The organism is Methylobacterium sp. SyP6R, assembly GCF_019216885.1.
Lineage (GTDB): Bacteria > Pseudomonadota > Alphaproteobacteria > Rhizobiales > Beijerinckiaceae > Methylobacterium.
Genome location: NZ_JAAQRC020000001.1, coordinates 1,697,008 through 1,751,845 on the forward strand (window position 1 = coordinate 1,697,008; position 54,838 = coordinate 1,751,845).

The following is a 54,838-nucleotide window of genomic DNA, read 5'->3' on the forward strand; positions in this document are numbered from 1 at the left end:
CGCCCCGTTGCGCCGCAAGCTCGAGGCGGTGGAGGCGCGGATGGCCAAGCTCTCCGCCGCCATCGCCAAGATCGACGCGGCGCTCGCCGACGGCACCGCCTTCCGCACCGACGCCGCCAAGGCCGGCGAGCTCGCCCGCATGCGGGCCGAGGCCGCCGCGGCCTTGGGCAGCGCCGAGGAGGAGTGGCTGGAGGTGAGCGGCGAACTGGAGGCGGAGGCGTGACGGACGGCAGCGCTCCCCGGGGTACGGCCGGCTACGCCGCCGAGGCCGAGCGGCTGGTCTCGCAATACGAGAGCATCGCCTTTTCGGAGATCCACGCGGCGATCCTGCCGCTGCTCCCCGCGCCGCCGGCCCATATCCTCGACATCGGCGCCGGGACCGGGCGGGATGCCGCGGGCTTCGCCGCCCTCGGCTACCGGGTGACCGCCGTCGAACCGACGGCCGAGCTGCGCCGGCAGGCGGTGGCCCTGCACCCCTCCCCGTCGATCGACTGGCTGGATGACGGCCTGCCGGACCTCGCCGCCCTCTCCGGTCGTCGCGAGGCCTTCGACGTCGTGATGCTCACCGCCGTCTGGATGCATCTCGACGAGGCCGAGCGCCACCGCGCCATGCCGCGCCTCGCCGCCCTGGTGCGGGTGGGCGGCGTGATGGCGCTGTCGCTGCGCCACGGCCCGGTGCCGCCGGGGCGCCGGATGTTCGACGTGTCGGCCGCCGAGACGATCGACCTCGCTCGGGGATACGGCCTGCGCTGCCTCCTGTGCCGGACCGACGAGGATGCCCAGCTCGGGCGCCCCGGCGTGACCTGGGACCGGGTCGCCTTCGTCCGGGACGAGGCGTAAGGGGCTTCACGCGCCCGGGGCGATCGCCTAGGGCGTGGGCCGATTCTCGTTTCCGGCCCGGGTACCCATGACCACCCCCTCCTACGTCCTCTCCCTCTCCTGCACCAACGTCCCGGGGATCGTCGCCGGCGTCTCGGCCTACCTGTTCGAGGCCGGCTGCAACATCCTCGACGCGCAGCAATTCGACGACGTCGAGACCGGCCGCTTCTTCATGCGGATCGTGTTCAACCCGGTCGGGGCCGGGCCGGGGCGGGACGCGCTGGCCGCGGGCTTCGAGGCGGTGGCGGCGCGGTTCGGGATGGACTGGACCTTGCGCGACCGGGCCGAGCGGCGCCGCGTGATGCTGCTCGTCTCCCGCTTCGACCATTGCCTCAACGACCTCCTCTACCGCTGGCGCATCGGCGAGCTGCCGATGGAGGTCTGCGCGGTCGTCTCGAACTACCCGCGGGAGATCTACGGCGCCGCGGATCTCGCCGGAATCCCGTTCCACCACCTGCCGATCACGCCGGACACCAAGCCGCAGCAGGAGGCCGCCCTGTGGCGCCTCGTCGAGGAGACCGGCGCCGAGCTGGTGGTGCTCGCCCGCTACATGCAGATCCTGTCGGACGACCTCTCGCACAAGCTCTCGGGCCGCTGCATCAACATCCACCACTCGTTCCTGCCCGGCTTCAAGGGCGCCAAGCCCTACCACCAGGCCCACGAGCGCGGCGTGAAGCTGATCGGCGCCACCTCGCACCTCGTCACCGGCGACCTCGACGAGGGGCCGATCATCGAGCAGGACGTCGAACGCATCTCGCACCGCGACACCCCCGAGGATCTCGTGCGCAAGGGCCGCGACATCGAGCGCCGGGTGCTCGCCCGCGCCGTGCGCTACGTGCTGGAGGACCGGGTGATCGCCAACGGCCGCAAGACGGTGGTGTTCACCGATTGAGGGCATCGGGCGAGGTCGCCGCGCTTGGCGCCGCCCGCGCCGGCGGGTAAGCCCGGGTCACGACCCGAGCGGGGAGCCGCTCGTGCCCTGATCCGGAGTTCCGCGACCATGTCCGACCTCACCCTCGACGCCGCCTCGACCATCGTGACCGCCGCCCTCAAGGCCGGCCGCGAGCTCGGGCTCAAGCCCCTGGCGGTGGTGGTGCTGGATACCCGCGGCGCCCTCAAGGCGGCTTGCGTGGAGGACGGGACCAGCCTCAAGCGCGCCGAGATCGCCACCGGCAAGGCCAACGGGGCGCTGGCGCTCGGCATCGGCTCGCGGGCCATCGCGAAGCGCGCAGAGGAGCAGGCCTATTTCGTTGCCGCAGTGACCCATGTGGCGGGGCCGGCCGGCCTGATCCCGGTCCCGGGCGGCGTGCTGATCAAGCGCGACGGCCAACTCGTCGGCGCCGTCGGCATCTCGGGCGACACCTCCGACAACGACGAGAAGGCCGCGCTCGCCGGCATCGCCGCCGCCGGGCTCCAGGCCGAGACCGGCGCCTGAGCCTTCGCCATGCGGCGCCGGGACTTTCTTGCAGGCTTGAGCGCCGCATCCCTGGGACCGGCGGCCCCCGCCCGGGCCGCCGGCCCTTCCGCCTACCGGCGCGGCAACGGCGCCGATCCCGAGACCCTCGACCCGCACAAGACCTCGACGGTCGCCGAGGCGACGATCCTCCTCGACCTCTACGAGGGCCTGAGCGCCTACGGCCCCGACGGCAGCCTGGTGCCCGGGGCGGCATCCGGCTGGACCACCTCCGCCGACGGCCTGACCTGGGCCTTCTCGTTACGCCCCGACGGGCGCTGGTCGAACGGCGATTCCGTCGTGGCCGACGACTTCGTGCACGGCTTCCGGCGCATGCTCGACCCAGGCACGGGGGCGAAATACGCCAGCGTGCTCGCGCCGATCCTCAATGCCGAAGCGGTCAATCGCGGGGCGATGCCGGTGGACGCCGTCGGGGTCGCCGCCCCGAATCCCGGCACGGTGGTGATCCGGCTCGCGCAGCCGACCCCCTACTTCGTCGAGCTGATGACCCACCAGGCGAGCCTGCCAGTCCACCGGCCCTCCCTCGCCCGGTACGGCGACGCCTTCACCCGGCCCGGCCGCCTGGTGTCGAACGGCGCCTACCTCCTCAAGGACTTTTCTCCGAACGACCGCATCACGGCGATCCGCAATCCGCATCACCGGAACGCCGCGACGATCGCGATCCCGGAAGTCGAGTACATCCCGACGCCGGATCTCGCCGCCGCGGTGCGCCGCTTCGCCGCCGGCGAGATCGATTCCCTCGACGACCTGCCCGCCGACCAGGTCCGGGCGCTGAAATCCCGCTTCGGCGACCAAGTGGTGCTCAACCCCGCCCTCGGCGTGCTCGCGCTGATGGTCAACGTGAGGAAGCGCCCCCTCGACGATGCACGGGTGCGCCGCGCCCTGTCGCTCGCCCTCGACCGCGAGTTCCTGGCCGAGGCGGTGTGGGGCGAGACGATGCTGCCGGCCTATTCCCTCACCCCGGCCGGGCTCGACAACGCGCTCCCGCCGCCCGAGATGCCGGGCCGGGACCTCTCGCCGCTCGAGCGCGAGGATGCGGCGGTCGCGCTCCTGCGCGAGGCGGGCTACGGCCCGGGGGGTAAGCCGCTCGCGGTCGAGCTTCGGTACAACATCACCGACAACAACCGGAACACCATGGTGGCGATCGCCGACCTGTGGCGGCCGCTCAACGTCGCGACCGCGTTTGCCGCCACCGACGCCAAGACCCATTTCGCCTACCTGCGCGACGGCGGCCCGTTCGACATCGCCCGGATGAGCTGGATCGCCGATTACGCCGATCCGCAGAACTTCCTGTTCCTGGTCGAGAGCGGCAACGACGGCTTCAATTCGGGCCGCTACGCCAACCCGGCCTATGACGCCCTGATGCGCGACGCCGCCCGCGAGACCGACCTCGAGGCCCGGGCCCGGATCCTCTACCGGGCGGAAGAGCTCTTCCTCGCCGACCTGCCCTGGATCCCGCTGCTGCATTACCGGCACAAGCACCTGATCGGCCCGCGCCTGCGCGGCTTTCTCCCCAACCTGCGCGGCGTCTCGCCGACGCGGTGGCTCTCGCTCGCATGATTCCCTACGTCCTGCGCCGCCTCGCCCAAGCCGTCCCGACGCTCTTCCTCGTCGTCACCCTGTCGTTCTTCCTGGTGCGGCTGGCGCCGGGCGGGCCGTTCGACCTGGAGCGGCCCCTGCCGGCCGCCGCGATGGAGAACCTGCGCCGGGTCTACGGCCTCGATCAGCCGCTCATGGTCCAGTACGGCCGCTACCTCGCGGCGCTGGCGCGGGGCGATCTCGGGCCCTCCTTCTCGGTGCGCGACCTCTCGGTGGCCGAATTGTTCGCCCGCGGCCTGCCGGTCTCGATGACGCTGGGAAGCCTCGCTCTGGCCGTCTCGCTCGTCCTCGGCACCGGGCTCGGCGGGCTCGCGGCCCTGCGGCGGGGCTCCGGTCTCGACCACGCGGTGACGGTTCTCGGCACCTTCGCGCTCACCGTGCCGGGCTTCGTGGTGGCGCCGCTCCTCCAGATCGCCTTCGGGCTGTCCCTGCGCTGGCTGCCCGTCGGCGGCTGGGACGACGGATCGCCGAAACACCTCGTCCTGCCGGTCGTCACCCTGGCGCTGCCGCAGGTGGCGATCGTGGCGCGCCTCGCCCGGGCCGGCCTCGTCGAGGTGTTCGACCGGCCGCATTGGCGCACCCTGCGGAGCCTAGGGCTTCCGCCCCGGATCCTGGCGCTCCACGGCTTGCGGGGCGCGGCGCTTCCGGTCGTATCCTATCTCGGGCCCGCGGCGGCGGGACTGCTGACCGGCTCGGTGGTGGTCGAGACGGTGTTCGGCCTGCCCGGCGTCGGGCGCTACTTCGTCGACGGGGCGATCAACCGCGACTACACGCTGGTGCTGGGCACGGTGGTGCTGATCGCGGTCTTCGTCCTCGTGCTCAACCTCGTCTCCGACCTCCTCTGCGCGCTCATCGATCCGCGCTTGAGGGATGTCGGGTGAGCCAGTCCGCGGCAAGCCACGCCCTCGCCTTCGCCGAGGCCTCGCTCCTCGCCCGGGCTCGGCGCCGCCTCCTCGGCGACCCTCTCGCGCGGGCGAGCGCAGGCCTGCTGCTCCTCGTGACGCTCGCCTGCCTCGTCGGTCCGTTCCTCACCGGGCACCCCTACGACCGGCTCTATTACGACTATCCCGGCACCCCGCCCTCGCTGGCGCTCACCCCGACGCCGCAGGCGGTGCGCCCGGCCCTCGACCGGCTCGCCTTCCGCATGCGGGTGCGGGCCGAGGACGTGGCCGTGACGGGGGACGCGGTCCGCCTGACGCTGGCCGCCGACAAGGCCGTCGACCCGCGGGTGCTGACCTTCTTCTCGCGTTCCGACATCTTCGGCGCGGCCCGCGAGGTGGCGCGCTCCGAGGACGGGCGGCGGCTCACCGTCGAGGCGCCGTTGCGCCGCTCGCGCTTCCTTGCCGGCACCGACGCGCTCGGGCGCGACCTTCTCACCCGCACGCTGGTGGCGGGGCGGCTGTCGCTGGCGCTCGGGCTGATGGCGACCGCGGTGGCACTCGGCATCGGGGTCGCCTACGGAGCGCTCGCCGGCACGCTCGGCGGCCGGATCGACGCGGCGATGATGCGCCTCGTCGACATCCTGTATTCCCTGCCCTTCGTGTTCTTCGTCATCATGCTGGTGGTGTTCTTCGGCCGCTCGGTGGCGCTGATCTTCGTCGCGGTCGGCGCCGTCGAATGGCTCGACATGGCCCGCATCGTCCGGGCCGAGGCGCTGGCGATCCGCCGGCGCGACTACGTCCGGGCGGCGGAGGCGCTCGGGCTCCCCACCGCGGCGATCCTGCGCCGCCACGTGGTGCCGAACCTCCTCGGGCCGGTCGTCGCCTTCGCGGCCCTGATGGTGCCCCGGGTGATCCTGCTCGAGAGTTTCCTGTCGTTCCTCGGGCTGGGCGTGCAGGAGCCGGCGACGAGCTGGGGCGTGCTGATCGCCGACGGCGCCCGTTCCCTCGAATCCACCCCCTGGATGCTCGTCGTGCCGGCCTCGTTCCTGGTCGCCACCCTGCTCGCCCTGACGCTGCTGGCCGAGCGCCTGCGCGACGCCCTCGACCCGCGGGAGGGCGCATGAATCCGCAGACCATGAAGCCGGACAGCACGAGCCTGCTCGCCCTGCGCGGCCTTAACGTGCGCTACCCGGATGCCGGCGTGACCGCGCTCGATCGCCTCGATCTCGACCTCGCGCGCGGAGAGACCCTGGCCCTCGTCGGCGAATCGGGCTCGGGCAAGAGCCAGGTGGCGCTCGCCGCGATGGGCCTGCTGCCGTCGCAGGCGCGGGTCTCGGGCAGCGTGCGCTTCGACGGCACCGAGCTGACCGGGCTGGCCCGCCCCGCCCTCGACCGCATCCGCGGCGCCCGCATCGGCCTGGTGTTCCAGGAGCCGATGACGGCTTTGGACCCGCTCTTCTCGATCGGCCACCAGATCGCCCTGCCGCTGCGCGCCCATCGCGGGATGAGCCGGCGCCAGGCGATGGCGCGGGCCCGCGATCTCCTGGGCCTCGTCGGGATCCGCGACGGTGCCGCCCGCCTCTCGGCCTTTTCCCACGAGTTCTCCGGCGGCGAGCGCCAGCGGGTGATGATCGCCATGGCGCTCGCCTGCGAGCCGGACCTGCTCATCGCCGACGAGCCGACCACGGCTTTGGACGTCACCGTGCAGGCGCAGATCCTGGCGCTGCTCGCCGACCTGAAACGGCGCCTCGGGCTCGCGCTCCTGTTCATCACCCACGACCTGCGGCTGGTCCGGCGCATCGCCGAGCGCACCGCGGTCCTGCGGGCGGGCCGCCTCGTCGAGATCGGCCCGACCGAGCGGCTGTTTCGCGCTCCCCAGGCGCCGGAGACCCGCGACCTCCTCTCCGCCGAGCCCGCCGGCCGAAAGCCCCCGGTCTCCGACACCGCGCCGGTGGTGCTGGAGGCCCGCGGCGTGTCGGTCGCCTATCCGGGCCGGCGGCTCTGGCTGCGGGCGGATCCGCCGCGCCTCGCCGTCGCGGGCATCGACCTCACCCTGCGGGCGGGCCAGACGATCGGGGTCGTCGGCGAATCGGGCTCGGGCAAGTCGAGCCTCGGCCGGGCCTTGCTGCGCCTCGAACCCGCCGCCCACGGCCTGGTGCGGTTCGAGGACCGCGACCTCACGCGCCTCGATCGCGCCGCCTTGCGGCCCCTGCGCCGGGGCTTCCAGCCGGTGTTCCAGGATCCGATGGGCTCGCTCTCGCCCCGCCTCACCGCCGGCGAGATCGTCTCCGAGGGTCTGCGGGTCCACGCTCCCCATCTCGGCGCCGCTTCCCGCGACGCCCGGGCGGCGGAGGCGTTTGCCGAGGTGCGCCTCGATCCCGCCTGGCGCCACCGCTTCCCGCACGCCTTCTCGGGCGGGCAGCGCCAGCGCATCGCCATCGCCCGGGCCATGATCCTGCGGCCCCGCCTCGTCGTCCTCGACGAGCCGACCTCCGCCCTCGACCGCACGGTGCAGCGCGACATCGTCGCCCTGCTGCGCGACCTGCAAGCCGCGCACGGCCTCGCCTACGTCTTCATCTCCCACGACCTCGCGGTGGTCCGCGCGCTCTGCGACACCGTGCTGGTCCTGCGCGAGGGCCGCGAGGTCGAAAGCGGCCCGACCGATGCGGTGCTGGCGCATCCGCGCGAGGCCTATACAAGGGCGCTCGTCGCCGCGGCCGATCTCGACGCCGGCCTCGCGCAGGCGTGAGCCCGACCCGACCGGCCGGCCCTTGATTGCCCGGGCCGCCGCGCCACTTCGCGCCTTCCGATAGGGCATATTTCCTGGAGATCGAGACCGATGCGCCCTGCGCTCGCCCTCACGCTGCTCGCGTTCACCGCCGCTCTCCCGGCCGCGGCGCAGCCGGCCCCGAAGGGTCCGAAGGCTCCGCCGCCGCCGCCGAAGGAGGCGCCGGCGCCCGACCCGACCGCCGCGATGCTCTTCCCCTGCCGCACGCCGGAGGAGACCTGCTACGTCGGCGTGGTCAAGGACGGCAAGGTCACGGTCCTGTTCACCAACGACCGCAAGGCCGACGAGATCGCCGGTAAGCCGATGGCCGTCGCCGGCGAGGGCCTGGATCTCGCCAAGACCGAGAACCGGACCGTGATGCTGGTCGGCAGCTACGACCCCAAGGACGGCCTGACCAAGGCCGAGGTGGTCGACGTGGCGAGCCCGCTCGTCGCCTTCGCCCTCAAGTCGACCATCGGCGGCGGCGAGCCCGACGAGGGCGGCGACGAGCCCCCGGCGCCCCCGCCGCCGCCGGCCCCGCGCAAGAAGTAACCAGCGCGCCGCTCATAACCCTCCCCCACCTCTGCGGGGGAGGGTGGTGAACGAAGTGAGAGAGGGGTGGCGCGACGCTCGTCCAGAGGGCGCCCGTCAGAACGGCACCGCCTCATCCTGAAACGTGGTTCCCCTCTCCCCCCGCAGGGGGGAGGGCCCGGACGGCGCACCCACCTGCGACATCTCGGTTGATGTACTAAAACATTAGTGCTTCAATGCGCGCGCCACAGGCTGCCCGACCGGCGGCCGCGGAGCGGCGAAGCCGCCCGGTGCGGCGGGGAGAGGATTCGGGGCGGGCGGCACGGCCCCTCGCCTCTCCCCCCTCGTCCGTGGCCTTCGCCCCCGACCGGAGAGCCCCGATGCCCCTGAGCCCCGAGACCCGCGCGACGCTGAAGACCGTCAGCATCGCGACCCTGGCCACCGCCCTGTTCAAGCGCGGCCTGCGCAATCAGGTCATCCAGGACGTGCGCCCCCTCAACCCGCAGGCCGGGACGATGGTCGGCGAGGCCTATACCCTGCGCTACATCCCGGCGCGCGAAGACCTGAACACGCTGGCGGCGTTCCGCGATCCGACCCACCCGCAGCGCGTCGCCGTCGACCAGTGCCCGGAGGGCGCGGTGCTGGTGATGGACAGCCGCAAGAACCCCCGCGCGGCCTCCGCCGGCGGGATCCTGGTGACGCGGCTGATGAAGCGGGGCGCGGCGGGCGTCGTCACCGATGGCGGCTTTCGCGATTCGCCCGAGATCGGCGCCCTGCCCTTCCCGGCCTACCACAACCGCCCGTCGGCCCCGACCAACCTGACCCTGCACCAGGCGCTGGACATCAACGTACCGATCGGCTGCGGCGACGTCGCGGTCTTTCCCGGCGACGTGGTGGTGGGCGATGCCGAGGGGGTGATCGTCATCCCGGCGGAGATCGCCGACGAGGTCGCCGCGGAGGCGGCCGAGATGACGGTGTTCGAGGATTTCGTGCTGGAGGAGGTCCAGACCGGCCGCGGCGTGATCGGCCTCTATCCGCTGATCGACGAGCAGGCCAAGGCCGACTTCGCCGCCTGGAGGCAGAAGACCGGACGCTGACGCGCCGTCCTCACACCAACATCCCGACGAGCAGCACCGCCACCACCGTGGCCGTCGCCCCCAGGGCCGCGGCCCACAGGCTGGCCTCGGCGACGCTGCCCGGACGGACGTTGTCGTTCGCCGCCGGCGGCAGCGTCCGCGGGTAGCGGCGCCACTTGCGCAGGTGCGACGGCGCCGTCGCGATCATGTGCGGCAGGGGAGCGACGGCGTTGTGGCGGCACGACATGGATTTGCGCTCCAAGGGGGAGGCTCGCGCTGTGGCTGTTTCCTCGACCCCGGGCCGCAACCTTTGCGGAAGGGGTCGATGAGAGAACGCCGCTCCCGGCCCGTCGATCCGTGCCCGGCGCAAATTCCCTCGCGTCTTCCTCGAGGGGAGGCTCAAGCCGGACGGGGGATGGCTCCCGCCCCGGGGCCTCGGCCGATCGGAGGGGGCATCGCCCGTCAGGTCCGGTCCTCCCGCTCCCGGTCGAGCAGCGCCCGCTTGCGCGCGACGCCCCAGCGATAGCCCGAGAGGCTCCCGTCCTGGCGCACCACCCGGTGGCACGGGATCGCCACCGCGAGCGCGTTGGCGCCGCAGGCCAGGGCCACCGCCCGGGCGGCTTTCGGCGCGCCGATCGCCTGGGCGATCTCCGCATAGGTCGCGGTCCGCCCCGGCGGGATCGCCCGCAGGGCTTGCCAGACCCGCTGCTGGAAGGCGGTGCCGCCGATGTCGAGGGGCAGGGCCGCTCCCCGCCCGGGGGCTTCGACGAGGCCGACGACCTGCGCCACCACCGCCTCGAAGTCGCGGTCGCCCCCGGTCAGCGCCGCCTTCGGGAAGCGGTCCTGGAGGTCGCGCACCAGGGCGTCGGGATCGTCGCCGAGCAGGATCGCGCAGACGCCGGTCCCCGTCGCCGCCACCAGGACATGGCCGAGCGAGCAGGCGCCGACCGCGAAGCGGATCGCCGCGCCCTCCCCGCCGCGCCTGTAGGCCGTCGGCGTCATGCCGAGGCGGGACGGCGCCGCGGCGTAGAACCGGCTCGCCGCGCCGTAGCCGGCCTCGTAGATCGCCTCCGTGACCGTGCCGGCCTGCCGCAACCCCTCGGCCGCCCGCGCCGCTCGGCGCGCCGCCGCATAGGCCCGCGGCGTCACCCCGGTGACCTGCTTGAACACCCGGTGGAAGTGGCAGGGGCTCAAATCCGCCGCCGCCGCGAGGTCGGCGAGCGCCGGCGCGGTTTCCGCCGCCTCGATCGACCGGCAGGCCCGGGCCACCGCCTCGGCGTGGCGCTCGGGCAGGCTCGCCTCGTTCGGCCGGCAGCGGAGACAGGCCCGGAAGCCCGCCGCTTCCGCGTCCGCGCAGGTCGGGTGGAAGCTGACATTCTCGGGCCGGGCCGGCCTGGCGGCGCAGCTCGGGCGGCAATACACCCCGGTCGTGCGTACCGCGTAGACGAAGCGGCCATCCGCCGCCCGGTCGCGGCGGGCGATGGCCGCGAAGCGCGCGGCGTCGTCGAGGAGTGGGATGCCGCCGACGACCGCGAGGTCGGGATCCGGGTCGCGCATGATCGTGTCTGCCTCCCTGTCGCGGCGATGGCGCCATCCTCGCCCCGTCCGCCGCCGCCTGCATCCCGGCGCTTGCGATCGAATTCCAAGGCTTGTCTTGCCGCAGGTTTATCCCCGGCGCGGTTATCGGTGCCGCCCCCGGAAACCGGCCCAGCGGCGGGATGTTGGGCTCTCGGTCGGACGGCCTCGGGACCGGTCCGGTGCGCCCCCCGGCCCATTCCTCCCCTGCCGGTACGGCGCTCGTCTCTCGGATCTCCTCGACTCCCCCGCCGCCGCGAGGCGGCGGGGCTTTTCGGCGTGGGCGTGACACGGTTCGTTTGCCGGATGCAAATACGGTGGAGCGTGGCGCCCCGGCCCTTGGCCCGGCCGCCGGGACGGGTTTAATCCGTCTCCAAGCAACGACACGGCGCCGCCGCCGATGGCCTCGAGGTGACACGCCCTTGACCGACGCGCTCGACGACATCGCCGCCATCCTGGAGCGCACCGGCGAGTACCGGGTGCTGCGCCGTCTCGGCCCCTTCGTGCCCCCGGCCGAGGAGCCCGCGGAGCCGACCTTCGTCGGGCTGATCCTCGACACCGAGACCACCGGGATCGACGTCACCGCCGACGAGGTGATCGAGCTCGGCATCATCAAGTTCGAGTACGGCGCCAGCGGCCGGATCTACCGGGTGCTCGAGCGGTTCAACCAGCTCCACCAGCCCTCCGGCCCGATCCCCGAGGCGGTGGTGCGGCTGACCGGCATCACCGACGCCGACGTGGCCGGCCAGCGCATCGACGACGCGGCCGTCGAGGCGCTCGCCGCGGAGGCCCGGGTGATCATCGCCCACAATGCCCGCTTCGACCGGCAGATGTGCGAGCGCCGCTGGCCGATCTTCGTCTCGCGCAACTGGGCCTGCTCGTGCCATCAGATCCCCTGGCGGGCCGAGGGGCACGAGGGGATGCGGCTCGGCCACCTGCTCGCCGATCACGGCCATTTCCACAACGGCCACCGGGCGATCGACGATTGCGAGGCGCTGCTCGCCATCCTCGCCCGCCGCTTGCGCGCCTCGGGGCGCCTGGCGCTGTCCGCCCTGCTGGAAGCGGCGCGGCGGCCGACCGTGCGGCTCTGGGCCTCCGACGCGCCGATCGCGTTGAAGGACCGGCTCAAGGACCGCAACTACCGCTGGTCGCCCCGGCGCCGCTGCTGGTACGTCGATCTCGACGAGGAGCAGATCGAGATCGAGCGCTCGTTCCTCTCCAAGGAAATCTACCGCGGCACCCTGCCCTCCGGCCTGCCGGCCGACCGCTTCACCGCCCGCGACCGCTTCTCAACCCGGGCCGATCCGGAGGCGTGAGGGGCTTCCTCGCGCGGGTCAGGGCTGTCCTGAGAAAGGAAATGGCACGGGTTTCCCCTCTCCCCGCGGGCGGGGAGAGGCCCGATCACCCCTCGTCGGGTGATCGGGGAGCCCGAAGGGCGAGGGTGAGGGGGTGTTTCCGGAGGAGCCTCATTCGTCGAGACCCCCTCACCCTCGCTCCGGCTGCGCCTCCGCTAGCTCCGTCGACGACAAGGTCGCCGGAGCCCTCTCCCCGCCCCGCGGGGAGAGGGGATTTCCCGCGCCAACCTATTCCTACGCCCCCAGATAAGCCGCAATGTTGCGGCGGATGCGCGCCAGCGGCGGCTCGCTCGTGTCCGGCAGGGCGAAGCGCTCGCCGGTGATCGTCTCGAAGGCGCTGACATAGGTGGCGGCGGTGCGCAGGACCACGTCCGGCGGGATCTCCGGCACCGGATCGCGGTAGGGGTCGCAACGGGACGCGACCCAGTTGCGGACCACGTCCTTGTCGAAGCTCTCCGGCAGGGTGCCGGCCTCGAAGCGCTCGGCATAGCTCTGCGCGAACCAGTAGCGGCTGCTGTCGGGGGTGTGGATCTCGTCGGCGAGCACGATCCGCCCGTCGGCATCCGTGCCGAACTCGTACTTGGTGTCGGCGAGGATCAGGCCGTTTTTCGCCGCCAGCGCCTGGCCGCGGGCGAACAGCGCGAGCGCCGCCGCCGACAGGGTGTGCCACTGCGCCTCCGTCAGCAGGCCCCGTTCCAGGATCTCGGCGGCCGACAGCGGCGCGTCGTGGTCGCCGTGGCCGGCCTTGGTGGTGGGCGTGATGATCGGCTGCGGCAGCTTCTCGTGCGGGCGCATCCCGTCGGGCAGGCGGTGGCCGTACATCTCGCGCCGGCCGGCCTTGTACAGGGTCAGGACCGAGGTGCCGGTGCTGCCCGCGAGGTAGCCGCGCACCACGATCTCGACCGGCAGGATGGTGAGACGGCGGCCCACCACCACGTTCGGGTCGGGATAGGCGAGAACGTGGTTGTCGCAGATGTCCCGCGTCTTCTCGAACCAGTAGCGCGCGGTCTGGGTCAGGACCTGACCTTTGAGCGGGATCGCCGCCAGTTCCCGGTCGAAGGCGCTCAACCGGTCGGAGGTGATCAGGATCCGCCGCCCGTCGGGCAGGTCGTAATTGTCCCGCACCTTGCCGCGGTAATGGCCCGGCAGTTCCGGCAGGGTCGCCTCGGGCAGGACGTAGTCGGAAAAGGGCGCGAGCGCGGCCGTGTCCATCGGGTTCACCATCATACGTCGAGATTGGCCACGTTGAGGGCGTTCTCCTGGATGAACTCCCGGCGCGGCTCGACCACGTCGCCCATCAGCTTGACGAACAGGTCGTCGGCGTCGGTCGTGTCCTTGACCTTCACCTGGAGCAGCGAGCGCACGTCGCGGTCGAGCGTCGTCTCCCAGAGCTGCTGGGCGGTCATCTCGCCCAGGCCCTTGTAGCGCTGGAGCTGCAGGCCCTTGCGGCCGAGCGCCATCATGCCCTCGAACAACGCCACCGGGCCGTACAGCATGGTCTGGTCGCCGCGGCGCACCAGGGTGACGGGGGCGCCGTAGATCTCGCTCAGGGTCTCGGCCCGCTCGTCGAGGCGGCGCGCCTCCTGCGAGTGGATCAAGGCCTCGTCGAGCACCGCGACCTGGCGCACGCCTCTGAGCGTCCGCGACAGCACGTAGCCGCCGTCCTTGGCCTCGCCCTCCCAGCCCTGCTCGATCTCGTCGGCGATGGCGTTGAGGCGCCGGGCGATCTCGTCGGCCACCACCTCGGCCTCGGCCGGGTTGCCGGCGACCGAGGGACGCAAGGCGCCCGCGATCGCCGCCTGCTCGACCACGACCCGGTCGTAGCGCGAATGCATCCCGTGCAGGACCTGGCGCACGCCGCGCGCCTCGTCGACCAGCGCCTTGAGCTGGGCGCCGCCGAACTCGGTGCCGGTGGCGAGCTTGAGCATCGCCCCGTCGACGCCGCCGTCGATCAGGTAATCCTCCAGCGCCCGGTCGTCCTTGAGGTAGATCGAGGTCTTGCCCTTCTGGGCTTTGTAGAGCGGCGGCTGGGCGATGTAGAGGTGGCCGCGGTCGATCAGCTCCGGCATCTGGCGGAAGAAGAACGTCAAGAGCAGGGTGCGGATATGCGAGCCGTCGACATCCGCATCGGTCATGATGATGATGCGGTGGTAGCGCAGCTTGTCGGGGTTGAAGGCGTGGCTGCCGTCCCGGCCGATCCCGGTGCCCAAAGCCGTGATCAGCGTGCCGATCTCCTGGCTCGACAGCATCTTGTCGAGCCGCGCCCGCTCGACGTTGAGGATCTTGCCGCGCAACGGCAGCACCGCCTGGAAGGTGCGGTCGCGGCCCTGCTTCGCCGAGCCGCCGGCCGAATCGCCCTCGACCAGCAGGATCTCGCATTTCGACGGGTCGCGCTCCTGGCAATCGGCGAGCTTGCCGGGCAGCGAGGCGATGTCGAGCGCGCCCTTGCGGGTGGTGAGGTCGCGCGCCTTGCGCGCCGCCTCGCGGGCGGCCGCCGCGAGCGCCACCTTGGCGGCGATGATGCGCGCCTCGTTCGGGTGCTCCTCGAGCCAGGTGCCGAGCGTCGCGTTCATCACGCCCTCGACCGCCGGCCGCACCTCCGAGGAGACGAGCTTGTCCTTGGTCTGCGAGGAGAATTTCGGGTCCGGCACCTTGACCGAGACCACCGCGGTCAGCCCCTCGCGGCAATCCTCGCCGGTGAGCGCGACCTTCTCCTTCTTGGTCACCCCGCTCGACTCGGCATAGCCGGTGATCTGGCGGGTGAGGGCGGCCCGGAAGCCGGCGAGATGGGTGCCGCCGTCGCGCTGCGGGATGTTGTTGGTGAAGCACAGCACGTTCTCGTGGAACGTGTCGTTCCACCACAACGCCACCTCGACGCCGATGCCGTCGCGCTCCTGGCGCAGGACGATCGGCGCCTCGATCTGGGCTTCCTTCGCCCGGTCGAGGTAGCGCACGAAGGCCTCGACGCCGCCCTCGTAGACGAGTTCCTCACGCTTGTGCTCGGCGTGGCGGGCGTCCGTGAGCACGATGCGCACGCCGGAATTGAGGAAGGCGAGCTCGCGCAGGCGCTTCTCCAGCGTCGCGTAGTCGAACTCGATCATCGTGAAGGTGTCGGGCGAGGGCAGGAACGACACCTCGGTGCCGCGCCGGTCGCCCGCCGGACCCACCACCGCGAGGGGGGCCACCGCGTCGCCGTGGCGGAACTCCATCGCGTGCTCCTTGCCGGCGCGCCAGATGCGCAGGCGCAGCCAGGTCGAGAGGGCGTTCACCACCGAGACGCCGACGCCGTGCAGGCCGCCCGAGACCTTGTAGGAGTTCTGGTCGAACTTACCGCCGGCATGCAGCTGGGTCATGATGACCTCGGCCGCCGAGACGCCCTCCTCCGAGTGGATGTCGGTCGGGATGCCGCGGCCGTTGTCGGAGACCGTGCAGGAGCCGTCGGCGTTGAGGGTGACGGTCACGTGGGTCGCGTGGCCGGCCAGAGCCTCGTCGATGGCGTTGTCGACGACCTCGTACACCATGTGGTGCAGGCCCGAGCCGTCGTCGGTGTCGCCGATATACATGCCCGGACGCTTGCGCACCGCGTCCAGGCCCTTGAGGACCTTGATCGAGTCGGCGCCGTAGGTGTCGGGGGTCAGATCGCGGGCGGGTTCGGCCATGTCGGTTCCTGGTGCGGGCGGGCGCCTCCCCTTGGAGGCGGCCCGCGCCGGCGCCGGTTTCTCGATCCGGCGCCGTCTGGTCTCTCGTGTCTCAAGAATTCCGGGCCGCGGCGGGCACGATCCGGCATGTTCCTGATGTAAGCATTCCGCCTTGAAATTGCATCGGTTTTCGGCGCCGCACGGGCGCTTTTCGGGCCTCCGGCGGGGATGGGCCGGATGCCCGTCCATCCCCGCCGAAGGATAACCGAGGTTACGTTTCGCCGCACCCCGTTAAGGATCCGCCAACGGCCGGTTGTCAGGCCTTGAGCGTGCCCCGGCTGGCCTCCTCCAGCCGGGCGGATGCCGCCGGGTCGAGGGCGAGGCGCACGCCGCCGAGCACCTCTTCGAGCTGCGCCACCGAGGTGGCGCTGGCGATCGGCGCGGTGAGCCCCGGCCGCGCGACGAGCCAGGCGATGGCGACCTGGGCCGGCGTGGCGCCGTGCTCCCGGGCGACCGCGTCGAGAAGGTCGAGGAAGGCGAAGCCCTTCGGGTTGAGGTAGCGCGAGACCCGGGCCTCCCGGGCGCGGCCGGCGGCAGCGCCCGCCTCGCGGTACTTGCCGGTGAGGAAGCCCGCGGCCAGGGAGAAGTAGGAGATCACCCCGATCCCCTCCTCGCGGCACAGGGGCTCCAGCTCGGCCTCGTACTCCTCCCGGTCGGCCAGGCTGTAGCCGGGCTGCAGGCACTCGTAGCGCGGCAGGTTCTCGCGGGCCGCCACAGCCAGGGCTTCGCGCAGGCGGGCCGCCGAATAGTTCGAGGCCCCGATCGCCCGCACCTTGCCGGCGCGGATCAGCCGGTCGAAGGCCGAGAGCGTCTCCTCCAGCGGCGTCTCGGCATCGTCGGCATGGGACTGGTAGAGGTCGATCCGGTCGGTCTGGAGACGGCGTAAGGAATCCTCCACCGCCCGCTCGATATACGGCGCCTTCAGGCCCTTCCGGCCCTCGCCCATATCCATGCCGACCTTGGTGGCGATGGTCATGCGGTCGCGGGCGCCCCGCGCCTTGAGCCAGCGCCCGATCACGGCTTCCGACTCGCCGCCCTGGTGGCCCGGCGCCCAGCGCGAATAGACGTCGGCGGTGTCGATGAAGGTGAAGCCCGCTTCCAGCAGCCGGTCGAGCAGCGCGAACGAGGTCGCCTCGTCGGCGGTCCAGCCGAAGACGTTGCCGCCGAAGCAGAAGGGCGGGACGGAGAGGCCGGAACGGCCGAGGGGACGCAACTCCATGGGGGAGGCTCCTACTGAAGGCGAGGAATTTACTGGAGAAACGGGTTCGACAGCCGCTCCTGGCCGATCGTGCTGGTCGGGCCGTGGCCGGGGATGAAGGCGACGTCGTCGCCGAGCGGCAGCAGCTTCACCTTGATCGAGGAGATCAAGGCGGCGTGGTCGCCCCCCGGCAGGTCGGTGCGGCCGACCGAGCCGCGGAAGAGCACGTCGCCGACTTGCGCGAAGCGCGCGTCCCGGCTCACCAGCACCACGCTGCCCGGGGAATGGCCGGGGCAGTGCAGCACGTCGAAGGTCAGTTCCCCCACCGTCACCGTGTCGCCCTCGTCGAGCCAGCGGTCGGGGGTGATCGCCTTGGCGCCGTCGATGCCGTAGGCCGCCCCGGTCTCGGGCAGGCGGTCGAGGAGCGGCTTGTCGGCGCGGTGCGGCCCCTCGACGGGGACCTCGAGCGCGTCGCGCAGGTCGGCCGCGCCGCCGGCATGGTCGATATGGCCGTGGGTGAGCAGGATCTTCTCGACCGTGACGCCGGCCTTCGCGATCGCCGCCCGGATTCGGTCGAGGTCGCCGCCCGGATCGATCACGGCAGCCCGCTTCGTCGCCTCGCACCACAGCAGGGTGCAGTTCTGCTGGAACGGCGTGACCGGGATGATCGCGGCGCGGGGCGTGCTCGGCATGATCGGCCTTGGGTTGAGACGAGGATGGCCTCTTGTAGCGTGGAAGCGGGCGGTGCGGCACCCCGGGCGCTCGACACGCTCCCGGCCCGCTCACCGTCGCGTGATCGTGCGCGGCACCCTCTTGGCGGGCGGGCCGGCTCGGCGTTACGCTCTTGCCGTGTGGCGGGACCCCCCGCCCGGTGCGAGTGATCCAGGTTTGATGCGACCGATCTGTCCGGCGCCCGTGCGGGCCGGACCGGGCGCCTGAGGACCGCCGACAGACGGCCCGAACGCGGCCCGGCCTCCCCGTCGCGGGTGCCTCCCCCCGGAGGAAACGCGATGACGAGTTCGCCCATCTTCGCCCACGGCCTGTCCGCCGCCCGCCCTGCCGTGCGGCGCATCGGCATCCCGGATCTCAAGGCCGCCCTGTCGCGGGGCGTCGACGACTTCCTGGCGATGCCGACCCACGTGCTGTTCGTGGTGCTGATCTACCCGATCGCCGGCGTCGTGATCGCGGCGGCGACCTTCGAGCAGGACCTGATCCCGATCCTGTTCCCGCTCGCCGCCGGCTTCGCGCTGATCGGTCCCTTCGCGGCGCTCGGCCTCTACGAGATGAGCCGCCGGCGGGAATGGGGCCTGCCCGCGACGCTCGCGGATGCCTATGCGCCCTTGGGCGGCCGCTCGGCCAAGGCCGTGACGGCGGTCGGCGTGGTGCTGGCGCTGATCTTCCTCGCCTGGCTCTGCGCCGCGATGGGGCTGTACTGGACCCTCTATGGCGGCGTCACCGAGCCCTCGCTGCTGGCCTTCCTCGACGACGTGCTGACCACGCCGCGGGGCTGGAGCCTGATCCTCGCCGGCAACCTCGTCGGCGCCGCCTTCTCGCTCCTGGCTCTCGCGGTGAGCGCGGTCTCGATCCCGCTCATCATCGACAAGGATGCGGATGCCGGCACCGCGATCGAGACCTCGCTGGCGCTGATGCGCGAGAATCCCGGCACGATGCTCGCCTGGGGCGCCATCGTGGCCGGGATGCTCGTGCTCGGCATGGTGTCGCTGTTCGTCGGCCTCGCGGTGGTGCTGCCGGTGCTCGGCCACGCCACCTGGCACCTCTACCGCCGGGCGGTGGGGTGACGATCAGTCGGTGATCGCCGCGATCACTTACGTGATCGCCGCGTAGGTGAGCACCCGCAGCTCGCGCCGGATCGGCCAGGTCGAGGACGGCATGAGCTGGGTCAGCATGATGACGAACAGGTCCTCGGCGGGGTCGATCCAGAACGCCGTCGAGGCCGCCCCGCCCCAGGCGACCTCGCCTGGGGTGCCGAGGATCTGGGCCTTGGCCGGATCGAGCATCACCGAGAAGCCCAGCCCGAAGCCGATGCCGCTGTAGCTCGACTCCGAGAAGCGCGGCTGGCCCATATCGGCGAGGTCGCCGCGCAGGTGGTTGGCCGTCATCAGGTCGACGGTCTTGCGGCCGAGAAGCCGCACGCCGTCGAGCGCCCCGCGCCCCAGGATGAAGCGGCAGAACCGGGCATAGTCGGCCGCCGTCGAGACGAGGCCGCCGCCCCCCGACGGCACGGTGCGGGGGCGGGCGTAGCGGCCCTCGCGCGCATCGTCGATGAGCGTCAGCCGGCCGCCTTCGCCGAGCGCGTAGTTCGAGGCGAAGCGGGCGATCTTGTCGGCCGGGACGTGGAAATCGGTATCAACCATGCCGAGGGGCCGGATGATCCGCTCGCGCAGGAACGCGTCGAAGGGAACGCCTGAGATCACCGCAACGAGGTGGCCGAGCACGTCGGTGGCGATGCTGTAGTTCCACTCCGCCCCCGGCTGGGCGAGGAGCGGCAGGCGGGCGGCCTTGGCGACGATTTCGGCCAGCGAGGTCTCGGCGGTCTGGAAGTCGACGCCCTCCTCCCGGTACATCCGGTCGACCAGGGTCGCGTCCATGAAGCCGTAGGACAGACCCGAGGTGTGGGTGAGGAGATCGCGGAACGTGATGTCGCGCTCCGCCGGCACCGTCTCGGGCTTCCCCCGGCTGCCGCCGACCAGAACCCGCATGTCCCGGAACTCGGGCAGGAAGCGGGTGATGGAATCGTCGAGCTGGAAACGGCCCTCCTCGTACAGCATCAGGATCGCCACCGAGGTCAGCGGCTTCGTCATCGAGTAGATGCGCACGATGGTGTCGTGCTCCATCGGCAGGCCCCGGGCGAGGTCGCGCAGGCCTTCCTGATGCGAAAACACCACCTGGCCGCGCCGGGCCACGGTCACCGACAGGCCCGGCAGCTTGCCGGCCTCGATGTAGCCCCGCATCCACGGGATGATTCGGCCCAGCCGCTCCGACGAGAGGCCGACCGCCTCCGGGGTTCTGACCTCAGCGTGCATTGTGGCTCCCCTTACCGTCGAGTGGGCCGTGCGGGAGTGCGTCGTAGCCCGCCGATTTTCAAGTTCGAAATGCCTGCGCGCGATGCATGGCGAACAACCGGCAGGCTTCCGGACTCGATGCAACTGCCGGAGGGGAAGTGGCGGGCCCGGAACTTGCCTCGAGATCAATCGCCGCGTCCGGCACCACCAAGGCCTTGCTTTCGCCGGGGCCGGCATCGCACCCCCGTGGCGCTCGCTGGTTCCATGGATCGTCATACCCGATCATGCCGCCTCCCACCGCACGGTCATGAAACCGGCACAGGCCTAGGCCACAACGGACGCGCGATCAGTCCGCAGGACGAAGCGCGGCAATGGTGCATCGACCGTCTAACGAAACGGCTGTTTTTTTGATAAATACCATCGTAGCGCGTGAAATACATTGTGCCTATCGTCCAATGTCCGGCCTTTATATATATCTGAATTATGTAACGAATAGTGAGCGAGCATGCGATCTGCGGATATCCTGCTTTTTATTAAAATAAATTATAAAATACGGCGTAATATCTCCTCTGCAAGAGATATGATATTTCAATTGTCGAATGCGGATTCGTCTGTGGAATATCGCAAAAATCGATACCAATGCTTGAGCTATCACAGTAGCTTGACATTGCTTTCAGGTGGCTTAAGAAGTGTGTCGGCGTAGGCCGTCCTGCTCGATCGGGGGCAGCCTCAGCCAGCGGTCGAATAAACGTACTGCGAGCATCCAGGCGGCTTCATGTGGAATACTCATTATCATCGCAATTTTATGCCGGACGGGTTGGATAACAGTTCGTTTGGCGTTCCTTGCGAGCTCGCCTCCATGGTCGATCGGCAGCTGTCGTCCGACATAACGATTAAATCTGAAGTATACGGACCTGCGAACTTTCCTGCGTCTCGTATCTTCAACGAGCTCGAATCTCCCGCAAAAAACGTCTATGACGCTTGCCAGGCGACGTTTCGGCGCGCCGTGTGCGAGCCTGTATCAACTACGTTGTTTTTGCCCGATCACGCATGCCTTGTTGGAGAGGGGGATCGTAGCGTATTATTAGAGGAAAGCACCTGGCATTCTGAGATTTTCTTCTCAAAGTGGTTTCGTAACGACAGGTCGACGAACTGGAAGTATTTGATCGACCGGTCGTTCGAGGCGATAGAATACGACGAGCCGGTTGCCAATATTCACCATAGATACAATCATCAATATTTTCATTGGATAATGGATGGGCTGTCTCGGGTTTGGTATATAAAGAACTTTATCAAGGATTCGGCCCCAAAAAATATAAAATGGTTTGGAAGATATGTGGATAGAAAATTTCAGAGCGCAAGTCTGGAACTTTTTGATTTGAAGGCTGAAGATTTCATCACAATAGAACGTGATTGTGTTGTAAACTTCAAAAATGCATATAATGCAGCGTTTCGATTCGAGGAGTCGCTTGGTACGCTAAGGCCGGATTATAACAGCGGTATATATAAAGTCGGGTGGTCGAGCGACTATCTTGCCGAGCTGCGCGATCGCGCAGATTTGAAAACGCGGGAAATGCCCGATTTAGGATTGGGCGAAAAAATATACGTGACGCGAGCGGACGCTGAGCATCGGCGAATTATGAATGAGCCTCTCGTCCGGGAGGTCCTGAGAAAGTTCGGGTTCAAGGAGTTTTGTCCTGGTCAGCATTCGTTGCATGAGCAGATATGCGCCTTTAAAAACGCAAAGTTTATTGTTGGCGCTCACGGTGCCGGCTTGACAAACATAGTTTGGGCCAAGCCTGACGCTGTTGTGGCAGAGTTCCTGTCTAATGGATTTTATGATACCGGCTATCGGTTCACGTCAAACATTAAGGGAATGCGGCACTATATTTTGAAATGCCGGGTTGCCGAACATGCGTGGGGTGTTGCCTTCGCCGATCTTGAGGTCGATATTGAGTCGCTTGAAAAAATGCTACATGAAATCGTTTCGTAAAGTGTTGTTTGTTGTGCCGGGCTAAATCAAGACCGGTGATCAACCACGTCTCTGACGGCTGGAATCAGCACGAATAGCCGTCAGGGGTTCTCGGAAGCCGCCCGCTTCCGTTGCATGAGCGGTGCCGGCGACGATGTGGGCCGCTGCCTCGCCCGGGAGTGGTTCGTCACATTTCGCGGCAGACCAGTTGGACGCAGCGACCGCTCCTTGATCGGCGGCGGCGTCGACTTGGCTCAGGATGATCAAGGACGTTGGGAGCGATCTTGGCTCAAGGTCGGTAGGCGGGTGACCGCGCCGCGCCCGTTCCGCGGTCAGGAGAACGAGGCTTTCTTCAAATGGTGCTGCTTCCGTCCACTGCGACCGGCTCCTGCTTGGGCGAAAGACCCGGCCTTCCGCGGCGCGAGCCATAAGGAAATCCGCCGGAGCCCGTTCCGGCAAGAGGGAAGCCTACCGCCCTCTCCGACCTCGCCGCTTGCTGCCAGGCACGGTCATATCAAATCCTGAAGCTGACCTCTGGCCGTATCATGCGCGTCATGACTTAACTGTGCCAACGGAATTCGAAGCGTGCGATATATTAAGATTTGATGATTTTTTATTATTCGATGGCCATCCGGCCGGCGCATCATATATTGTAAGATGCTGCAGTTTGTATGATGGGTATATGAATATTGACGGGCGCGGGTCGACATCGATGCGATGGGTGCGCAATGCGATCTTGCGGGGCGCATGACTCGGCGGGCTTCTTCCGGGTAACGCCTTGGCGGTGGGGTCGTTGACGGCATGCACGGTTGATGCGATCTGACTGCCGAACAATGCTCATGGTAGGCACGCTGCCGATGCACCCCACCCGACAGGCCGAGCGCCGCGTTCGCCCTGTCCCTGCTCCCCTCGCCAATGCCCATTGTCTCAACGCTGGGCGTCGTCATCATGCGGTGCGGAAATGTCGGACGCAGGGCAGGCATCGACAATCCGTCGCCATGCCCACTTGATGCCCAAAGGGAAGAGGGTTCCATCTTGCTTTGTCATGCCAGCAGGCCGAGACTTGGACATATCAGACTCCCCGTCCGTTTCGAAGGTCCGATGCCAAGCGCAAAATTACAGCCTTTTAATTTTTGGCAAAAATTCGAGCATGGACTCTAAGATCATCTTCAACGGACGTTGATCTCAGGTGCGTCTTTGGACAAAAGGAGTTCGATATGAAGCGTGGACTGGTCATCAGCAACTGTCAGTGCCAGCCGATTAAGCATACGATGAGCTTGTATTCTGATAATATAATCTTTGATGGATTTGGAGTTCATCTTCTTCCGCATGACAATAAGGCTCATATCGACACTCTTGTGGCTGATATCGATAAATACGACGTCGTTTTAGCCGTTCCGCTCTCGGATCACTATGGTGAAATTTCCTCGGAAAAAATCGGTGATCATGTAAAAGGCGATAAGCTGGTTCGCATCGTCAATATGTACTTTACAGGGCTTCATCCTGATTTGACGTATATTGGGGGTATCGCGAAAAGGGTTGATGGGCCGCTCGGCGATTATCACAGCAAGGTTGCATTGTTGGCATATTTGCGTGGGTATAATGCAGACGAGACATTCAAATTATATACCGCTAAAGTATTTGAGGCTCTTGGCTATTTCGATGCCGCAACCCGATCGATTGAGGAACTGAAAAACCGCGAGCAGAATGTCGATGTTCAGTTTTCGGATATTCTACAAGCAAACTATCGTGAGAAACCGACCTTTTTCTCGGTCAATCATCCGACTTCGTTGATGTTCGATCTGTATTGTCAAAGAATTTCTGCTTTCCTTGAAGAAAAAATCGGCATCAAACAGAGTGGGTTTCATAAAGACGCTCTTTTTGGCATGAATTACTTGGCGGGATCTGCAATATTCCCAGTATATCCCGAAATCAGCAATCATCTCGGCCTGAAGTATCCAGGATCGTACAACTTTAAGCCGACTACGTTCGGCGACAGTCCTGTCAGTACTTATGACCTTAAGGAGATGATCGCGCTGGAATTTAAAGCGTTCGATGATGTCGGAAAGTCCGATTTGACAGAGAGTCACGCGGCGCAGCTTATAGATCATCAGTACAGCAGTATCGATTTTTCTAATTATTTTTAAACGCGGCAAAAATTAAAGACTCTAGAGCGGTTCGCGATGGCAACGCGATCGTGAAGCGCTCTAGCTGCGCTCAATCAGGCTCATGCTTGGTGGTGGCCTGAGCGAACTTCACATTGTGCTCTCGCATCACGACGGCGATGCGAGGGCGACGGTTCGTCATGCCGTCGCGACGCCTCCGCCCGGCTCAAGGCGGCAGGCCCGAAAATCGGGGCGAGTATCGCTTTCTAGCCCGCATCGCCGGCGCGCGAGGGCGTGCCGGGTCAGTTGCACGATGGTTCGGACATCTCAGCCTCCCAAAGCACCGTTCGATGGCGTGGATGCCGGTCCATCATGGAAAAATCTCCTCCAGATCACAGGTCGAAACACATAACTGAGGCGGATCTGAAAAGCCGGGTGATCGGGTCTCGCTTCAGGTCGACCGGTTGACCATGCCGGACGCTGGTGCGATGCCGGGCCCCAATTAATGAGCCTGGGAGCCACGCCGCCGATGTCCCTGCCCGACAGCCTCCGCCACGCCCTCGCCCTGCCGGTGATCGCCTCGCCGATGTTCATCGTCTCCGGGCCGGACCTGGTCATCGCCCAGTGCGTCAACGGCATCGTCGGCTCGTTCCCGGCCCTCAACGCCCGGCCGAAGGAAGCCCTCGACGAGTGGCTGACCCGGATCACGGGGGCGCTCGCCGAGGCCAAGGCGGCCGATCCCACCCGGATCGTCGCGCCGTACGCCGTCAACCAGATCGTCCACGCCTCGAACGACCGGCTCGAGCACGACCTGATGGTCTGCGGCAAGCATCGGGTGCCGATCATCATCACGTCGCTGCGGGCGCCCGACGCGGTGGTCTCGGCGGTGCACGGCTGGGGCGGCCTCGTCTTCCACGACGTCACCACCGTGCGCCACGCCGAGAAGGCGCTGGAGGCTGGCGTCGACGGCCTGATCCTGGTCTGCGCCGGGGCGGGGGGACATGCCGGCACGCTCTCGCCCTTCGCGCTGGTGGGCGAGGTGCGGCGCTTCTACGACGGGCCGCTGATCCTGTCGGGCGCGATCACCACCGGCGACGCGATCCTGGCCGCCCAGGCGATGGGGGCGGATCTGGCCTATATGGGCACCCGCTTCATCGCCACGCAGGAGGCCAATGCCGCGCCGGCCTACAAGGAGATGATCGTCGGCACTACGGCCGCCGACGTGCTCTATACCCCCTACTTCACCGGCGTGCCGGGCAACTACCTCAAGCCGAGCGTGACCGCCGCCGGCCTCGACCCCAACGCGCTGCCGGAGGTCGACAAGACCAAGATGAATTTCGGGTCCGGCACCACCAAGGCCTGGCGCGACATCTGGGGCGCCGGCCAGGGCGTCGGCACCATCGACGACGCGCCGGCCACCGCATTGGTGATCGACCGGCTGAAGGCGGAATACGCGGCGGCCCGCGCCCGGCTCGGGTAGCGCGCACCCCTCCCTTGCGCCCGGCGCTTGTCCGCCGGGCACGGGCCTCGCATGCTGGTGCTCACACCCAGCTTGGGTTGCAGTGCGAGGCTTATCGGCGATGACCACCAACCTCTCCGTGAACGGCTCCCGGCTCTGGGACACCCTGATGGTGTCGGCCGGCATCGGCACCGGGCCCCGGGGGGGCCTGCGGCGCCTGACCCTGACCGAGCCGGACCGGGTGATGCGCGACCAGCTGAAGTCCTGGGCGGAGGAAGGCGGCTATCCGCTGACCATCGACGGGCTCGGCAACATGGTGCTGCGCCGCGAAGGGACCGAGCCCGGCCTGCCGCCGGTGGTGATCGGCAGCCACCTCGACACCCAATGGGCCGGCGGGCGCTTCGACGGCATCCTGGGCGTGCTGGCGGGCCTGGAGGTCCTGCGTACCCTCGACGATCTCGGGATCGCGACGAAGCGCGCGATCGAGGTCGTGAACTGGACCAACGAGGAGGGCGCGCGGTTCTCGCCGCCGATGCTGTGCTCGCTGGCCTGGTCCGGCCAGGCGACGCCGGACTGGGTCGAGAACCGGCGCGACCGCGACGGCATCCGCTTCGGCGACGCGCTGGACGGCATCGGCTATCGCGGACCGGACGCGGTCGGCGGCCGCACCATCGACGCCTATTTCGAGCTCCACATCGAGCAGGGCCCGGCCCTCGACAAGGCCGGCGTGCCGGTCGGCATCGTCACCGGCGGCTATCCGAGCTGCGGCATGCGCATCGCCGTCGAGGGCGCCACCGCCCATACCGGCCCGACCCCGATGGGCGAGCGCCACAACGCGCTGGTGGGGGCCGCCATGGTGGCGGTGGCGGTCAACGACATCGGCTGGGCCCATGCCGACACCGACGCCAAGGCCACCGCCGCCCGGCTCGACCTGGTGCCCAACCTCCCCGGCACCCTGTCGGAATACGCCGAGCTGTTCATCGACATGCGGGCGCCGCAGCTCGAGACCCTGGAGACCATGAAGGCCGCCTTGCGCGCCGCCCTGCCCGATTGCGCCGCCCGCTCGCTGACGCAGATTTCCATCGCCGAGGAATGGGGGTTCGGGGTCTTCTCCTTCGATGACGGGCTGATCGGCCTGTTGCGCGAGACCGCGAAAAACCTCGGCGTCCCGACCATGGACCTGCGCTCCCAGGCCGGCCACGACGCCTACCACGTCGCCCGGGTCGCTCCGGCCTGCATGATCTTCACCCCCTGCCGGGACGGCATCACCCACAACGAGGCCGAGGACATCGCCCTGGAGCCGACCCTGCCGGGCGTGAACCTCCTGCTCCACGCCGCCCTGGCGCGGGCCAACCGGTAAGAGCACGAGCGGGCGGTCGCGCGGCCGCCCGAATCCGCTTGCGCGACTTTGTGGATCGGCATACTTTGCATTGGAAAGTTGATGCGAGTTCCCCGATGCGCGACCTCGACCGGACGGACCTCGGCAAGGCCGACCTCGAGAAGGTGCTGGCCGATATCGTGGCGATCAGGAGCCAGGTCGCTGCCGGCACCGCCTTCCAGGGCTACGGCCCCTCCGCACTCGCCCTCACGGGCGGCCTGGCGCTCGCCACCGCAGGCCTCCAGGCGATATTCCTCGACGATCCCACCGGCCGCCCCTTCACCTTCCTCGCCGGCTGGATCGCCACCGCGTTCGTCTCGGTCGGGGTGATCGGGGCCGAGATGCTGGCGCGCAGCCGCCGGCATCATTCGGGTCTCGCCGACGCGATGATCCTCAATGCCGTCGAGGCGTTCCTGCCGGCCGGCGCCGCCGGGGCGCTGCTGCTCCTGGTCCTGGCGCGCCTCGCCCCGGACTCGCTGTGGCTGCTGCCGGGCCTGTGGCAGATGCTGGTCGGGCTCGGGCTGTTCTCGTCCCTGCGGGCCCTGCCGCGGCCGGTCGCCCTGGCGGCGGGCTGGTACCTCGTCGCGGGCCTCGGCGCGATCGCGGCCGCTTCCGAGGGGCATGCCCTCTCGCCCTGGATCATGGGGCTGCCCTTCGCTCTCGGCCAGGGGCTGCTGGCCCTCATCCTCCATCGTGCCCCGGGAGGCGACCATGCCTGAGCCGGCGCCTTTCGCCTATGACGGGCTCGACCGGGTGCTGCACGAGCGGGCACGGCTCAGCCTGCTCACCTCCCTCGCCTCGCACCGAAAGCCCCTGGCCTTCGGCGACCTCAAGCAGCTCTGCGGCCTGACCGACGGCAATCTCAGCCGCCATCTCGGGGTGCTGGAGGAGGCCGGCCTCGTCGAGATCCACAAGGGCTACGAGGGACGGCGCCCGCTCACCACCTGCCGCCTCACCCCGGCCGGGCGGGAGCGCTTCGTCGCCTATCTCGCCGTACTGGAACGCGTGGTCCGCGACGCCGCCGAGGCCGCCCGCCACGGCGAGGGCAAAGGCGAGGGCGAGCCCGCGCCCCGCCTCGCCTGAACCGTTTCCCCCCTTTTTTACCCGGAGACTTTGCAATGCAAAGCACTTCTTCACAGAACACCGAGATTCACGTCGGCCTGATCATGGACGGCAACGGCCGCTGGGCGGAACGCCGCGGCCTGCCCCGCGGCGTCGGGCACGAGGCCGGGGTCGCGACGGTGCGGCGGGTGGCGCGGGCGGCGCCCGGTGAGGGCATCGGCACGCTGACGCTCTACGCCTTCTCCACCGACAACTGGCGCCGCCCGGCGGCGGAGGTGACCGGGCTGATGGCCCTGCTGCGCCTCTACCTGACCCGCGAGGTCGAGCTCTTACGCCGCGACGGCATCCGTCTCACGGTGATCGGCCGGCGCGACCGCCTGCCCGACGGCCTGGCCGACGCCATCGCCGCCGCCGAGGCGGCGACCCGCGCCGGGACCCGCCTGCACCTGCGCATCGCCCTCGACTACTCGGCCCGCGACGCGATCCTCTCCGCCGCCCGGCTCGCCGCCCCCGACGCCACCCGCGAGGACTTCGCCCGCCTCGTCACCGGCGACGGCGCCCCGGAGGTCGACCTCGTGATCCGCACCAGCGGCGAGCAGCGCCTCTCCGACTTCCTGCTCTGGGAGAGCGCCTATGCCGAGCTGCACTTCACGCCCTGCGCCTGGCCGGATTTCGGCGAGGCGGAACTGGCCGCGGCGATGGCGGCGTTTCGCGGGCGGCAGCGCCGGTTCGGCGGGGTGCCGGCGGCGGCGTGAGGGGTGGAGCGGGCGCGGAACGGCTGTTCCGCGCTCGCTGCGGGCGGTTCGCGAAAGGAAGGCTTATAGAACCAGCACGACCATCAGTGTGTGATGCCGCGGCGACGGGCATAGATAATTATCTGATGTGAGCAATCTGCGTGAGGATACCAGGCAATTCCTGGTATTCATCTATCCAGATTACATTTAATCCCAACGCATTTGCATCTTGCTCTTCTAGCAATTTTGAGATATCATCCAGTGCACCTCCGTTGAATGAGGTCGGCTTTCGCTTGATGATGTAATGTCCAAGAGTTTTTTCAGGATTTTTTCTCCACACCACATCTAGCAGGCGCCTCATATTGGGATCTGTTAAGCTTATACCGATTAGTAAGCATGTATTTTGCGTCAATTTTGTAAGTTGTATCAAATTTGACCAGCTAAAAGGATCAATGAACTGCGTATGATATGCATCTTCGCTAAATACGAGTGTGGATTTTTCTGGGAGTTCGCCCTGTCTAGGTAGATATCCATGGACGTGATAGATAGGTATTTCATGGCCTTTGTGCTTGATTGACTCGGAATAAATTGCTCTATTGCTAATTTGATTGGAGTCAAAATTTTCTTCTATAATAGAATCAAAATTAAATGTTATAATAGACTCAAGTGATCTGGTGTGTCGCTGCGGACGAGCCAGCTGTATGATACTTTCGATTAAAGGGGATTTTAATAGGGGCGCTTCGTACAGGGCTTCTCTGACCTTGATTGGGAACTCATCGCCCAAATTGTTCTTAAGAAATTTTCCTAATATAAGAGATGATGCTCCATGGCGTTTCTGAAACTCCGCGGCCTCCAACTCCCCAAGTTTTTGAGGGTGGCTCCTTGAAAGTTTGTCCATCATCAATTCAAGAAGTCTTACTAAGAGATTGCCCCATGCTGGGATTCCAGCCTCAACGGAAACGCCGGCTCCGCACATGAGGGTTAAATTCCCCTGCCGAAGTGCGTCGCGCAATTTGGCTATTTGATCTGCTCTAGTTTCGGTTGATGTCGCTGTTGTAGCAGGGCGGGTGAATGACTCCAAAATAGGGCTACGAAGCGTCTCACTAAGCTTTTCGAGTCCTGCTTGGAAATTAAGTGACAGATCGAGATAATATCTATCTGCGAGATAACTTGGTACTTCTGATTCGTCTATTTTTATAGGTATGATGCGCTTATCTCGGCTGGAGATCTGATTGAGGGCAAGCATGGAAAATTCACGCTGGACCCATTTTGAACGGAACGAATTCTCACTAACCACAACAATAAGAACATCAGATTGAGCAAGTCCCTCTACAAATTTTTCTTCTATAACATCTCCAGGCGCCAAGCTTTGGCTGTCGATCCAAATATCATGCCCATCCTGTGTTAATCGAGAAGTGATGCGCTCGACCGCGTCACGATCTTTGTGGCTGTAGCTGATATAAATTTTCACTTCAGGTCCCCGATTCTGTATATACAAAAGATATAGCTGTTATTCGCTTATCTTGATATCATATCGATCGAATTGATGTTAAGATGATATTATAGTGATTTTTGATAAAATAATATTAATTCTCAAGCGCATGCCTTCGCATGAATCGTCGGTTGATAGTGGGTTGTGCATTTTTTCTCGGTCATCCAGCAAAATAGGCATGGATCGCCCCCATCTGACTGGAAATTTAGTCCATAACGAGCAATGAGTCACGCGCATACGTACGTGGTAGTTATGTCGGGCTGCCAAACTGCCATATCCTGCATCGTCCAGCATTGCAGTCGTGTACCTTGTTCCAAGCGAGCCTTTTGGGCTGCGGTTTAATGATGTGTTTCCAAATTAGCTATGTAATGACTAAGGCAAACTCGATGGATCGTTGTGCTGGCCGCATCGCCACTTGCAAACTCTCCTGAGCCGACCAGGGTACAGGCGAGCGTGGCGATGAGCGCCGTTGTTGGCTCGCACCGGTTGCTACCCTACCAGCTAGGCCAGTCCAATGAGGCCTACTCTCATGGAACGGTCCAAGGCCTAGCCGCCTCCGTTCCAAGAGAGTGAAATTCCGGAGTAGAACGCACCAGCGGTCAGCGTCAGCGATTCACTCGGACCGATCGTGTCCCGGTAAATCTGCCCTCGCGCCGCGGAAGCCCAAGGCTCCCGCGACACCCCCACCTCGCTCCCTCTCAATACCCCAACGCACTCCCGGTATTCCGCCGCGGATCGTTCGCCCCGTAATACCGGAACGCCCCCACCGGCTGGCCGCCCAAAGTCGGCGCCCCGATCAGGATCGCCGCCAGGTGGTTCGCCGGCTGGGCCGGGCCGAACTTGTGCCCCATGCCTTCGAGAATCTTGCGGGTGTCCGGCGACAGGGCGAAGCGCTCGACATTGGTCACGTCGGGCATCCACTGGTTGTGGAGGCGTGGGGCATCCACGGCTTCCTGCACGTTCATCCCGTAATCGATCACGTTGAGGATGCTGTGCAGCACCACCGTGATGATCCGGCTGCCGCCCGGCGTCCCGGTCACGAAGACCGGCTTGCCGTCCTTGGTGACGATGGTCGGGCTCATCGAGCTCAACGGCGTCTTGCCGGGCGCGACGGCGTTGGCCTCGCCCTGGAGCAGGCCGTAGATGTTCGGCACGCCGACCTTGGCGGTGAAGTCGTCCATCTCGTTGTTGAGGAGGACGCCGGTCCCCGGCGCGGTGATCCGCACGCCGAACCAGTCGTTGAGGGTGTAGGTCACCGAGACCGCGTTGCCCTGTGAATCGACGATCGAGTAATGCGTGGTGTTGCTGCCCTCGTGCGGGGCTGAGCCGGGCTTCAGCTCGGCCGAGACCCCGGCCTTCTGCGGGTCGATCGCGGCGCGGATCTTGCCCGCATAGGCCTTGTCGGTCAGCCGGTCGACCGGGTTCTTCACGAAATCGGGGTCGCCGAGATAGCTGTTGCGGTCGAGATAGGCGTGGCGCATCGCCTCGATCTCGTAATGGACCGCCTGCGCCGAGCCCCAGCCGAGCTTCGCCAGGTCGTAGCCTTCGAGGATGTTCAGCATCTCGCAGATCACCACCCCGCCGGAACTGGGCGGCGGGGCCGAGATCACCCGGTAGCCGCGATAGTCGCACTCGATCGGCGGCAATTCGCGGGTGGCGTAGCGGTCGAGGTCGGCCTGGACGATGAGCCCGCCTTGCGCCCGGCTCGCCCCGGTCAGCGCCTCGGCGACCGCGCCCTTGTAGAACCCCTCCTTGCCTTGCTCGCCGATCGCCCGCAGCGTCCCGGCGAGGTCTTTCTGAACCAGCGTGTCGCCCACCCGGTAGGGCTGCCCCTGGTTCAGGAAGATTTTTGCGGATGCCGGATCCTTGCCGAGATCCTCGGTGGCGGTTCCCAGCATGTCGACGTCGCCCTGGTCGAGGGCGAAGCCCTCGTCCGCGAGCCGGATCGCCGGCGCGATCAGGTCGGCGCGGGGCTTCGTGCCGTATTTCGCCCGCGCCTCCTCGAGGCCGGACACGGTGCCGGGCACGCCGACGGCGAGGAAGCTCTTGGTGCTCGCGCCCTTGATCACGTTCCCGTTCGTGTCGAGGAACATGTCGCGGGTGGCGGCGAGCGGCGCCTTCTCGCGGAAATCCAGGAAGGTGCGGCTGCCGTCGGCGCGCTGGATCGTCATGAAGCCGCCGCCGCCGAGATTGCCGGCGGCCGGATAGACCACCGCCAGCGCGTAGCCGACCGCGACCGCCGCATCGATGGCGTTGCCGCCCTGCTTGAGCACATCGACGCCGACCCGCGTCGCGAGATGCTGGGCGGTGACGACCATGCCGTGCTCGGCGGCGACCGGCGCCCGCGAGGCGGCGTGAGCGGCCTCCCGCGGGACCGCCACGACGAGGAGCGCGGAGAGAAGACCGATGCCGAATGCGGCGATCCTGGTGCCCATGAGCGTCCTGCCCTGCTGGTGATTCGACCGCCACGGTACACGACGGCGGCGCGCGGCTGTATCGCGCGCATGAGAGATCCGTGCGGCACCCATCCCCTTCCGCGGCCCGCGCTCTAGCTGCGGGAGGACGACGCTCCAGGGAGGCCTCCATGTCGATGAACCGTCGCACCCTCATGGCCGGGGGCATCCTCGCCGGCCCGGTGCTTGCCAGCGCCCCCGGCCTCGCCGGCGGCGCCGCGGCGCCGGCCGCCGACCTGCCGGGGGTCTACCGCTATCGCCTCGGCGAGGACTCGGTGACGGCCCTGCACGAGGGCGGGGTGAAGCGCCCCCTCGATGCCGGCTTCGTGCGCAACGCTCCCCTCCCCGAGGTCCAGGCGGCGTTGGCCCAGGCCTTCCTGCCGACCGACGTGCTGCCGATCACCTTCACGCCGCTCCTTCTCACCCTCGGGGGCAAACGGGTGCTGGTCGATGCGGGCTTCGCCGATCAGGGCCCGCCCGGCACCGGCGGCGTGTTGCGCGGGCTGGCGCTCGCCGGGATCGAGCCGGGCACGATCGACGCGGTGGTGATCAGCCACTTCCACCCCGACCACATCCTCGGCCTCAAGCGCAAGGACGGCTCGCCGACCTTCCTGAACGCGCAAGTGCTGGTGCCGGAGGCCGAATGGCGATTCTGGATGGATGACGGGCGCATGGCGAACCCGCCCGAGGCGCTGAAGGCCAATCTCGCCGCCGTCCAAAAAACCTTCGGGAGTGGCCTCAAGGTCGAGCGCTATTCGTGGGACAAGGAGGTGCTGCCGGGCCTCACCGCGCTCGGCACCCCCGGCCACACGCCCGGCCACACCTCGTTCCGGCTCGAATCGGGCGGCAAGCGGCTCCTGATCGCCTCCGACATCACCAACCACCCGGCCCTTTTCGTGCGCCATCCCGACTGGTCGGCGCTGTTCGACATGGATGCCGACCAGGCCCGGACCACCCGCCACCGGATGCTGGCGCTCGCCGCCGACGAGCGGCTGCCGGTGGCGTTCTACCACGCCCCCTTCCCGGCCGCCGGCCACATCGCGAAGGCGGGTGCGGCTTACGAGTTCGTCCCCCTGCAATGGGGATTGGGTCTCGCCTGAGCGTCGCCGACCGCTGGACGACACGCCGCCCCCGCGTGCTATGCCTCTGCCGCCGCGGCCGGCGACGGCCCGGCGGCCGGTCGCGTCGAGGGAGGCGCGGCGGGACCTTGACGATTTCGGCGGTCGGGACACCCCACATGGCGCGGCGCTTCAACCAGATCGCCTTCATCGCGAGCCCGACGCCCGACGCCCGCCAGGCGGCCGAGCTCCTGATGCAGCGCTACGACCACGTGCCGCCCGAGGAGGCGGACGTGGTGGTGGGCCTCGGCGGCGACGGCCTGATGCTCCAGGCGCTGCACCGCTTCATGGGCACGGGCAAGCCGATCTACGGCATGAACCGCGGTACCGTCGGCTTCCTGATGAACGAGTTCCACCTCGAGGATCTGATCGAGCGGCTGGAGGTGGCCCAGCGCAGCATCGTCCACCCGCTCCTGATGGTGGCGACAGACGTGCTCGGCCTCACCCATACGGCGCGGGCGGTCAACGAGGTCTACATGCTGCGCCAGACCCACCAGACCGCCAAGCTGAAGATCTCGATCGACGGCCAGGTCCGCCTGCCCGAGCTGATCGCCGACGGGGTGCTGGCGGCGACGCCCGTGGGCTCCACCGCCTACAACCTCTCGGTCGGCGGGCCGATCCTGCCGATCTCGTCCCAGCTCATCGCACTCACCCCGATCTCCGCCTTCCGGCCCCGGCGCCAGGGCAGCGTGCTCCTGCCCAACCACGCCCGCATCCGCATCGAGGTGAAGGACCCGGAATACCGCCCCGTCGCGGCGGTGGCCGACCATACCGAGTTCCGCCGCGTCGCCCGGGTCGAGACCCAGCTCGACCGCTCGACCGACCTCGTGATGCTGCACGATCCCGGCCAGGGCATGGACGAGCGCATCCTGCGCGAGCAGTTCGGCTGAGGCCTTGCGACGCGAGGTCAACGGAGCGCACTGGAAGCCGGCCCGCACCCGATTAGTTCCGTCGCCGGGCCCCCTGTCGGGGCCTCGCCACGGAGCCCCCCGGATGCCCGACCGCCTGCCCTCGCACCCCGTCCGGGGCCGCGCCCGATGAGCGAGAGCGCCCTGCAGCCGGACGATTACCGCAACCTCGCCGAGTCGCTGCCGCAGCTCGCCTGGATCGCCGAGGCCGACGGCTCCATCGTCTGGTACAATCAGCGCTGGTACGACTACACCGGCACGACCCTCGAGACGATGCGGGGCTGGGGCTGGCGCGCCGTCCACCATCCGGACCACCTCGAGCGGGTCGAAGCGCGCTTCCGCCGTGCCTTCGCGGCCGGCGAGTCCTGGGAGGACACCTTCCCGCTGAAAGGCGCCGACGGGGTCTTCCGCTGGTTCCTGTCGCGGGCCCAGCCCTCGCGCGACGCGTCCGGGCGCATCCTGCGCTGGTACGGCACCAATACCGACATCACCCGCAGGCGTGCCGCCGAGGAGCGCCTGCGCCACGCCCAGGAGCGCTTCCGCGCCCTCGTCGACAGCGCCGCGGCGATCATCTGGTCGGCGGACGCCAATGGCGAGCTCTCGATCGGGCAGTGGCGCTGGACCGCCTATACCGGCCAGAGCGACGAGGAATGCCAGGGGTGGGGCTGGGTCGAGGCGGTGCATCCGGACGATCGCGGCCGCGCCGCCGAATCCTGGGCCCACGCCGTCGAGGCGCGCACCCCCTTCGAGATCGAGTATCGGATGCGCCGGCGCGACGGCGCCTGGCGCCACATGGAGGTGCGGGCCGCCCCCGTGATCGCCGAGGACGGAAGTTTACGCGAATGGGTCGGCATGCATGTCGACATCACCGACCGCAAGGAGGCCGAGGCCGAGATCGAGCGCGCCCGCCACGCCGCGGAAGCCGCCAACCGCGCCAAGAGCCAGTTCATCGCCAATATGAGCCACGAGCTGCGTACCCCGCTCTCGGCGGTGATCGGGTATTCGGAGATGCTGGCCGAGGAGCTGGAGGATCTGGGCCAGGCCGAATTGCTGCCGGACCTGCGCAAGATCGAGTCGTCGGCCCGCCACCTGCTCGGCCTCATCAACGACGTCCTCGACATCTCGAAGATCGAGGCCGGCCGCATGACGGTCGCGGCCGAGGATTTTGCCGTCACCGACATGGTCGACGACGTCGTGGCGGCGACCGAGTCGCTGGTGGGGAAGAAGCGCAACCGCCTCGCCCTCGACATCGCCGACGATGCCGGCGCCATGCGCCAGGACCAGGGCAAGGTGCGTCAGTGCCTCGTCAACCTGCTCGGCAACGCGGCGAAGTTCACGGAGGGCGGCACCATCACCCTCTCGGCCCGGCGCGACTCCGTGGAGGGGGCCGAGTGGCTGACCTTCGCGGTGGCCGACACCGGCATCGGCCTCACGCCGGAGCAGTGCGGCCGGCTGTTCGAGCGCTTCGCCCAGGCCGACGAATCGACCACCCGGCAATTCGGCGGCACGGGCCTGGGCCTCGCCATCACCCGCGCCTTCTGCCGACGCATGGGCGGCGACATCACGGTCGCCTCGACCTACGGCGAGGGCGCGACCTTCACCATCCGGCTGCCCGCCGTGCTGGCGGCGCAGGACGACGAGCCCAGTCCCGAGGAGGTTCGGGCGCTGGCCGAGGCCAAGGAGGAGGCCGCGCGCCACGACACGGTGCTCCTCGTCGACGACGACCCGGCGGCGCGGGAGCTGCTCTCCCGCTTCCTCGAGCGCGAGGGGTTCCGGGTGCGGACCGCCAGCGACGGCAAGGCGGGCCTGGCGCTCGCCCGGGCGCTCAGGCCCCGGGCGATCCTCCTCGACATCGAGATGCCCAGGATGGACGGCTGGTCGGTGCTGCACGCCATCCGCACCGACCCGGACCTCGCCGCGACCCCGGTGATCATGACCTCGGTGGTCAACGAGCAGGGCCTCGGCCGGGCGCTGGGGGCGACCGACTACCTCGTCAAGCCGATCGATTGGGACCACCTCAAGGGATTGATGGAGCGCTACCGTCCGGCGGATGCTCCCGGTACGGTGCTCCTCGTCGACGACGACGCGGATGCCCGCGAGCGCCTGCGCCGCAGCCTGTCCCGGGACGGCTGGACCGTGCGCGAGGCCGAGAACGGCGCCGTCGGCCTCCGATGCCTCGACGAGGGCCGGCCCTCGCTGATCCTCCTCGACCTGATGATGCCGGTGATGGACGGCTTCGCCTTCCTGACCCAGCTCCGCGCCCGGCCCGACGGCGCCGACGTGCCGGTGGTGGTGCTCACCGCCAAGGACATCACCCCGGCCGAGAAGGAGCGGCTCGGCCGCGACACCGAGCGGGTCATCGTCAAGGGCAGCGTGTCGCTCGGCGAGATCGGCCGTCTCTTGCGGAACATGTATGCCGGGCAGGTGCCGGACGCGGTGCCGGCCTCGATGCAGGGCCTGATCGACGAACTGGCGGCGCGGACGGGGCCGGAAGGGGGGTGAGGGCGCCTATCCCCGCCCGCGCGCGGGCCCGGTCCCCTCGTCCCACACGCTCCAGCGAAACACCTCGGTGCCGGCACCGTCGACGATGCGCACCGCCTCGGCCGCCGGGCCGGAGCGCTGCGGCACCCGGGCCCGGCGAAAGAGGCGCAGCGCCCGCTCGCGGGCGGCGTCGAGGCCGGTACTGCGGATCGAGGCGCGCTGGACCGGCGCGTCCTCGGGGCCGATGATCTCGATGTGGTAGGTTTCGCGCAGCAAGGCTCTGGGGGCTCCCGGTCGGCCCCCTCAATAGGGGAGCCGGGCCGGCCCGCGCCAGGGGGGCGCCGCCGCATTCCGGAATCGTGCCCAGGCCCCGGCCCGTGAAATCCGCGGCACCCTTGCGGCGCGCGGGGTCAGGTCTTCAGCACCGGCTCGTTGACGTCGCCGCCGCCGCGCCGGGCGAGATAGGCCGGCTGGAACATGCACATCCGCACCGCATCGCGGTACTTGCCGTTGACGAAGAATTCGTCGCGCAGGATGCCCTCCGACTCGAAGCCGCAGGCCTCGTAGATGCCCACGGCGCGCCGGTTGTCCTTATCGACGTGCAGGTAGAGCTTGTGGATGTTGAGCACCTTGAAGGCGTAGTCCATGGCGATCTGCGTCGCCCGCAGGGCGTAGCCGCGGCCCTGGAAGGACGGGTGGATCGCGATCTGGAACTCGCAGGAGCGGTGCAGGTGGTTGATCTCCACCAGCTCGACCAGGCCGGCGCGCTCGTTCTCCGGGGTGGCGATGATGAAGCGCCGCTCGGTCTGGTTGTGGATGTTGCGCTCGTAGAGCTGCGCCAGCTCGGCGAAGGATTCGTAGGCCTCCTCGAACCAGTAGCGCATGATGCTGTCGTTGTTGTTCAACTGGTGCACGAAGAGCAGGTCTTCGCGTTCCAGCGGTCGCAGCTTGAGATTCGGGGCCATGGTCGTTCGAAAGGTGCCGGTCGGGGTCCCGATCCTACTCCTTCGGCTTGGCCCCGTCACCCTCGGCCCCGTCACCCTCGGCCCCGCCACCCGCCGACAGGATACTGACTGCCGCCGCGAGGCGGTCCCAGCTTTCCGCCAGCCGCGTGACCTCGGCGACCAGCCGGTCGAGAGCCGCCGCGGCCTCGGCGCCCTCCGGGGTAGCCCGCGCCTCGGCGGAGACCGGCGCGTCCCGCAGGGCCGCGAGCTGGTTGCGCAACTGGCCCCGCAGGGCGGCGAGGCGCTGGATTCCCGCCTCCCCCGGCAGCGGCCCATCCACCTCGTCGTGCGGTGCATTCCCCTCCACCAGCCGCAGCCAGCGTCGTCCGGTCTCGGGCATGGCAGCCTCCGTCATCCGGGGCCCTCGCGGGGCGTGCGTGTCCTCGCGGGGCGTGCGTGTCCTCGCGGGGCGTGCGTGTCCTCGCGGGGCATGACGGCCGATGCTGCCCACCAGGAGCGAACAAGACGTTAACGAGATCTTGAGAATGCCGGCCACGCTTCGTCTCGCAGTGATCACGCCGACTCCCGGGAAAAAGCTTTGCCGTTCGGTGGCTCGACAGTCTTCACCCTCTCGACAGTCTTTGGTGGCAGGCTCCCGCGCGAAAACCGCCACATTGCCGTGTCAGGCATCGGCCGGGCTGAGGATGGAGCGACGGGGAATGGCCTTGCGGGGACGGACGATCCTGTGCCGGGCGGCCGTCTCGGCGGCCCTGTTGGCGGGTCCCCTCCCCGTCCATGCGGCTCCCAAGCACCTCGCTCCGGTGCCGCCTGCGACGGTCGCCCTGATGGCGGCGCGCTCCATGGCGCCGTCGGCGCCGGTGCTGCTGCGGGCCTACAAGCAGGAATCGGAGATCGAGGTTTGGAAGCGGGCGGCGGATGGCCGCTTCGTCCACCTCAAGACCTTCCCGATCTGCCGCTGGTCGGGCCAGCTCGGCCCCAAGACCCGCTCCGGCGACCGGCAGGCGCCGGAGGGCTTCTATGCGGTGGCGGCCCGCCAGCTGAACCCGAACTCGGCCTATTACCTCTCCTTCGACGTCGGCTATCCCAACGCCTACGACCGGGCCCATGGCGGCACCGGCTCGGCGCTGATGGTGCACGGCACCTGCTCCTCGGCCGGCTGCTTCGCCATGACCGACCGGCAGGTCGGCGAGATCTACGCGCTGGTGCGCGATGCGCTGGCCGGCGGGCAGGCGGCGTTCCAGTTCCAGGCCTTCCCGTTCCGGATGACCGCCCGCGCCCTGGCGCGCCACCGCACCGACCGGCACATCGCGTTCTGGCGCCAGCTCAAGGAGGGCTCGGACCGGTTCGAGGCGACCGGCCGCGAGCCCTTGGTCGGCGTCGAGGGCGGGGCTTACGTCTTTGCCCCCTATCCCGACCCGGCGGTCGAGGCCCTGGCGGTGGCACGGCGCAGCGAGGAGGAGGCCCGCATCCGGGCCCTGGTCGAGGGCGGGGTCGAGGCGGTGCGCACCACCTACGCCGATGGCGGCCAGCATCCGAGCTTCACCGCGATCCTCAAGCGCGCCCAGGTCCTCGGAGCCGTCACCAGCGCCATGGCCGGCCCGGCCTCTGTCACCAGCGCCACCGCCTACGCGCCCGACGGCGCCCCGGCGGCGAGCCCCTTCTCGGCCTTCATCGTGCCGGCCGGCTTCGGCGACGTCAGCCGGCCCGAAGCCCTGGCCATGGCCGGCCGCGAGGTGGTGGTGATCCCGGCCCGCCGCCGCCCGGCCCCGCCGATCCACCCGATCCAGGTCGCGGCCGCCTTCGTGCCGGTCGCCTTCGTGCCCTTGCCGGTGATCGAGACCGAGCCGTCGCCGTTCTCGCGCCTGCGCCTGGCGGAGGAGCCCTCCCGCCTCACCCTCGCCGCCTCGCCCCAGCCGGCGAGGCCATTCTTCCTGACGGCGAAGTTCGCGGCGGTGCCGTAAGGCGTCCGCGCGCTGTCCGGCCCGCCGGCCCGAACCGGTGATTCCTGTCGATCGGGCAGGAGGAGGGCTGCGTCGCCATGATCCCCGGTGACGAGATCCCCGGTGAGGAGCCACGGACAGCACGAGAGGGCGATGGACCAAGCCGCATCTCACAGGCACTGCTCGCTCAAGTGTCTCCTCGCTGCGGCTTCGCGCGTCGCGGTGATCTATCGGCGGGGGCCGTCCGGGCAGACCTGTCTGATCCGCTGGGATCGCGCGCACGACACATTCGAGATCGGGCAGTGGTTCAAGGGGAGCGTCTATCCCGACCGGTCATCCCTGGCGCCCGATGGCGAGCACCTGCTGACCTTCATGGGCTCGTTCCGGCCGCCCTTCTCGACGTGGACGGTGCTCTCGCGTCCGCCGTACTTCACTGCCCTCGCGCTCTGGCCCAAGGGCGACACATGGGGCGGCGGCGGCACGTTCCTGTCGGACCGGACATTTGCCCTCCACCATGGCGCTTGGCCCGCCTCGCTCGGCCCCGGCTTCAGCATGCCCGAAGGCTTCACTCTCCTCCCGCCCGGTCCGGCGGCCGATGAGCGGATCGCACGCGCGGCCAGCCGGGATCCGCAGGCGTGGCGCCTGATCGAGGGCACGGGATCGCCCGCTCCGACGCAAGCCGTGACCTGCGATGGGCCATCCGGATTCAGGCTCCTTGCCGACTGGAAGGCCGATGACCCTCGCGAACCACGGCGATGGGAGCGGTGCGTCGAGGTGGTGCGGGGTGACCGGCATGTTCCGCTGGCGGGCGTCGGCTGGGCGGCCTTCGATGGAACCGGCGATCTGCTCCTCGCGCGGGGTGGCCGTCTGTTGCGCTGCATGGCCGACGACCTGCCCGCCGCTGTCGATGCGGGTGACGTGGTCGCGCGCTCGCGTCTTCTGGCCGACTTCACGGATCTGACGTTCCGGCCGCTCGCCGCGCCCTACGCGGCAGCTTCGCACGCGGATCGCCATCTGCCGGTCCTCGACAGCGTGACCAAAACCGATCGGCAGGCACGCAAGACGATGCGACGGCTCATGAAGCGGCAAGCCGCGCGGAGCGATGGTTGAGAGGCTCGTGCGGGACCAGGACGAGTGCCTGGCATGAAGCAGCAATGCGCGGATGTGCGGATGATCGTGGGTCGAAGCGGCCGCCATCCGTCGCCGCCCCGCGAAGAGCGAGCCAAAAAATTACCAATACAACTGCGCCCGCCCGATGAACGCATCCGCGTCGATGGTCCGGCGGTTGAAGTTCAGGCTCGTCGGCGAGGGCGAGGTGTGCGAGCGGACGTAGTCGAACACGAAGCGGATGTTGCGGTCCGGGTACCAGTTCACGCCGGCGGTGACGTCATGCTCGATGCCGCCGCGGATCGAGCGGTCCTCGAGGTCGATGGCGCTGTAGCGCAGGCCCAACTCGAACACCCCGGTGCCGCCGCGGCTGACGCGTTGCGCCTCCTCGACCTGCACGCCGCCGAACACCGCGTATTCGGTGGCATAGTTGGGGGCGATCTGGTAGCGGCGGCCCTTGCCGTTGAGGATCAGGCCGGCCTGGATGTAGCCGCCCTGGAAGCTCAACGACGGCGCACCACCGAAGCGGTCGATCGCGGTCAGGATGTACTCGGCCTGGAGCCGGAACGGCCCGGCCTGCCACGCCGCCTCGAGCCCGACGCGGCCGATGCTCGCCGCGTCGCGGATGCCGCCGGTATTCACGAATTGCCGCGCGAACAGGAAGGCCTCGGAGCGGCTCGACAGGGTGAGCGCGCTGCCGTCGTTCGGCAGCGAGCGGTAGCTGCCGGCGAGCCCGACATGCAGGACGTCGTACCCGTCCTCGCTGAGGTAGGGCGCGTAGGTGACCCGGGTGGTCGAGGCGATGCCCTGGTCGCCGATGGCGGCGTTGTTGATGTTGCCGCCGAACACGCTGGTCACCGCGGTCCAGTTCCGGCCGTAGGTCCCGACGGCGAAGCCGAAATTGCGGGCCGGCGCGAAGGCGTCGGCGAGCGAGCGCTCGGTGAACAGGGTGTTGTTGTCGGAGATCAGCTGGTCGAGGCTGAACGGCTCCTTCATGTTGCCGAGCGCGACGATGACGTTCTTGAACCCTTTGTAGGCGACGACCGCGTCGTTGATCGGCCGGTTCGGCTCGGCGAAATCGTACTGGAAGGCGAGTTCCAGCTCCTTGCCGAGGGTCAGGTAGCTCTCGATCCAGGAGCGGCGCACGGCGATCGGCGTGTCGAACACCGTGCCGAAGCCGCGCTGCTGCACCCGCCCGGTGCCGAAATCGAGCTGCAGGCGCCCGCCGATCCGCAGGGTGGCGGCGTCGTCGGGGAATTTGAGGGTGATGCCCTTCTCGTCGATGGTCAGCTTTTCGCCGAAGGGGCCCGGCGGTCCCTCGATGGCGGCGGCGGGCAGACTGACGGACGCGAGCAGGAAGGCGGCGAGCGGCCAGGAACGGAGATGCGGCATGGACCGGGTCCTCGCGACGGGTGTCCGGATATCTGCCCGTTGTCGCGTGACGGCGATGCGACCATCGATGGGTCCGGTGACGATCGCCGGCCGATGTGGCGGGAGCGCCACGCGCGCGCGCGGGGAGAACCCTTGCGTCACCTCCGGGTTGTGTCGGGGACGATCGAGGAACCGCCATGCCCCCCGCCATCGACCGCCGCACCTGCCTGTCCGGCCTCGCCGCCCTCGCCCTGAAGATCGGCTCCGCCCGGGCCCAGACCGGTCCGATCCCGAGCGGAGACCCCCGGACCGGCGAAGCCGGCCGCTCCGACACGCTCCTGGTGATGGAGAAGGGCGACCGCGCCTTGAGCTTCTACGAGCTCGCCAGCGGCCGGCGCACCGGCCGGGTCGAGCTGCCGGGAGAGTACCCGCACGAATTCGTCGTCGACCGGGCCGGGGCGCGCGCCTACGCGGCCCTCTACGGCGCCAAGTCCTCGACCACGCCGGGCCCGGGGGGACATGCCGTCTTCGTCGTCGATCTCGCCGCGCGGAGCCTCGCCCGTACGATCGACTGCGGGCCGTTCCGGCGCCTGCACGGGATCCGGCTCGACGCGAAGGACCGGCTGTTCGTGCTGAGCGAGGACCGCGACGTGCTCCTCGGCTTCGACGCGCCGGAGCGGGCCGAGCGGCCGGACCGGGCGGTGGCGACCGGCGGCCTCAAGGGCCACCTCTTCTCGCTGTCGCGGGACGGCGAGACGGCCTACGTCGCCAACATCCTGTCGAACACCGTGAGCCGGGTCAGGCCTTTCGCGCCGGCCGAGAGCCCGCGCCTCGCCGCGACCGGGCTGTGGCCGGAGGGCAACGCCCTCTCCCCCGACGAGGCCACGCTCTACGTCGCCAACCGCCGCAGCGCGACGCTGACCGCGCTCGCCGCCGAGGCGATGACGGTCGCCCGCTCCGTGCCGACGCGGGGGGATGTGGTGCGGGTCGATTGCGGGCCGGAGGGCGACCTGATCCTGGCGAACTACGCCGAGAAGAGCCTGTCGCTCCTCGATCCGGCGCTTAAGGAGATGGCGGTGGTGCCGCTCGGGGCCGCGCCGGTGGCGCTCGCCCGCCACCCGTCGAGCCCGCTGGCCTTCGCGGCCCTGGAGGACGACCGCATCGCGGTCGTCGACCTCGACGCGCGGCGCGTCCAGGGCACTCTCGCCACCGGACGCGAGCCGGACGTGATGGTGGTGCTGCCGGGATGACGGATGCGGGCCCCTGTCGGGGCCCGGATGGAGCATTTTCCGACGAAGCGGAAACCGGTCCGTCGTAGAAAATGCCGCAAACTCAAAGACCGGGAGTACTTCACGATCGCCGCGATCGTGAAGTACTCCCGACATCAGGCCGCCCGCATCGGCCGCTTCGGCGGCTCGAACACGGTGGCGTAGTGGGTGTGGCACCAGCGCTTGCCGGTGAGCACCCGGCAGCCGCAGACGCGCTTCGACTCGATCGCCGTGCCGTCGCCGTCGGCCCAGAGCGGGAAGGTGCAGTCGAGGAGGCCCGCCTTGAGGAACAGCACCCCGTCGCCGCCATCGGCCGCCGCCGCCGGCACCCGGCGGGACATCGGCAGCGCCACGATGCTGCCGCCCTCGGCCGTCTCGGCCATGGCGGGAGCGGCCATCACGGGCTCGGGAGCCGCCTGGACGACCGGGGCGACCGGACGGACAGGCGCCTCGACGGGGCGCGGCGGAGTCTGCACCCGGGGGGCCTCGGGCCTGGCTGCCACTGCCGGGGCGGCCTTCGGGGCGGGCGGCGCCTTGCGGGACGGCGCCGTGTTGGCGGCCAGGAACGCCCGGGTGGCCTCCTCGAGGGCGCGTGCGCTCATCACCGGCGCCTCGACGCGGGGTGCCGGCGGCGCGACCGCCGGCTTGGCGACCGGCTTCTCGGCGACCGGCTTCTCGGCGACCGGCTTCTGGACGGGCTTGGTGAAAGCTGCCGCCGGTTGGGCGACCGGCGCCGCCGCGGGCTTGGCGACCGGAGTCTTGGCGACCGGAGTCTTGGCGATCGGCGTCTTGGCGACCGGAGGCTTGGCCGGGGCCGCCTTGGTCACGACCTTGGTGGAGACGGGAGCGGCCTCCGCGGTCAGGATCCGGGAAGGCAGGATCCTGGGGGCCGCCTTGACGGGTTCGGCCTTGGCGGCCTCCGCTCTGGCAGGCTCGATCTTGGCAGGCTCCACCTTGGCGACGGCCTGGACCGGCTCTGCCCGCACGGGCTCGACCCAGGCGGCCTGCTCTACCCTGGCGGGGGCGGCAGGAACTGCCGCCGCCTTGACCTCCGGAGCCTTGATCTCCGGAGACTTCATTTCCGGAGACTTGGCCGCCGCGGCCTTCTCGGCCGCCTTGGCCTGCTGCCGCGCCAGGGCGGCCTGCGCGACACGGCCGATCACATCGGTGACCGTCGTGCCGATCGCGCCGGCGATCTCCGCCGGGTCACGTCCATCGATCCACAGCGCGACCGCCTTCTCGGTCGCCTCAGCCGTCCACACCGCGTCGTTCATTTCCAAGGGGGCTCTGTTCCAGTTCGAATCGGAAAGGCGGGATATACGGTGAGTCTGGTCACCAAGTCCCTTCTCTTGACGCAAGGGTGGGCTGCGACCGATCGCCAGCCCGCCCCGTTCGCGGCCACGCTCTCGCCTCAAACCGGCGTCCGGGCCGATTCGATGCCCGGATCCGCGCCAGCCGGGCGATGCGCGGCCTCTGTCTTCTCATCCGTGCGGTGCGCGGCCTGCTTCGCCTTCAACGCCTGCGCCGCCCGCGCGTAGCCGCCATCCTCGCCGTCGACGAAGTGGACGTGGTCGCGCAAGGCCGCGACCGGGGTGATGCAGGTGGTGAGCGCCGCGGCTTGGCGGTGCAGGCCGAACCGCACCAGCCCCGCCGCCTCGGCCGCCTCCAGCCGCGCCTCGATCCGCGCCGCGAGATCGGGCCCGCAATCGACGGTCATGCGCAGGCCGTCGTCGTATTTCCGGAAATCGGCATTCGCCACCAGTTCGTCGAGGTAGCGCGGGGCCGAGAAGCCGCCGACCCGCAGGCCGAAGCGGAAGATCAGGTGGGCGAGGATCGTCGCACCGAGGAGGTGGAGGCGCCGCAGCAGCAGGGAGCCCCACAGGGGCCCGCGCGCCCGCACCTCGTGGGAGAAGCCGGGCGGCGGCCAGCGTAAGCGCGGCCCGCCCGGCGGCAGGGGATGGCCGCGGGCCGGCGCCTCGGCCGCGAGCCGCACCACGTCGGCGATCGCCGCCCGCGCGGCGTCCCGGTCGGCGCCCTCGGCCGCCACCACCAGGATCGACAGGATCAGGCCGTGGCGCGCCCTCGCCGGCTCGAACCGGCAGGTCAGCCCGGTCAGATCCGGCTGCGTGCCCGCCGGCGCCGGGGCGACCGCGTAGAGCCCCTGCTTCAGGGCGCGCTCGGCGAAGGCGAGGCCGCCGCCCATGAACATCGCGTAGGCGACGTCCGGCGACGGCGCATAGCGCGCCACCTCGACCGCGTGCCCGGCCGCCCGGATCGCCGCCACCGGCACCAGGGCGGCGCGTAAGGACAGCCCCATCGCGTCGCGGGCCCAGGTCACGGTCGCGGCGAGCGCCTCTCGCGCCGCCGCTTCCTCCCCCGGCGCGACCAGCACGCTCGCCCCGTCGCCGCCGAACACGAAAGGCAAGTCTCGGGGCATCCCGCGCCGCCCCAGCGCGTTGCGCAGGGCCGCGATCACCGCCGCCCCGACGAAGTTCACCGCCCGGTAGCGCCCCGCCGCGATGGCGCCGGTCGAATCGACCACGTCGGTGACCGCCACCCACCAGCCGTCCGGGACGGCGCAATAGTGTGCGTCCTCGAGGATACTGAGGAAGTCGGTCGCCGGAGTGAGGTCGGCGTAGCGGAAGCCGTCTGCGGGCTCCGGGGGCGTCGGTGTCTCCATCCCTGCCAAACGTTCGTCGATGCGGCGGTGTTTCCTTCAGGGACGCCGGGGGGCCTTAAGCCATCCCCAGCGCCTGCATGTACAGCTCCAGGATCGCCTCTTCCTCCTGGCGCTCCGAATGGTCCTTCTTGCGCAGGCGCAGGATGGTGCGGACCGCCTTCACGTCGAAGCCGCGGCCCTTGAGCTCGAGCATCACGTCCTTGATGTCGCCCTGGAGGCCGGCCTTCTCCTCCTCCAGGCGCTCGATGCGCTCGATGAACTGCTTGAGCTCCTCGGCGGCGACGCCCGACGAGGCGACGTCGGCGTCCGGCATGCTGTGCGCGTTCATTCACGGTCTCCTTGCCGATGGGTCTGTCGTGGCCGATGGGTCTGTCGTGCCGCCGGGGGCGGACGCGGCCATCAGGCACCCCAACCCACTGACGGATGGCGGCCTTCGCGGCGCGCCCTCCCGGATCTTGATAGATGCGCAACCTTACCGAGTTCTTGCGCGTCCGGATTCGGGGTGGTCCGATCCCATCGGGATTCGTTCGCCAACCGCCCGGCGCGCGGCTGTTCGGCACGAGGAGGAGGCGCGGGTTTCCCCTCTCCCCGACAGATCCCGGGCTTGCCCGGGATCTGCAAGCGCTAGACGAAGTCGGGCCTGCCCGACTTCGTTGCGGGGAGAGGCCTGAGCTCCGAAGGGGCTCAGGAAGCCCGCGCAGCGAACCGCAGGTTCGCCGCGGGGGAGAGGGGGGTGTTTCCGCAGGAGCCTCACGCGTCGAGACCCCCTCACCCTCGCTCCGGCTTTCGCCTCCGCTTGCTGTGTTCCCTGAACGGGAACACAGCCCTCTCCCCGCCCGCGGGGAGAGGAGAGAACCCACGCCACATCTTTCCCCGGACGGCCCTGCCCCGCGCGGGCGGACCCCTCAATGCGTCTCCGCCCGCGCCGCGAAGGCGGCCGCCTGCTCGGGCGTCGCTTCGTTCTGGTGGCGCGCCTTCCACGCGTCGTAGGGCATGCCGTAGACGTGCTCGCGGCTCTGGTCCTTCGTGAGGGGCAGGCCGCGGGCGTCGGCCGCGTCCTTGAGCCAGTTCGACAGGCAGTTCCGGCAGAACCCGGCGAGGTTCATCAGGTCGATGTTCTGCACGTCGGTGCGCCCCTGGAGGTGCGACACCAGGCGGCGGAAGACCGCGGCCTCGAGTTCGGTGCGGGTGGTCTCGTCGATGCCGTCCATCGAAAAATTCCTCAGATCCAGTGCAAACGGGAAGTCGGGGCGCGCGCCCGTCCGGTCAAGCGCGGGCGACCAACGGCCCCAGCAGGGCGGCGAATCGCGCGGCCCAGTCCTCGGCCCCGGCCTCGTCGCCGATCAGGTCCTGGCGGATCTCGATGAGCGCGTTGGGCAGGCCCCGGGCGATGGCGTGCCGGTCGATCGTGTCGCCGGGCAGGCCGCCGCCATAGGGCTGGTTGTCGCCGACCGTGAACCCGGCCGGGTCCGCCCGGAGGCCGGCGATCAGCGGCCCGGCGAGGCGGTCGTCCCGGTCCCACAGGATGCCGACCTGCCAGGGCCGCGCGACCCCGCGCCAGGCCGGGGTGAAGCTGTGCACGGTCACGATGGCGGGCGGCGCGCCCGCGGCGAGAGCGGCGGTGACGGCCGCGTCGATCGCCCGGTCGTAGGGGTCGTAGAAGCGGGCGAGCCGCTCGGCGACGCCGTCGGGCCCGATCCGGGCGTTGCCCGGCACGATCGCCCCGTCCGAGAGGCGCATCACCAGGGTCGGGTCGGTGCGGCCGCGATTGGGATCGATGATCAGCCGGGAGAAGGTGGTGAGGAGCGCCGGCGCCCCGAGCCGCCGGGCGAGCGCGCGGGTCACCGAAGCCGCCCCGATGTCGTAGGCGATATGCCGCTCGAAATGGGGTGCGGCGACGCCGAGGTTGTCGAGGTCCGGCGGCACCGCGTTCGAGGCGTGGTCGCACAGGAGGAGGAGCCCGCAGGCCGGATCGCCGGGAATCGTCTCGACGGGCTGGGGCGGGTGGCGGAGCGAAGGGGCGGTGGTCATCGGGCGATCGGTCTTTTGGGGGGAGTGGCGGCGGCGGCGTGGCGGGTATCGAGGGCGGCGGCGGGATCCGGCCGCCCTCCATACCCAAATGGCGGGGCGGCCTCCATCGGCGCGAACCGGTGACGCCGGGCGCGACATGCCATAGTGACGGACACGCCCGACAGATTTCCGCACCGGGAGCGCCCCGCGCAAGGCCCGCCGATGTCCCGCACTCCCCTGCCTGACCTCGCCGCAGGCTCCTCCCTCGGCCCATCGGCCGATGCCCAAGCCGGCCCTGTTACGACCGGTCTCGGTCCGGCCTTCGCCGCCCTCGTCCTCGGCGCGCTGGCGATGGGCCTGTCGCCGGTGCTGGTGCGGTTCGTCAGCCCCGAAATCGGGCCCTTCGCCAGCGCGTTCTGGCGCGTCGCCCTGGCCCTGCCGGCGCTCTACGGCTGGATGCGCTGGGAGGAGGCGCGGGCGCCGCGCTTACGCCGCGCCCTCACGCCCTCGGTGCTGCTCGCCGGCCTCGCCTTCTCGGGCGACCTGCTGTTCTGGCACCTCGCCATCCTGGGCACGACGGTCGCCAACGCCACCTTCTTCGCCACCACCGCACCGGTCTTCGTGGTGCTGTTCTCCTGGATCGGCCTCAGCCGCCGGCCCGCCGGGCGCACGCTCGCGGGCCTCCTCGTCTGCCTTCTCGGCGGCGCCACCCTGGTCGGGCAGTCGGTGCAGGTCGATCCCACGCGCCTTTCCGGCGACCGGGACGGAGTGATCACCGCATTCTTCTTCGCCCTCTACTTCCTGACCGTGGAGCGCGCCCGGGCCCGGGGCCTGGGGGCCGCCCGCGTCACCTTCGTGGCCTCCTGCGTCACCGCCCTGGTGCTGCTCGGCGCGGTCGCCTGGCTCGAGACCCGGCCGGTGCTGCCGCGATCCTGGACCGCCGCCGCCGGGCTCCTGGCGCTCGCCCTCGTCAGCCATGCCGGCGGCCAGGGCCTGCTCGCGGTGGCGCTCGGGCGCCTGCCCGCGAGCTTCTCCTCCCTGGTGATCTTCCTGGAGGCGGTGGCCGCCGCGATCCTCGCCTGGATCCTCCTCGGCGAGGCCCTGGGACCCCTCCAGGTGCTCGGCGGCGGCCTGATCCTGGCCGGCATCGCCGTCGCCCGCCCCCGGCGTTCCGGCCCGGCGGTCTAACTCTAACAAATTGGAACGAGACCGGCACGAAGCCGGTCCGAAGCGTGACCATACCCTTGAGAGGAGCCGCCTCGTGACCGATGCCCCCGTTGCGGAGACCCGCGCCCTGCTGCTGCGCCTGCTCGATGCGGGCGTCACCGCCGCCCATCCGCGCGGCTGCCTGGTGCCGCACCTGCCCCCGGTGCCGGCCGGACGGCTGGTGATCCTCGGCGCCGGCAAGGCCGGGGCGAGCATGGCGGCTTTGGCCGAGCGGCATTACCGGGCGCACGGGGTCGATCCGTCCCGCATCGCAGGACTGGCGGTGGCCCGCCACGGCTACGGCGAGCCGGCCGGGGTGATCGAGGTGGTGGAGGCCGGCCACCCGGTGCCGGACCAGGCCGGCATCGCGGCGACGCAACGCGCGCTCGATCTCGCGGCCTCGGCCGGCCCCGACGACCTCGTGCTGGTGCTCCTCTCCGGCGGCGGCTCAGCCAACTGGATCGCCCCGGCCGGCGCCCTGACGCTGCCCGAGAAGCAGGGCATCACCCGGGCGATGCTGCGCTCGGGCGCGGCGATCGACGAGATCAACTGCGTGCGCAAGCACCTCTCGCGCATCAAGGGCGGGCGCCTGGCCCAGGCCGCGCACCGGGCCGGCCGGATCCTGACGCTCGCCATCTCCGACGTGCCCCGGGACGATCCCGCGGTGATCGCGTCGGGCCCGACGGTGCCGGACCCGACCACGCTGGCCGATGCCCGGGCGATCTGCGCGCGGCGCGGCATTCCCCTGCCGGCTTCCGCCGAGGCGCTGCTGAACGATCCGGCCAACGAGAGCCCGAAGGCCGGCGATCCGGCCTTCGCCCGCAGCGAGTTCCGCATCATCGCCCGGCCGGTCGACGCCATCGAGGCCGCCGCGGCGGCGGCGCAAAAAGCCGGCTACGAGCCGGTGCTGCTCGGGGCCGATCTCGAGGGCGAGGCCCGCGAGGTCGCAGCGGCCCATGCCGCCCTCGCCCGCGAGATGGCGGCTGCGGGCCGCAAGGTGGCGCTGATCTCCGGCGGTGAACTGACCGTGACGATCCGCGGCGAGGGCCAGGGCGGGCCGAACCAGGAATACGCGCTGGCGCTGGCCCTCGCCCTCGACGGCGCCCCCGGGATCTCGGCGCTGTCGGCCGATACCGACGGCACCGATGGCGGCCGCGGCGAGGCCACCGACCCGGCCGGCGCGACGATCGATCCCACGACGCTCGCCCGTGCGGCGGCGGCGGGGCTCGACGCGGGGGCGAGCTTGGGAGAGAACGACTCGACCCCGTTCTTCGACCGGATCGGCGACCTCGTCCGGCCCGGGCCCACCCGCACCAACGTCAATGACCTCCGCATCATCCTGGTTGGCTGACTTCCTCTCCCCCCGCCGCGCCGCCCTGCTCTCGCTCCCGCTCCTCGCCCTGCTCGGGGCCGGGCCGGCGCGGGCGGACCTGCGGATGTGCAACATGACCGGCAGCCGCATCGGCATCGCGCTCGGCTACCGGGATTCCGGCGGCTGGGTGACGGAGGGCTGGTGGAACCTGTCCGCCAAGGGCTGCGAGACCCTGCTCAAGGGCGCGCTCGCCGCCCGCTTCTACTACGTCTTCGCGGTCGATTACGACCGCGGCGGCGAGTGGAGCGGCCGTTCCCTGATGTGTACCCGCGACCGCGAGTTCACCATCCGGGGCGTCGAGGATTGCCTGGCCCGCGGCTACGACCGCAACGGCTTCTTCGAGGTCGATACGGGCGAGCAGAAGAGCTGGACGATCCAGCTGACGGATCCGGGACGGGCGGGGCCGTGAGGCGGGCCGGACGAGGGGATTTCAGGGCCGGTTGACCGGCCCCGGGACGGGTGCGGACCGTCGGTGCGCTGTCTGATCGCGTGAACCGCCACGCGCATCAATCACTTCGAGAAGGAGTGTTCCCCGCAGGCGCGGGGATGAACTGTCCGGCACCTGGCGCCGAGAAGGTTGTTCTATCGGTCGGTCGATCCGGATCGCGTCTCACGCTCGTTGAGGCGCATTGCGCCGTAGCCCATGGCAAGGACGACGAAGGGCAGCACCACGTAGGCGTAAATCCAGAGTCCCGTCACTTCAGCCTCCCGAGCGTCCGTCGCGCCATCGCGTGCAGCCCACCAGCGACCACCAGCCAGAAGAGGCTCCCGATTGCGAGGATGATACCATGGGCGCCGGCGGCCGTCGCTCCCACCCCATATAGGGAGGCGACGATCGGTCCGACGACGCCCACCGTCACGCATGCCGTCGATGCCCGATCCAGGGCGTTCGCCGTCAGGTTCGTGCGCTCGTTGTCGATCAGACTCATTCGTCGTCCGGTTGATGTCAGATGCGATTTGCAGCCCGCAACGTCCGCGCCGCCTCCGCCAGCACCTCGTTCATCCGGGTCTGCCAGCCCGGCCCCGTCGCCTTGAAGGCCTCGATCACGTCCGGGTCGAGCCGCAGGCTCACGAGCTGCTTGGGGCGCTCGGCGCGCGGCCGGCCGCCGCGGCTCGGGAGGGCCGCGTAGACCTCGGGAGGAAGGGCGTCCCGGGCGGGACGCAGCTGAGACAGTTCCTCATCCGTCAGTTCGGGAGAATCGACGGCATCCCAGTCCTCTTGCGTGTAAGTGGGCGGATTCGCGTCAGCCTTCGAGGCGGCGGGCATAAGCGTTCCTTTCCTTCGGGCTCGCAGCGCGCAGGCTCACGAGGGACAAAGCCTCGCTGCCGAGAGGTGACACAACGGCGAGGACGATGATCTCGTCGTTCCAGCGACCAATGAGGTTGAAGCGGGGCCTTCCTGTTTCACTCGGCCGCGTCGGGGCCTCCATCGCGCTCTCACGGTCGAAACAGCGCTCGAAATCGGCGAAGTCATAGCCATGCTTCGCGAGGTTCGCCTGACGCTTCGGCTCGTCGAACACGATCGTCATGGTTTTTGTATCTACAAAAATCGGGTTGGACAAGAGACCACAAGGGTACTCGGGCCATCCTATCCCGTCACTCGCGATTGGCGCTTGGCCCCAAAACGCCAATTGACCCCGGCCCGCCAACCGGCTTTCCGTACGGTCCATCCTCCCCCATCGCTTGACCCCCGGACGACACCCCCATGAAGCGCGCCCGCCGCACCAAGATCGTCGCGACCCTTGGCCCGGCCTCCGAGGATCCGGCGGTGATCGAGGCGCTGTTCGCCGCCGGTGCCGACGTGTTCCGCATCAACATGAGCCACCTGCCCCGCGAGCGGCTGAGCGAGCGGGTGGCGACGATCCGGGGCATCGAGCAGAAGCTGAAGCGGCCGATCGCCGTGCTGGTCGATCTCCAGGGCCCGAAGCTCCGGGTCGGCCGCTTCGCCGGCGACGCGGCGGTGATCGAGAACGGCCAGAGCTTCGTCCTCGACGACGATCCGACGCCTGGCGACGCGACCCGGGTCCACCTGCCCCACCCCGAAATCCTCTCGGCCCTGGAGCCCGGCCACGCGGTGATCGTCGATGACGGCAAGCTGCGCCTCGTCGTCACCGAGGTCTCGCCCGGCCGGGCGGTGACCCGGGTGGTGACCGGCGGAAAAATCTCGAACCGAAAGGGCGTGTCGCTCCCCGACACCACGATCCCTGTGGCTGCGATGACCGAGAAGGACCGCCTCGACCTGGAGGCCGGCCTCGCCGCGGGCGCCGACTGGATCGCGGTGTCGTTCGTGCAGCGCCCGGAGGACGTGGTCGAGGTCAAGGCGGTGGCGCAAGGGAAGGCCCTGGTGATGGCCAAGATCGAGAAGCCGCAAGCCGTGGCCGCCCTCGACGCGATCATGGCGGTGGCCGACGGGCTGATGGTCGCCCGCGGCGATCTCGGGGTCGAGATGCCGCTGGAGCAGGTGCCGGGCGTGCAGAAGCGCATCACCCGCGGCGCGCGCCGCCTCGGCAAGCCGGTGGTGGTGGCGACGCAAATGCTCGAATCGATGATCTCCGCCCCGGTGCCGACCCGGGCCGAGGTCTCGGACGTGGCGACCGCGGTCTACGAGGGGGCGGACGCCGTGATGCTCTCGGCCGAGAGCGCGTCGGGGGATTTCCCGGTCGAGGCGGTCTCGACCATGAACCGCATCGCCGAGCAGGTCGAGCAGGACGGGATCTACTGGTCGATCATTGCGGCCCAGCGCAACCAGCCGGAATCGACCGCCTCCGACGCCATCGCGGCGGCGGCCCACCAGATCGCCGACACGCTCGGGCTCAAGGCCGTGATGGCCTGGACCGCCTCCGGCTCGACGGCCCTGCGGCTGGCCCGCGCCCGGCCCGACGCCACGGTGATCGCGCTTACCCCGAAGCGCGAGACGGCGCGGCGCCTCGCGCTGGCCTGGGGCACCCACCCGATCGTCACCAACGACGCCAGCGACATCGACGACATGTCGTTCCGCGCCTGCAAGTTCGCGGTGCGGGAGAATTTCGCAGGGATCGGCGACCGGGTGATCGTGGTGGCGGGCCTGCCCTTCGGCACGCCGGGGGCGACGAACCTCGTGCGGATCGCGACCGTGACGCCGGAGCATGCCGCCAAGGCGTGAGCCGGCTGCAAGGCCGACCCTGAATCCGCGGCGCTAGGCCGCGGACCTTAACCCGATGTTCTGCTTAATGAAAATCCGTTATGGCTTGACTTGTGAATTATTCACTGGATGCGGGAGAATGAGGGCGCTAGCGTGAAGGCATGTTCATGAGCCGAATAGCGCCCAACGATCCCAGCCGACGGTTCTTCAAGGTGGTCGTCTGCTTCGAGCGGCGGCCTGACGGGGGGTTGCGGGCCTGGAGCGAGGACGTTCCGGAGTTCGTCTTGTCTCATAAGACCATCGATGCGCTGCTGGCCGACATCAAGCCTGCGCTTGAGGTCATCCTGTCAGCCAAATTCGGCGAAGATATTCTTGCGGAGCCGCTCGTCGATTTGCGGGAAGCGCTCGAGGAACGTGGAATCATCGAAAAACGTGCCGAGATGCCCTTGAGTTGGGAATATGTGGCGCATTATGCTCAAGCATGATCCGCTCGCCTTGGCTCGAACGCTCCGAATGGGAAGCCAAACTTCGGAGGAACGGCTGCGAGCCTCTTCCCGGCAAGGGGCGGCTCAACACTGCG

At 69.0% G+C, this 54,838-nt stretch carries 52 protein-coding genes (2 of these 52 running past the window's edge); 31 read left to right on the forward strand and 21 right to left on the reverse strand.

Annotation, left to right across the window (positions count from 1 at the left end):
* The 10 genes from HBB12_RS07785 to HBB12_RS07830 form a co-directional block, all read left to right on the forward strand.
* Positions 1–223, forward strand: partial view of an ABC-F family ATP-binding cassette domain-containing protein gene (locus HBB12_RS07785; protein ID WP_236988819.1) — the final stretch only. Its footprint begins 1,646 nt before the window's first position; 223 of the gene's 1,869 nt are visible here — the last part of the coding sequence; its start codon lies off the left edge, out of view; its stop codon occupies positions 221–223.
* On the forward strand, positions 220–840 hold the full coding sequence (locus tag HBB12_RS07790) for a class I SAM-dependent methyltransferase (protein WP_236988820.1): 621 nt from the start codon (positions 220–222) through the stop codon (positions 838–840). The genes HBB12_RS07785 and HBB12_RS07790 overlap by 4 nt, the downstream gene beginning before the upstream one ends.
* Before the next feature lie 67 nt (positions 841–907).
* Complete coding sequence (gene purU, locus HBB12_RS07795) at positions 908–1,771, forward strand: formyltetrahydrofolate deformylase (RefSeq protein WP_236988821.1); 864 nt, start codon at positions 908–910, stop codon at positions 1,769–1,771.
* A 108-nt stretch (positions 1,772–1,879) separates the two neighbouring features.
* Positions 1,880–2,314 carry a GlcG/HbpS family heme-binding protein gene (locus tag HBB12_RS07800; protein ID WP_236988822.1) on the forward strand — a complete coding sequence of 145 codons (435 nt, stop codon included), beginning with the start codon at positions 1,880–1,882 and terminating at the stop codon, positions 2,312–2,314.
* Positions 2,315–2,323: 9 nt separating this feature from the next.
* Complete coding sequence (locus HBB12_RS07805) at positions 2,324–3,913, forward strand: peptide ABC transporter substrate-binding protein (RefSeq protein WP_236988823.1); 1,590 nt, start codon at positions 2,324–2,326, stop codon at positions 3,911–3,913.
* Positions 3,910–4,833: an ABC transporter permease gene (locus HBB12_RS07810; RefSeq protein ID WP_236988824.1), complete on the forward strand. Its 924-nt coding sequence runs from the start codon at positions 3,910–3,912 to the stop codon at positions 4,831–4,833. Before HBB12_RS07805 ends, HBB12_RS07810 begins: the two co-directional genes overlap by 4 nt.
* The gene (locus tag HBB12_RS07815; RefSeq protein WP_236988825.1) at positions 4,830–5,957 is read left to right on the forward strand and encodes an ABC transporter permease; all 1,128 of its coding nucleotides are present in this window, start codon (positions 4,830–4,832) and stop codon (positions 5,955–5,957) included. Before HBB12_RS07810 ends, HBB12_RS07815 begins: the two co-directional genes overlap by 4 nt.
* Positions 5,954–7,582: an ABC transporter ATP-binding protein gene (locus HBB12_RS07820; protein ID WP_236988826.1), complete on the forward strand. Its 1,629-nt coding sequence runs from the start codon at positions 5,954–5,956 to the stop codon at positions 7,580–7,582. The genes HBB12_RS07815 and HBB12_RS07820 overlap by 4 nt, the downstream gene beginning before the upstream one ends.
* 90 nt (positions 7,583–7,672) lie before the next feature.
* Positions 7,673–8,152 (forward strand): hypothetical protein, encoded by a 480-nt coding sequence (locus tag HBB12_RS07825; protein ID WP_236988827.1) that lies wholly within the window; start codon positions 7,673–7,675, stop codon positions 8,150–8,152.
* A 359-nt stretch (positions 8,153–8,511) separates the two neighbouring features.
* Positions 8,512–9,228: a ribonuclease activity regulator RraA gene (locus HBB12_RS07830; RefSeq protein WP_236988828.1), complete on the forward strand. Its 717-nt coding sequence runs from the start codon at positions 8,512–8,514 to the stop codon at positions 9,226–9,228.
* 10 nt (positions 9,229–9,238) lie between these two features.
* Here HBB12_RS07830 and HBB12_RS07835 read toward each other — a convergent pair whose 3' ends face one another.
* Together HBB12_RS07835 and ada are read right to left on the reverse strand one after the other, a co-directional pair.
* The gene (locus tag HBB12_RS07835) at positions 9,239–9,454 is read right to left on the reverse strand and encodes a hypothetical protein (RefSeq protein ID WP_236988829.1); all 216 of its coding nucleotides are present in this window, start codon (positions 9,452–9,454) and stop codon (positions 9,239–9,241) included.
* Positions 9,455–9,669: 215 nt separating this feature from the next.
* Positions 9,670–10,764, reverse strand: coding sequence for a bifunctional DNA-binding transcriptional regulator/O6-methylguanine-DNA methyltransferase Ada (gene ada / locus HBB12_RS07840; RefSeq protein ID WP_236988830.1), 1,095 nt, complete (start codon positions 10,762–10,764; stop codon positions 9,670–9,672).
* A gap of 440 nt (positions 10,765–11,204) precedes the next feature.
* Between ada and HBB12_RS07845 the strand changes: the two genes are divergently transcribed.
* Positions 11,205–12,098: a 3'-5' exonuclease gene (locus HBB12_RS07845; protein ID WP_236988831.1), complete on the forward strand. Its 894-nt coding sequence runs from the start codon at positions 11,205–11,207 to the stop codon at positions 12,096–12,098.
* A 273-nt stretch (positions 12,099–12,371) separates the two neighbouring features.
* On the opposite strand, the gene HBB12_RS07850 is transcribed toward HBB12_RS07845, so the two are convergent.
* The 4 genes from HBB12_RS07850 to HBB12_RS07865 all read right to left on the reverse strand — a co-directional run bounded on the left by HBB12_RS07850 (position 12,372) and on the right by HBB12_RS07865 (position 17,725).
* The gene (locus tag HBB12_RS07850) at positions 12,372–13,349 is read right to left on the reverse strand and encodes a phosphoribosylaminoimidazolesuccinocarboxamide synthase (protein ID WP_236988832.1); all 978 of its coding nucleotides are present in this window, start codon (positions 13,347–13,349) and stop codon (positions 12,372–12,374) included.
* Between the two features lie 11 nt (positions 13,350–13,360).
* Complete coding sequence (gene gyrB, locus HBB12_RS07855) at positions 13,361–15,796, reverse strand: DNA topoisomerase (ATP-hydrolyzing) subunit B (RefSeq protein WP_236988833.1); 2,436 nt, start codon at positions 15,794–15,796, stop codon at positions 13,361–13,363.
* A 295-nt stretch (positions 15,797–16,091) separates the two neighbouring features.
* Positions 16,092–17,054 (reverse strand): aldo/keto reductase, encoded by a 963-nt coding sequence (locus HBB12_RS07860; protein ID WP_236988834.1) that lies wholly within the window; start codon positions 17,052–17,054, stop codon positions 16,092–16,094.
* A 29-nt stretch (positions 17,055–17,083) separates the two neighbouring features.
* Positions 17,084–17,725: an MBL fold metallo-hydrolase gene (locus HBB12_RS07865; protein WP_236988835.1), complete on the reverse strand. Its 642-nt coding sequence runs from the start codon at positions 17,723–17,725 to the stop codon at positions 17,084–17,086.
* A gap of 318 nt (positions 17,726–18,043) precedes the next feature.
* On the opposite strand from HBB12_RS07865, the gene HBB12_RS07870 reads away from it, so the two are divergent.
* On the forward strand, positions 18,044–18,832 hold the full coding sequence (locus HBB12_RS07870; protein ID WP_236988836.1) for a DUF2189 domain-containing protein: 789 nt from the start codon (positions 18,044–18,046) through the stop codon (positions 18,830–18,832).
* Positions 18,833–18,859: 27 nt separating this feature from the next.
* Here HBB12_RS07870 and HBB12_RS07875 read toward each other — a convergent pair whose 3' ends face one another.
* On the reverse strand, positions 18,860–20,077 hold the full coding sequence (locus HBB12_RS07875) for a serine hydrolase domain-containing protein (protein WP_236988837.1): 1,218 nt from the start codon (positions 20,075–20,077) through the stop codon (positions 18,860–18,862).
* Positions 20,078–20,915: 838 nt separating this feature from the next.
* Here HBB12_RS07875 and HBB12_RS07880 point away from each other — a divergent pair.
* The 7 genes from HBB12_RS07880 to HBB12_RS07910 all read left to right on the forward strand — a co-directional run bounded on the left by HBB12_RS07880 (position 20,916) and on the right by HBB12_RS07910 (position 28,787).
* Positions 20,916–22,049, forward strand: coding sequence for a glycosyltransferase family 61 protein (locus HBB12_RS07880; RefSeq protein WP_236988838.1), 1,134 nt, complete (start codon positions 20,916–20,918; stop codon positions 22,047–22,049).
* 1,196 nt (positions 22,050–23,245) lie between these two features.
* Entirely contained in the window at positions 23,246–24,175 is a 930-nt protein-coding gene (locus HBB12_RS07885; protein ID WP_236988839.1) for a WcbI family polysaccharide biosynthesis putative acetyltransferase, read from the forward strand.
* A gap of 487 nt (positions 24,176–24,662) precedes the next feature.
* Positions 24,663–25,613, forward strand: a complete 951-nt coding sequence (locus tag HBB12_RS07890; RefSeq protein WP_236988840.1) for an NAD(P)H-dependent flavin oxidoreductase — start codon at positions 24,663–24,665, stop codon at positions 25,611–25,613.
* 100 nt (positions 25,614–25,713) lie between these two features.
* Positions 25,714–26,952, forward strand: a complete 1,239-nt coding sequence (locus tag HBB12_RS07895) for a Zn-dependent hydrolase (RefSeq protein ID WP_236988841.1) — start codon at positions 25,714–25,716, stop codon at positions 26,950–26,952.
* A 95-nt stretch (positions 26,953–27,047) separates the two neighbouring features.
* Complete coding sequence (locus tag HBB12_RS07900) at positions 27,048–27,689, forward strand: hypothetical protein (protein ID WP_236988842.1); 642 nt, start codon at positions 27,048–27,050, stop codon at positions 27,687–27,689.
* Positions 27,682–28,053 carry a winged helix-turn-helix domain-containing protein gene (locus tag HBB12_RS07905; RefSeq protein WP_236988843.1) on the forward strand — a complete coding sequence of 124 codons (372 nt, stop codon included), beginning with the start codon at positions 27,682–27,684 and terminating at the stop codon, positions 28,051–28,053. The genes HBB12_RS07900 and HBB12_RS07905 overlap by 8 nt, the downstream gene beginning before the upstream one ends.
* Before the next feature lie 35 nt (positions 28,054–28,088).
* The gene (locus tag HBB12_RS07910) at positions 28,089–28,787 is read left to right on the forward strand and encodes a di-trans,poly-cis-decaprenylcistransferase (protein ID WP_236988844.1); all 699 of its coding nucleotides are present in this window, start codon (positions 28,089–28,091) and stop codon (positions 28,785–28,787) included.
* A 118-nt stretch (positions 28,788–28,905) separates the two neighbouring features.
* On the opposite strand, the gene HBB12_RS07915 is transcribed toward HBB12_RS07910, so the two are convergent.
* On the reverse strand, positions 28,906–30,237 hold the full coding sequence (locus HBB12_RS07915) for a TIR domain-containing protein (RefSeq protein ID WP_236988845.1): 1,332 nt from the start codon (positions 30,235–30,237) through the stop codon (positions 28,906–28,908).
* Positions 30,238–30,956: 719 nt separating this feature from the next.
* Complete coding sequence (ggt, locus tag HBB12_RS07920; protein WP_236988846.1) at positions 30,957–32,693, reverse strand: gamma-glutamyltransferase; 1,737 nt, start codon at positions 32,691–32,693, stop codon at positions 30,957–30,959.
* A 155-nt stretch (positions 32,694–32,848) separates the two neighbouring features.
* On the opposite strand from ggt, the gene HBB12_RS07925 reads away from it, so the two are divergent.
* The 3 genes from HBB12_RS07925 (at position 32,849) to HBB12_RS07935 (ending at position 37,239) form a co-directional block, all read left to right on the forward strand.
* Positions 32,849–33,811 carry an MBL fold metallo-hydrolase gene (locus tag HBB12_RS07925; protein WP_336886931.1) on the forward strand — a complete coding sequence of 321 codons (963 nt, stop codon included), beginning with the start codon at positions 32,849–32,851 and terminating at the stop codon, positions 33,809–33,811.
* Between the two features lie 137 nt (positions 33,812–33,948).
* The gene (locus HBB12_RS07930; protein ID WP_236988848.1) at positions 33,949–34,719 is read left to right on the forward strand and encodes an NAD kinase; all 771 of its coding nucleotides are present in this window, start codon (positions 33,949–33,951) and stop codon (positions 34,717–34,719) included.
* A gap of 147 nt (positions 34,720–34,866) precedes the next feature.
* Positions 34,867–37,239, forward strand: coding sequence for a hybrid sensor histidine kinase/response regulator (locus HBB12_RS07935; RefSeq protein WP_236988849.1), 2,373 nt, complete (start codon positions 34,867–34,869; stop codon positions 37,237–37,239).
* Between the two features lie 6 nt (positions 37,240–37,245).
* Here HBB12_RS07935 and HBB12_RS07940 read toward each other — a convergent pair whose 3' ends face one another.
* The 3 genes from HBB12_RS07940 to HBB12_RS07950 all read right to left on the reverse strand — a co-directional run bounded on the left by HBB12_RS07940 (position 37,246) and on the right by HBB12_RS07950 (position 38,562).
* Positions 37,246–37,491, reverse strand: coding sequence for a hypothetical protein (locus HBB12_RS07940; protein WP_236992695.1), 246 nt, complete (start codon positions 37,489–37,491; stop codon positions 37,246–37,248).
* Positions 37,492–37,628: 137 nt separating this feature from the next.
* Positions 37,629–38,183 (reverse strand): spermidine N1-acetyltransferase, encoded by a 555-nt coding sequence (gene speG / locus HBB12_RS07945; protein ID WP_236988850.1) that lies wholly within the window; start codon positions 38,181–38,183, stop codon positions 37,629–37,631.
* A 34-nt stretch (positions 38,184–38,217) separates the two neighbouring features.
* Positions 38,218–38,562: a hypothetical protein gene (locus tag HBB12_RS07950; protein WP_236988851.1), complete on the reverse strand. Its 345-nt coding sequence runs from the start codon at positions 38,560–38,562 to the stop codon at positions 38,218–38,220.
* A 319-nt stretch (positions 38,563–38,881) separates the two neighbouring features.
* Between HBB12_RS07950 and HBB12_RS07955 the strand changes: the two genes are divergently transcribed.
* On the forward strand, positions 38,882–40,144 hold the full coding sequence (locus HBB12_RS07955) for a L,D-transpeptidase family protein (protein WP_236988852.1): 1,263 nt from the start codon (positions 38,882–38,884) through the stop codon (positions 40,142–40,144).
* Positions 40,145–40,276: 132 nt separating this feature from the next.
* Positions 40,277–41,233 (forward strand): hypothetical protein, encoded by a 957-nt coding sequence (locus tag HBB12_RS07960; RefSeq protein ID WP_236988853.1) that lies wholly within the window; start codon positions 40,277–40,279, stop codon positions 41,231–41,233.
* Positions 41,234–41,353: 120 nt separating this feature from the next.
* Here the strand turns inward: HBB12_RS07960 and HBB12_RS07965 are convergent, their stop codons facing one another.
* Complete coding sequence (locus tag HBB12_RS07965; RefSeq protein WP_236988854.1) at positions 41,354–42,622, reverse strand: OprO/OprP family phosphate-selective porin; 1,269 nt, start codon at positions 42,620–42,622, stop codon at positions 41,354–41,356.
* Positions 42,623–42,798: 176 nt separating this feature from the next.
* On the opposite strand from HBB12_RS07965, the gene HBB12_RS07970 reads away from it, so the two are divergent.
* Positions 42,799–43,851, forward strand: coding sequence for a YncE family protein (locus HBB12_RS07970; RefSeq protein ID WP_236988855.1), 1,053 nt, complete (start codon positions 42,799–42,801; stop codon positions 43,849–43,851).
* A 134-nt stretch (positions 43,852–43,985) separates the two neighbouring features.
* Here the strand turns inward: HBB12_RS07970 and HBB12_RS34255 are convergent, their stop codons facing one another.
* The 5 genes from HBB12_RS34255 to HBB12_RS07995 all read right to left on the reverse strand — a co-directional run bounded on the left by HBB12_RS34255 (position 43,986) and on the right by HBB12_RS07995 (position 48,580).
* Complete coding sequence (locus HBB12_RS34255; RefSeq protein WP_272913254.1) at positions 43,986–45,143, reverse strand: hypothetical protein; 1,158 nt, start codon at positions 45,141–45,143, stop codon at positions 43,986–43,988.
* A 137-nt stretch (positions 45,144–45,280) separates the two neighbouring features.
* Positions 45,281–46,549, reverse strand: a complete 1,269-nt coding sequence (locus tag HBB12_RS07980; protein WP_236988856.1) for a DUF3095 domain-containing protein — start codon at positions 46,547–46,549, stop codon at positions 45,281–45,283.
* Between the two features lie 55 nt (positions 46,550–46,604).
* Positions 46,605–46,862 (reverse strand): DUF2312 domain-containing protein, encoded by a 258-nt coding sequence (locus tag HBB12_RS07985; protein WP_236012505.1) that lies wholly within the window; start codon positions 46,860–46,862, stop codon positions 46,605–46,607.
* Positions 46,863–47,454: 592 nt separating this feature from the next.
* Positions 47,455–47,760 carry a DUF1244 domain-containing protein gene (locus HBB12_RS07990; protein ID WP_236988857.1) on the reverse strand — a complete coding sequence of 102 codons (306 nt, stop codon included), beginning with the start codon at positions 47,758–47,760 and terminating at the stop codon, positions 47,455–47,457.
* A gap of 55 nt (positions 47,761–47,815) precedes the next feature.
* A complete protein-coding gene (locus tag HBB12_RS07995; protein ID WP_236988858.1) occupies positions 47,816–48,580 on the reverse strand; it encodes an N-formylglutamate amidohydrolase in 765 nt (254 codons plus the stop codon).
* Positions 48,581–48,781: 201 nt separating this feature from the next.
* On the opposite strand from HBB12_RS07995, the gene HBB12_RS08000 reads away from it, so the two are divergent.
* The 3 genes from HBB12_RS08000 to HBB12_RS08010 all read left to right on the forward strand — a co-directional run bounded on the left by HBB12_RS08000 (position 48,782) and on the right by HBB12_RS08010 (position 51,546).
* Complete coding sequence (locus HBB12_RS08000) at positions 48,782–49,747, forward strand: DMT family transporter (protein WP_236988859.1); 966 nt, start codon at positions 48,782–48,784, stop codon at positions 49,745–49,747.
* Between the two features lie 73 nt (positions 49,748–49,820).
* On the forward strand, positions 49,821–51,116 hold the full coding sequence (locus HBB12_RS08005; RefSeq protein WP_236988860.1) for a glycerate kinase type-2 family protein: 1,296 nt from the start codon (positions 49,821–49,823) through the stop codon (positions 51,114–51,116).
* Positions 51,088–51,546: a DUF1036 domain-containing protein gene (locus HBB12_RS08010; protein WP_272913255.1), complete on the forward strand. Its 459-nt coding sequence runs from the start codon at positions 51,088–51,090 to the stop codon at positions 51,544–51,546. Before HBB12_RS08005 ends, HBB12_RS08010 begins: the two co-directional genes overlap by 29 nt.
* Before the next feature lie 286 nt (positions 51,547–51,832).
* Here HBB12_RS08010 and HBB12_RS08015 read toward each other — a convergent pair whose 3' ends face one another.
* Genes HBB12_RS08015 through HBB12_RS08025 form a run of 3 tightly spaced genes read right to left on the reverse strand, consistent with a single transcriptional unit; the run spans position 51,833 to position 52,666 of the window.
* A complete protein-coding gene (locus HBB12_RS08015) occupies positions 51,833–52,066 on the reverse strand; it encodes a hypothetical protein (protein WP_236988861.1) in 234 nt (77 codons plus the stop codon).
* Positions 52,067–52,083: 17 nt separating this feature from the next.
* On the reverse strand, positions 52,084–52,404 hold the full coding sequence (locus HBB12_RS08020) for a BrnA antitoxin family protein (RefSeq protein ID WP_236988862.1): 321 nt from the start codon (positions 52,402–52,404) through the stop codon (positions 52,084–52,086).
* Entirely contained in the window at positions 52,382–52,666 is a 285-nt protein-coding gene (locus HBB12_RS08025) for a BrnT family toxin (RefSeq protein ID WP_236988863.1), read from the reverse strand. Before HBB12_RS08025 ends, HBB12_RS08020 begins: the two co-directional genes overlap by 23 nt.
* Before the next feature lie 176 nt (positions 52,667–52,842).
* Between HBB12_RS08025 and pyk the strand changes: the two genes are divergently transcribed.
* From pyk to HBB12_RS08040, 3 genes are all read left to right on the forward strand, one after another.
* On the forward strand, positions 52,843–54,279 hold the full coding sequence (gene pyk, locus HBB12_RS08030) for a pyruvate kinase (protein WP_236988864.1): 1,437 nt from the start codon (positions 52,843–52,845) through the stop codon (positions 54,277–54,279).
* 146 nt (positions 54,280–54,425) lie between these two features.
* A complete protein-coding gene (locus tag HBB12_RS08035; protein WP_236988865.1) occupies positions 54,426–54,743 on the forward strand; it encodes a hypothetical protein in 318 nt (105 codons plus the stop codon).
* On the forward strand, positions 54,740–54,838 hold the start of the coding sequence (locus tag HBB12_RS08040) for a hypothetical protein (protein ID WP_236988866.1). It continues 135 nt past the right edge of the window; 99 of the gene's 234 nt are visible here — the first part of the coding sequence; it begins with the start codon at positions 54,740–54,742; its stop codon lies beyond the right edge, outside the window. Before HBB12_RS08035 ends, HBB12_RS08040 begins: the two co-directional genes overlap by 4 nt.

Excerpts from the sequence above, each read along its gene's own strand:
- purU (WP_236988821.1), top strand. The coding sequence starts at position 908 with ATGACCACCCCCTCCTACGTCCTCTCCCTCTCCTGCACCAACGTCCCG.
- HBB12_RS07800 (WP_236988822.1), top strand. The coding sequence starts at position 1,880 with ATGTCCGACCTCACCCTCGACGCCGCCTCGACCATCGTGACCGCCGCC.
- HBB12_RS07805 (WP_236988823.1), top strand. The coding sequence starts at position 2,324 with ATGCGGCGCCGGGACTTTCTTGCAGGCTTGAGCGCCGCATCCCTGGGA.
- HBB12_RS07810 (WP_236988824.1), top strand. The coding sequence starts at position 3,910 with ATGATTCCCTACGTCCTGCGCCGCCTCGCCCAAGCCGTCCCGACGCTC.
- HBB12_RS07820 (WP_236988826.1), top strand. The coding sequence starts at position 5,954 with ATGAATCCGCAGACCATGAAGCCGGACAGCACGAGCCTGCTCGCCCTG.
- HBB12_RS07825 (WP_236988827.1), top strand. The coding sequence starts at position 7,673 with ATGCGCCCTGCGCTCGCCCTCACGCTGCTCGCGTTCACCGCCGCTCTC.
- HBB12_RS07830 (WP_236988828.1), top strand. The coding sequence starts at position 8,512 with ATGCCCCTGAGCCCCGAGACCCGCGCGACGCTGAAGACCGTCAGCATC.
- HBB12_RS07835 (WP_236988829.1), bottom strand. The coding sequence starts at position 9,454 with ATGTCGTGCCGCCACAACGCCGTCGCTCCCCTGCCGCACATGATCGCG.
- ada (WP_236988830.1), bottom strand. The coding sequence starts at position 10,764 with ATGCGCGACCCGGATCCCGACCTCGCGGTCGTCGGCGGCATCCCACTC.
- HBB12_RS07850 (WP_236988832.1), bottom strand. The coding sequence starts at position 13,349 with ATGGACACGGCCGCGCTCGCGCCCTTTTCCGACTACGTCCTGCCCGAG.
- gyrB (WP_236988833.1), bottom strand. The coding sequence starts at position 15,796 with ATGGCCGAACCCGCCCGCGATCTGACCCCCGACACCTACGGCGCCGAC.
- HBB12_RS07860 (WP_236988834.1), bottom strand. The coding sequence starts at position 17,054 with ATGGAGTTGCGTCCCCTCGGCCGTTCCGGCCTCTCCGTCCCGCCCTTC.
- HBB12_RS07865 (WP_236988835.1), bottom strand. The coding sequence starts at position 17,725 with ATGCCGAGCACGCCCCGCGCCGCGATCATCCCGGTCACGCCGTTCCAG.
- HBB12_RS07870 (WP_236988836.1), top strand. The coding sequence starts at position 18,044 with ATGACGAGTTCGCCCATCTTCGCCCACGGCCTGTCCGCCGCCCGCCCT.
- HBB12_RS07875 (WP_236988837.1), bottom strand. The coding sequence starts at position 20,077 with ATGCACGCTGAGGTCAGAACCCCGGAGGCGGTCGGCCTCTCGTCGGAG.
- HBB12_RS07880 (WP_236988838.1), top strand. The coding sequence starts at position 20,916 with ATGGTCGATCGGCAGCTGTCGTCCGACATAACGATTAAATCTGAAGTA.
- HBB12_RS07885 (WP_236988839.1), top strand. The coding sequence starts at position 23,246 with ATGAAGCGTGGACTGGTCATCAGCAACTGTCAGTGCCAGCCGATTAAG.
- HBB12_RS07890 (WP_236988840.1), top strand. The coding sequence starts at position 24,663 with ATGTCCCTGCCCGACAGCCTCCGCCACGCCCTCGCCCTGCCGGTGATC.
- HBB12_RS07895 (WP_236988841.1), top strand. The coding sequence starts at position 25,714 with ATGACCACCAACCTCTCCGTGAACGGCTCCCGGCTCTGGGACACCCTG.
- HBB12_RS07900 (WP_236988842.1), top strand. The coding sequence starts at position 27,048 with ATGCGCGACCTCGACCGGACGGACCTCGGCAAGGCCGACCTCGAGAAG.
- HBB12_RS07905 (WP_236988843.1), top strand. The coding sequence starts at position 27,682 with ATGCCTGAGCCGGCGCCTTTCGCCTATGACGGGCTCGACCGGGTGCTG.
- HBB12_RS07910 (WP_236988844.1), top strand. The coding sequence starts at position 28,089 with ATGCAAAGCACTTCTTCACAGAACACCGAGATTCACGTCGGCCTGATC.
- ggt (WP_236988846.1), bottom strand. The coding sequence starts at position 32,693 with ATGGGCACCAGGATCGCCGCATTCGGCATCGGTCTTCTCTCCGCGCTC.
- HBB12_RS07925 (WP_336886931.1), top strand. The coding sequence starts at position 32,849 with ATGAACCGTCGCACCCTCATGGCCGGGGGCATCCTCGCCGGCCCGGTG.
- HBB12_RS07930 (WP_236988848.1), top strand. The coding sequence starts at position 33,949 with ATGGCGCGGCGCTTCAACCAGATCGCCTTCATCGCGAGCCCGACGCCC.
- HBB12_RS07935 (WP_236988849.1), top strand. The coding sequence starts at position 34,867 with ATGAGCGAGAGCGCCCTGCAGCCGGACGATTACCGCAACCTCGCCGAG.
- speG (WP_236988850.1), bottom strand. The coding sequence starts at position 38,183 with ATGGCCCCGAATCTCAAGCTGCGACCGCTGGAACGCGAAGACCTGCTC.
- HBB12_RS07950 (WP_236988851.1), bottom strand. The coding sequence starts at position 38,562 with ATGCCCGAGACCGGACGACGCTGGCTGCGGCTGGTGGAGGGGAATGCA.
- HBB12_RS07955 (WP_236988852.1), top strand. The coding sequence starts at position 38,882 with ATGGCCTTGCGGGGACGGACGATCCTGTGCCGGGCGGCCGTCTCGGCG.
- HBB12_RS07960 (WP_236988853.1), top strand. The coding sequence starts at position 40,277 with ATGGACCAAGCCGCATCTCACAGGCACTGCTCGCTCAAGTGTCTCCTC.
- HBB12_RS07965 (WP_236988854.1), bottom strand. The coding sequence starts at position 42,622 with ATGCCGCATCTCCGTTCCTGGCCGCTCGCCGCCTTCCTGCTCGCGTCC.
- HBB12_RS07970 (WP_236988855.1), top strand. The coding sequence starts at position 42,799 with ATGCCCCCCGCCATCGACCGCCGCACCTGCCTGTCCGGCCTCGCCGCC.
- HBB12_RS34255 (WP_272913254.1), bottom strand. The coding sequence starts at position 45,143 with ATGAACGACGCGGTGTGGACGGCTGAGGCGACCGAGAAGGCGGTCGCG.
- HBB12_RS07980 (WP_236988856.1), bottom strand. The coding sequence starts at position 46,549 with ATGGAGACACCGACGCCCCCGGAGCCCGCAGACGGCTTCCGCTACGCC.
- HBB12_RS07985 (WP_236012505.1), bottom strand. The coding sequence starts at position 46,862 with ATGCCGGACGCCGACGTCGCCTCGTCGGGCGTCGCCGCCGAGGAGCTC.
- HBB12_RS07990 (WP_236988857.1), bottom strand. The coding sequence starts at position 47,760 with ATGGACGGCATCGACGAGACCACCCGCACCGAACTCGAGGCCGCGGTC.
- HBB12_RS07995 (WP_236988858.1), bottom strand. The coding sequence starts at position 48,580 with ATGACCACCGCCCCTTCGCTCCGCCACCCGCCCCAGCCCGTCGAGACG.
- HBB12_RS08000 (WP_236988859.1), top strand. The coding sequence starts at position 48,782 with ATGTCCCGCACTCCCCTGCCTGACCTCGCCGCAGGCTCCTCCCTCGGC.
- HBB12_RS08010 (WP_272913255.1), top strand. The coding sequence starts at position 51,088 with ATGACCTCCGCATCATCCTGGTTGGCTGACTTCCTCTCCCCCCGCCGC.
- HBB12_RS08015 (WP_236988861.1), bottom strand. The coding sequence starts at position 52,066 with ATGAGTCTGATCGACAACGAGCGCACGAACCTGACGGCGAACGCCCTG.
- HBB12_RS08020 (WP_236988862.1), bottom strand. The coding sequence starts at position 52,404 with ATGCCCGCCGCCTCGAAGGCTGACGCGAATCCGCCCACTTACACGCAA.
- HBB12_RS08025 (WP_236988863.1), bottom strand. The coding sequence starts at position 52,666 with ATGACGATCGTGTTCGACGAGCCGAAGCGTCAGGCGAACCTCGCGAAG.
- pyk (WP_236988864.1), top strand. The coding sequence starts at position 52,843 with ATGAAGCGCGCCCGCCGCACCAAGATCGTCGCGACCCTTGGCCCGGCC.
- HBB12_RS08035 (WP_236988865.1), top strand. The coding sequence starts at position 54,426 with ATGAGCCGAATAGCGCCCAACGATCCCAGCCGACGGTTCTTCAAGGTG.